At 71.5% G+C, this 43,977-nt stretch carries 35 protein-coding genes (1 of these 35 cut by a window edge); 16 read left to right on the top strand and 19 right to left on the bottom strand.

Going from position 1 to position 43,977, the window contains the following annotated elements:
* The 4 genes from ACX9I7_RS21245 to ACX9I7_RS21230 all read right to left on the bottom strand — a co-directional run.
* Positions 1-301 (bottom strand): 2-oxoglutarate dehydrogenase E1 subunit family protein (locus tag ACX9I7_RS21245; RefSeq protein ID WP_459388193.1); only part of this gene is annotated, 301 nt, incomplete at its 3' end.
* 242 nt (positions 302-543) lie between these two features.
* Entirely contained in the window at positions 544-1,644 is a 1,101-nt protein-coding gene (locus tag ACX9I7_RS21240; protein WP_189451446.1) for a sensor histidine kinase, read from the bottom strand.
* Between the two features lie 49 nt (positions 1,645-1,693).
* Positions 1,694-2,431 (bottom strand): response regulator transcription factor, encoded by a 738-nt coding sequence (locus ACX9I7_RS21235; protein WP_126916018.1) that lies wholly within the window; start codon positions 2,429-2,431, stop codon positions 1,694-1,696.
* Positions 2,432-2,521: 90 nt separating this feature from the next.
* On the bottom strand, positions 2,522-3,202 hold the full coding sequence (locus ACX9I7_RS21230) for a spermidine synthase family protein (RefSeq protein ID WP_358626983.1): 681 nt from the start codon (positions 3,200-3,202) through the stop codon (positions 2,522-2,524).
* Between the two features lie 175 nt (positions 3,203-3,377).
* Between ACX9I7_RS21230 and ACX9I7_RS21225 the strand changes: the two genes are divergently transcribed.
* Together ACX9I7_RS21225 and lon are read left to right on the top strand one after the other, a co-directional pair.
* Positions 3,378-4,196, top strand: a complete 819-nt coding sequence (locus ACX9I7_RS21225; RefSeq protein ID WP_358626985.1) for a rhomboid-like protein — start codon at positions 3,378-3,380, stop codon at positions 4,194-4,196.
* 169 nt (positions 4,197-4,365) lie between these two features.
* On the top strand, positions 4,366-6,774 hold the full coding sequence (gene lon, locus ACX9I7_RS21220; RefSeq protein ID WP_459388192.1) for an endopeptidase La: 2,409 nt from the start codon (positions 4,366-4,368) through the stop codon (positions 6,772-6,774).
* 46 nt (positions 6,775-6,820) lie between these two features.
* On the opposite strand, the gene ACX9I7_RS21215 is transcribed toward lon, so the two are convergent.
* Entirely contained in the window at positions 6,821-7,249 is a 429-nt protein-coding gene (locus ACX9I7_RS21215; protein WP_459388191.1) for a MarR family winged helix-turn-helix transcriptional regulator, read from the bottom strand.
* Between the two features lie 79 nt (positions 7,250-7,328).
* On the opposite strand from ACX9I7_RS21215, the gene ACX9I7_RS21210 reads away from it, so the two are divergent.
* On the top strand, positions 7,329-8,231 hold the full coding sequence (locus ACX9I7_RS21210; RefSeq protein ID WP_459388190.1) for an MBL fold metallo-hydrolase: 903 nt from the start codon (positions 7,329-7,331) through the stop codon (positions 8,229-8,231).
* Between the two features lie 66 nt (positions 8,232-8,297).
* On the opposite strand, the gene ACX9I7_RS21205 is transcribed toward ACX9I7_RS21210, so the two are convergent.
* From ACX9I7_RS21205 to ACX9I7_RS21190, 4 genes are all read right to left on the bottom strand, one after another.
* The gene (locus ACX9I7_RS21205; RefSeq protein WP_459388189.1) at positions 8,298-8,558 is read right to left on the bottom strand and encodes a DUF6255 family natural product biosynthesis protein; all 261 of its coding nucleotides are present in this window, start codon (positions 8,556-8,558) and stop codon (positions 8,298-8,300) included.
* The gene (locus tag ACX9I7_RS21200) at positions 8,555-8,881 is read right to left on the bottom strand and encodes a hypothetical protein (protein ID WP_459388188.1); all 327 of its coding nucleotides are present in this window, start codon (positions 8,879-8,881) and stop codon (positions 8,555-8,557) included. The genes ACX9I7_RS21205 and ACX9I7_RS21200 overlap by 4 nt, the downstream gene beginning before the upstream one ends.
* 128 nt (positions 8,882-9,009) lie before the next feature.
* Positions 9,010-10,245, bottom strand: a complete 1,236-nt coding sequence (locus ACX9I7_RS21195) for a helix-turn-helix domain-containing protein (protein ID WP_459388187.1) — start codon at positions 10,243-10,245, stop codon at positions 9,010-9,012.
* A 69-nt stretch (positions 10,246-10,314) separates the two neighbouring features.
* A complete protein-coding gene (locus ACX9I7_RS21190; RefSeq protein WP_387566284.1) occupies positions 10,315-10,908 on the bottom strand; it encodes a GNAT family N-acetyltransferase in 594 nt (197 codons plus the stop codon).
* A 227-nt stretch (positions 10,909-11,135) separates the two neighbouring features.
* Between ACX9I7_RS21190 and ACX9I7_RS21185 the strand changes: the two genes are divergently transcribed.
* On the top strand, positions 11,136-13,955 hold the full coding sequence (locus ACX9I7_RS21185) for a M4 family metallopeptidase (protein ID WP_459388186.1): 2,820 nt from the start codon (positions 11,136-11,138) through the stop codon (positions 13,953-13,955).
* A gap of 158 nt (positions 13,956-14,113) precedes the next feature.
* Here ACX9I7_RS21185 and ACX9I7_RS21180 read toward each other — a convergent pair whose 3' ends face one another.
* Positions 14,114-14,995 carry a lysozyme gene (locus tag ACX9I7_RS21180; RefSeq protein ID WP_459388185.1) on the bottom strand — a complete coding sequence of 294 codons (882 nt, stop codon included), beginning with the start codon at positions 14,993-14,995 and terminating at the stop codon, positions 14,114-14,116.
* A 223-nt stretch (positions 14,996-15,218) separates the two neighbouring features.
* Between ACX9I7_RS21180 and ACX9I7_RS21175 the strand changes: the two genes are divergently transcribed.
* Positions 15,219-15,743 carry a MarR family winged helix-turn-helix transcriptional regulator gene (locus ACX9I7_RS21175; protein ID WP_189451438.1) on the top strand — a complete coding sequence of 175 codons (525 nt, stop codon included), beginning with the start codon at positions 15,219-15,221 and terminating at the stop codon, positions 15,741-15,743.
* A 220-nt stretch (positions 15,744-15,963) separates the two neighbouring features.
* On the opposite strand, the gene ACX9I7_RS21170 is transcribed toward ACX9I7_RS21175, so the two are convergent.
* The gene (locus ACX9I7_RS21170) at positions 15,964-16,737 is read right to left on the bottom strand and encodes a protein phosphatase 2C domain-containing protein (protein WP_459388184.1); all 774 of its coding nucleotides are present in this window, start codon (positions 16,735-16,737) and stop codon (positions 15,964-15,966) included.
* Between the two features lie 155 nt (positions 16,738-16,892).
* Between ACX9I7_RS21170 and ACX9I7_RS21165 the strand changes: the two genes are divergently transcribed.
* From ACX9I7_RS21165 to ACX9I7_RS21145, 5 genes are all read left to right on the top strand, one after another.
* Positions 16,893-19,700, top strand: a complete 2,808-nt coding sequence (locus ACX9I7_RS21165) for a sensor histidine kinase (RefSeq protein WP_459388183.1) — start codon at positions 16,893-16,895, stop codon at positions 19,698-19,700.
* A gap of 86 nt (positions 19,701-19,786) precedes the next feature.
* A complete protein-coding gene (locus tag ACX9I7_RS21160) occupies positions 19,787-20,224 on the top strand; it encodes a roadblock/LC7 domain-containing protein (RefSeq protein WP_386728594.1) in 438 nt (145 codons plus the stop codon).
* Positions 20,221-20,661, top strand: coding sequence for a DUF742 domain-containing protein (locus ACX9I7_RS21155; protein WP_387566269.1), 441 nt, complete (start codon positions 20,221-20,223; stop codon positions 20,659-20,661). Before ACX9I7_RS21160 ends, ACX9I7_RS21155 begins: the two co-directional genes overlap by 4 nt.
* The gene (locus ACX9I7_RS21150; RefSeq protein WP_387566266.1) at positions 20,642-21,346 is read left to right on the top strand and encodes a GTP-binding protein; all 705 of its coding nucleotides are present in this window, start codon (positions 20,642-20,644) and stop codon (positions 21,344-21,346) included. Before ACX9I7_RS21155 ends, ACX9I7_RS21150 begins: the two co-directional genes overlap by 20 nt.
* Positions 21,328-22,593: a styrene monooxygenase/indole monooxygenase family protein gene (locus ACX9I7_RS21145; RefSeq protein WP_387566263.1), complete on the top strand. Its 1,266-nt coding sequence runs from the start codon at positions 21,328-21,330 to the stop codon at positions 22,591-22,593. The genes ACX9I7_RS21150 and ACX9I7_RS21145 overlap by 19 nt, the downstream gene beginning before the upstream one ends.
* On the opposite strand, the gene ACX9I7_RS21140 is transcribed toward ACX9I7_RS21145, so the two are convergent.
* The 5 genes from ACX9I7_RS21140 to ACX9I7_RS21120 all read right to left on the bottom strand — a co-directional run bounded on the left by ACX9I7_RS21140 (position 22,551) and on the right by ACX9I7_RS21120 (position 26,683).
* A complete protein-coding gene (locus ACX9I7_RS21140) occupies positions 22,551-23,672 on the bottom strand; it encodes a C40 family peptidase (RefSeq protein WP_459388182.1) in 1,122 nt (373 codons plus the stop codon). The genes ACX9I7_RS21145 and ACX9I7_RS21140 overlap by 43 nt on opposite strands.
* A gap of 154 nt (positions 23,673-23,826) precedes the next feature.
* Positions 23,827-24,096, bottom strand: coding sequence for a hypothetical protein (locus ACX9I7_RS21135; protein WP_189451430.1), 270 nt, complete (start codon positions 24,094-24,096; stop codon positions 23,827-23,829).
* Between the two features lie 60 nt (positions 24,097-24,156).
* Entirely contained in the window at positions 24,157-24,912 is a 756-nt protein-coding gene (locus ACX9I7_RS21130; protein ID WP_387566254.1) for an AAA family ATPase, read from the bottom strand.
* A 58-nt stretch (positions 24,913-24,970) separates the two neighbouring features.
* Positions 24,971-25,693, bottom strand: a complete 723-nt coding sequence (locus ACX9I7_RS21125) for a TetR/AcrR family transcriptional regulator (protein WP_189451428.1) — start codon at positions 25,691-25,693, stop codon at positions 24,971-24,973.
* Positions 25,694-25,744: 51 nt separating this feature from the next.
* Entirely contained in the window at positions 25,745-26,683 is a 939-nt protein-coding gene (locus ACX9I7_RS21120) for an AurF N-oxygenase family protein (RefSeq protein WP_459388181.1), read from the bottom strand.
* Positions 26,684-26,917: 234 nt separating this feature from the next.
* Here ACX9I7_RS21120 and ACX9I7_RS21115 point away from each other — a divergent pair, with 234 nt between their 5' ends.
* The 3 genes from ACX9I7_RS21115 to ACX9I7_RS21105 all read left to right on the top strand — a co-directional run bounded on the left by ACX9I7_RS21115 (position 26,918) and on the right by ACX9I7_RS21105 (position 29,831).
* On the top strand, positions 26,918-28,039 hold the full coding sequence (locus tag ACX9I7_RS21115) for a ferritin-like domain-containing protein (protein WP_459388180.1): 1,122 nt from the start codon (positions 26,918-26,920) through the stop codon (positions 28,037-28,039).
* A gap of 201 nt (positions 28,040-28,240) precedes the next feature.
* Positions 28,241-29,047 (top strand): polysaccharide deacetylase family protein, encoded by an 807-nt coding sequence (locus ACX9I7_RS21110; RefSeq protein WP_459388179.1) that lies wholly within the window; start codon positions 28,241-28,243, stop codon positions 29,045-29,047.
* Between the two features lie 187 nt (positions 29,048-29,234).
* Positions 29,235-29,831: a hypothetical protein gene (locus tag ACX9I7_RS21105; RefSeq protein ID WP_459388178.1), complete on the top strand. Its 597-nt coding sequence runs from the start codon at positions 29,235-29,237 to the stop codon at positions 29,829-29,831.
* 12 nt (positions 29,832-29,843) lie between these two features.
* Here the strand turns inward: ACX9I7_RS21105 and ACX9I7_RS21100 are convergent, their stop codons facing one another.
* Both ACX9I7_RS21100 and ACX9I7_RS21095 read right to left on the bottom strand, forming a co-directional pair.
* Positions 29,844-32,243, bottom strand: a complete 2,400-nt coding sequence (locus ACX9I7_RS21100) for a UvrD-helicase domain-containing protein (protein ID WP_459388177.1) — start codon at positions 32,241-32,243, stop codon at positions 29,844-29,846.
* 29 nt (positions 32,244-32,272) lie between these two features.
* Positions 32,273-39,319, bottom strand: coding sequence for a DEAD/DEAH box helicase (locus tag ACX9I7_RS21095; RefSeq protein WP_459388176.1), 7,047 nt, complete (start codon positions 39,317-39,319; stop codon positions 32,273-32,275).
* Between the two features lie 460 nt (positions 39,320-39,779).
* Here ACX9I7_RS21095 and ACX9I7_RS21090 point away from each other — a divergent pair, with 460 nt between their 5' ends.
* The 3 genes from ACX9I7_RS21090 (at position 39,780) to ACX9I7_RS21080 (ending at position 40,785) form a co-directional block, all read left to right on the top strand.
* Positions 39,780-39,920 carry a hypothetical protein gene (locus ACX9I7_RS21090; protein ID WP_459388175.1) on the top strand — a complete coding sequence of 47 codons (141 nt, stop codon included), beginning with the start codon at positions 39,780-39,782 and terminating at the stop codon, positions 39,918-39,920.
* A 368-nt stretch (positions 39,921-40,288) separates the two neighbouring features.
* Positions 40,289-40,636, top strand: coding sequence for a hypothetical protein (locus ACX9I7_RS21085; protein ID WP_459388174.1), 348 nt, complete (start codon positions 40,289-40,291; stop codon positions 40,634-40,636).
* Positions 40,633-40,785, top strand: a complete 153-nt coding sequence (locus ACX9I7_RS21080; RefSeq protein WP_459388173.1) for a hypothetical protein — start codon at positions 40,633-40,635, stop codon at positions 40,783-40,785. The genes ACX9I7_RS21085 and ACX9I7_RS21080 overlap by 4 nt, the downstream gene beginning before the upstream one ends.
* Positions 40,786-41,088: 303 nt before the next feature.
* On the opposite strand, the gene ACX9I7_RS21075 is transcribed toward ACX9I7_RS21080, so the two are convergent.
* Positions 41,089-43,977, bottom strand: partial view of an Eco57I restriction-modification methylase domain-containing protein gene (locus tag ACX9I7_RS21075; protein ID WP_459388172.1) — the 3' portion only. Its footprint extends 2,652 nt past the window's final position; only the last 2,889 of its 5,541 coding nucleotides appear in the window; its start codon lies beyond the right edge, outside the window; its stop codon occupies positions 41,089-41,091.

Genomic DNA, 43,977 nt, shown 5'->3' with positions numbered 1-43,977 from the left:
ACGCCCACGAATGCTCCGGAGCGGCCGGCGCCTGCGGCGCGGCGGCCGGGGCCTGGGCGGCGGCCGGTGCGGCCGAAGCGCCCCCGGTCACAGCCTGCCCCGGCGGAGCCGGGGCAGTGCCCGGCTTGTAGTCGGCGAAGAAGTCCCACCAGGCTCGGTCGACCGAGTTCGGGTCCTGGAGGTACTGCTGGTAGATCTCGTCGACGAGCCACTCATTGGGACCGAACACGTCGGCAGGGCTCTTGCCCTGCCCCGCTTGGTCGGTCGAGACGCTCGAGGTGTTGGGGGACTGTGGCGACACGGCGGCAACCGCCCTCTTCCGCTTCCTAAGGTGGTGGACAGCGGGAATAAAGGCTACGCCTGTCGGGACCCCTAATGCAGGCCACCCGGGCCAGATCGTCGCCTAAGTCACACTCGACCTCTGGTTTCAGGGCACGAAGAGCTGGGAAAACCCGAAGGTTCCGCTTGACCCCGGGCTCTCCTGGGTTCGCCGAATCCTGCCCCACACCGGGTCGGATGTGTGCTCCCACCACCGACCCTACGTCAACTCGGCTCACGAGGACCTCCCGGAAGCGTGACCTTGATGCGGCACCCACGCGGGGACTCGGCCACCCCGATGCTCCCGCCGTGGAGGTCCACCGCCCAGCGGGCGATGGCCAGGCCCAGCCCCGTCCCGCCGTCCGCGCCCGGGCCCTGCGAGGCGCCGGAGCCCCGGTTGAAGCGCTCGAAGACGCGGTGCCGCTCGGCCTCGGGGATGCCCGGCCCCTCGTCCACCACCTCCAGGGCCAGCGACTGGGCCCCCTCGCCCCGGCGGGCCCGCACGGTGACACGGCCGTGCGGGGGAGAGTGCTTGACGGCGTTGTCCACCAGATTGGCGACCACCTGGTGCAGCCGTTCGGCGTCCGCGTGCGCCGTGAGCTCCGGGGGCGAGACGTCCAGGTGCAGATGGACGTCCTTGCGGGCGCGCGGCGAGGAGCCGCTGCCGCAGGCCATGCTCGCCTCCTTGAGCACTCCCGCCAGATACGGCCAGACCTCGAAGCGCCGGGCGTGCAGCGGCACCACCCCGTTGTCCAGCCGGGACAGGTCCAGCAACTGCTCCACCAGCCGGCCCAGCCGCTCGGTCTGCCGCAGCGCGGTGCGCATCGTCTCCGGGTCGGGGGCCGAGACCCCGTCCACCACGTTCTCCAGCACGGCCCGCAGCCCCGCGATGGGGGTGCGCAGCTCGTGCGAGACGTTGGCGACCAGCTCCTTGCGGTGGGTGTCCACCGCCTCCAGATCGGCCGCCATCCGGTTGAAGGCCTCGGCCAGGTCCCCGAACTCGTCCCGCCGCCCGGCCCGCACCCGACGGGTGTAGTCACCCCGTGCCATCGACCGGGTGACCGCGGTCATCTCGTCCAGCGGCGCGGTCAGGCCGTGTGCCACGAACTGGGTGATCAGCAGGGAGGCGATGATCGAGAAGACGGTGATCACCCGGAGCTCGGTCGCCGAGTGGATGGCGACGAACACCAGGAACGTCGTGATCACCACCGAGCCGATCACCAGCGCGCCCAGCGCCGCCTTCACCGACCGATAGGGGTCCAGGGGCCGCAGCGCCTCCCAGAGCCTGCTCCACAGCCCCTGCGGCGGCCGGCCGTCACCGGGCACCGGGATCACCGTAACGAGTCATGCCGCCCGCCCCGCCCCACAGGTGCCGTCATGCCGCCGGGGTCTCCAGCGCGTAGCCCACCCCGTGGACCGTACGGATCCGCTCCGCCCCGATCTTGCGGCGCAGCGCCTTGATGTGGCTGTCCACCGTCCGGGTGCCGGAGGCGTCCGCCCAGTCCCACACCTCGGCGAGCAGCTGCTCGCGGGAGAGGACCGCGCGCGGGGTGTTGGCCAGGCAGACGAGCAGGTCGAACTCGGTCGGCGTCAGATGGACGTCCCCGCCGCGCACCCGCACCCGGCGCTGCGCGTGGTCGATCTCCAGCTCGCCGAGGCGCAGGATGCCGCTGCGCGGGGTGTGCGCGGCCAGCGTGGCCCGCTCCACCCGGCGCAGCAGGACGTGCACCCGGGCGGCGAGCTCGCGCATCGAGAACGGCTTGGTCATGTAGTCGTCCGCCCCGACGCCGAGCCCGACCAGCATGTCGGTCTCGTCGTCGCGCGCGGTCAGCATGAGGACGGGAACCGGCCGCTGCGCCTGCACCCGGCGGCAGACCTCGAGGCCGTCGAAACCGGGCAGCATCACGTCCAGGACCAACAGGTCCGGCTGCCATGCCTCGGCGGTGTCGACGGCGGCGGGCCCGTCGCCCGCGGTGCGTACCTGAAATCCCTCGGCCCGCAAACGGGCCGCGATGGCATCGGTGATCGTCCGGTCGTCCTCGACGATCAGTACCCGACGCTGTGCCCCGGTGGAGGCCACGACGCCGCTCGGGCCGATGTGTGTGTGCTCCATGCGCCCCGCCCCTAAGCGTGTTCCCGTAGCGATGTGACTACGGGTCCTGCACCTGTGGAAGGCAGGGTACGGGCACCCGGAGGGACTCGGCTACGCGGCGCGGATGCCGAGGTGAACGACGTCCGGGACGCCTCGGGCAACGGTGATCTCTTCCGTCGTTACCCCGGCGAACCCGGCATTACGGAGGGCCTGTTCGAACGCCGCCGAGGGCTGCGCGGACCACACCGCGAGCACCCCGCCGGGCGTCAGCCGGTCCCGGCACGCGGCGAGTCCGGTGGGGGAGTAGAGGCTGCCGTTGTCCTCCGTGACGGTCCAGTCGGGGCCGTTGTCGATGTCCAGGCAGAGCGCGTCGAAACCGGGGCCCGGCGCCCGGAGGTACGCCACGAGGTCGGCGTGGACGATCTCGGTGCGGGGGTCGGCGAGCGCCGCCGCCGAGTACGCGCCCAGCGGCCCCTCGCGGTGCCAGTCCACGACGGCCGCCTCCCGTTCGACGACGGCGATCCGCCCCCAGCGCGGCTCCTCCGCCGCCCGGGCGAGCGAGAAGCCCACACCGAGGCCACCGATCAGGACGGCCGGTTCCTTTCGCTCCGCGGGGAGGGCGGCCAGGGCCGCGTCGACGAGCAGCCGCTCGGAGCGCCCGTCCGAGGTGTCCATCAGGAAACAACCGTTGGCGATGATCTCGAAGTGCTCGCTCCGCCGTCTGAGCACGACCTCTCCATAGGGGCCCTCGCGGCGGTCGATGACGGTGGCGGGCGAGTCGTAGCGGCGCATTGCTTACTGCCTCCTGTTGACCGTTCGGTGACTGTCGACGAATCGGCCGACGCCAGTAAGCGTCAAGAGGTTGACAAAGGTGATGGGAGTCACGACCAGAGGTTGATCCGGCGCCCGACCGTGGACCTTAATGTTCAAGCAAGCCCGGAGGAACGCGCGGAAAGGGGCCGACCGAGTGACAGCGGTTGACGCCGATCGGAACGCCCACGCGACGGCCGCCGCCCCCGGCCGCCTGCGCACCGCGCTCCGCCGCCTCGGCCGGCTGCTGCCCACCCCCACCGGCACGCCCTTCACCTTCTGCTACGGCCTGATCCTGCTGGGCACGGCCGTCTACGCCGACTTCGGCGATCAGGCCACCGTCGACCAGCTGCTCCGCGACTCCAGCACGGACGCCGCCCACCTGACCGACCAGCCGTTGGTCGTCCTGGTCGCCAGCGCCCTGTGGGTGGCCGGCGGGCTCTACTCGGCCTACGGCGTGGCCTTCGCGCTCGTCCTCACCGCGCTGGAACGGCGCGTGGGCGGCGCCCGGACGGCCGGGGTCTTCCTCGTCGGCCACGTCCTGGCCACCCTCGCCACGGAGCTCCCGGTGGCCGGCGCCGTCGCGGCCGGGCAGCTGCCCGAATCCTCGCTGCACCGGCTCGACTACGGCATCAGCTTCGGCCTCATGGCCTGCATCGGCGCGCTCTCCGGGCTGGTGTCGCGCCCGGCGCGCTGGGCCATGCTGGGCGTGGCGGGCGCGATGTGCGCCCAGGACCTGATCGAGCTCATCGATCCGCTGGCCAGCGCGGGGCACCCCATCGCGCTGCTCACGGGCATCGCCTGCCGGTCGCTGATCCGCGACGGGCTGCCGGGGCCGGCCCGGGCGCGCGAGCGGGCGGAGGCGGCGGCGGACGTCGTGCCGCCCGCGCGGGCGGCGGTCCCCGCGCCCCCGCGCCGGCGCGTGGAGGGCGACGAGCCCCGCGCCGCGGCGGACACCGCCCTTCGCGGCCGCTGAGCGGCCGGACCGGAATTCACCCCGACGGGCTACCCCGCACCACCCCCCTGGCGATCGCTCACAGTGGTCGCTCAGGTGATCGCTCACAGCGAACAAACCCCTGGGAACAATCACCCCTGTCCCGGGCATTGAGTCGGCATAGCTCAACTTGCCTGCCGAAGGGGAGATCATGGCTTCGATGTCCGCACCGCTCACCCTGCCCGTGCTGCCGCTCGACGACGAGGTCGTGCTGCCCGGCATGGTGGTCCCGCTCGACCTGTCGGACACGGAGGTCCGGGCCGCCGTCGAGGCCGCCCAGGCCGCGGCGAAGGGCTCCGGCGGCAAGCCGCGCGTCCTGCTCGTCCCACGCGTGGACGGCACGTACGCGGGCGTCGGCACGCTGGGCACGGTCGAGCAGGTGGGCCGGCTGTCGGACGGCGACCCCGGCGCGCTCATCCGCGGCGACCGCCGCGTGCGCATCGGCGCGGGCACGACCGGCCCCGGCGCCGCCCTGTGGGTCGAGGGCACCTCGATGGAGGAGCTCACCCCCGACCCACTGCCCGGCGCGGTGGCGGAGTTGATCAAGGAGTACAAGGCCCTCGCCACCAGCTGGCTGCGCAAGCGCGGGGCCTGGCAGGTCGTGGACCGCGTCCAGCAGATCGAGGACCCCGGCCTGCTCGCCGACAACTCCGGCTACTCGCCCTTCCTCACCGTCGCCCAGCGCGTCGAGCTGCTGGAGACCAACGACCCGGTGGCCCGCCTGAAGCTCGCCGTGAAGTGGCTCGGCGACCACCTCGCCGAGCAGGACGTGGCCGAGTCCATCGCCAAGGACGTCCAGGAAGGCGTCGACAAGCAGCAGCGCGAATTCCTCCTCCGCCGCCAGCTGGAGGCCGTCCGCAAGGAGCTCGCCGAGCTCAACGGCGACCCGGAGAACGAGTCCGAGGACTACCGCGCCCGCGTCGAGGCCGCCGACCTGCCCGGACACGTCCGCGAAGCGGCCCTCAAGGAGGTCGGCAAGCTGGAGCGCGCCTCCGACCAGAGCCCCGAGGGCGGCTGGATCCGCACCTGGCTCGACACGGTCCTGGAGCTGCCGTGGAACGAGCGCACCGAGGACGCCTACGACATCCCCGGCGCGAAGGCCGTGCTCGACGCGGACCACGCGGGCCTGGAGGACGTCAAGGAACGGATCACCGAGTACCTGGCGGTGCGCAAGCGGCGCGCCGACCGGGGGCTGGGCGTGGTCGGCGGGCGGCGCGGGGGCGCGGTGCTCGCGCTCGTCGGCCCGCCCGGCGTGGGCAAGACCTCGCTGGGCGAGTCCGTCGCCCGCGCCATGGGCCGGAAGTTCGTCCGCGTCGCCCTCGGCGGCGTCCGCGACGAGGCCGAGATCCGCGGCCACCGGCGGACGTACGTGGGCGCGTTGCCCGGCCGGATCGTCCGGGCCGTCAAGGAGGCCGGTTCGATGAACCCGGTCGTCCTCCTCGACGAGATCGACAAGGTCGGCTCCGACTTCCGCGGCGACCCGGCCGCGGCCCTCCTGGAGGTCCTCGACCCCGCCCAGAACCACACCTTCCGCGACCACTACCTGGAGGTCGAACTCGACCTCTCCGACGTCGTCTTCCTGGCCACCGCCAACGTGCTGGAAGCCATCCCCGAGGCCCTCCTCGACCGTATGGAGCTCGTCCGCCTCGACGGCTACACCGAGGACGAGAAGGTCGTCATCGCCCGCGACCACCTGCTCCGCCGCCAGCTGGAGCGCGCCGGCCTGGAGGCCGACGAGGTCGTGCTGGAGGACGACGCCTTGCGCAAGCTCGCCGGCGAGTACACCCGCGAAGCGGGTGTACGGAACCTGGAGCGCGCCATCGCCCGGCTGCTCCGCAAGGTCGCGGCCGAGCACGAACTGGGCGAGCGGGAGCTGCCCTTCACCATCGGCACGGAGGAACTGCGCCCGCTGATTGGACGCCCGCACCACACGCCCGAGTCCGCCCAGGACCCGGCCGAGCGGCGAACGGCCGTCCCGGGTGTGGCCACGGGCCTCGCGGTCACCGGCGCGGGCGGCGACGTGTTGTTCGTCGAGGCGTCCTTGGCCGACCCGGAGACCGGCGGCGCGGGCCTGACGCTCACCGGCCAGCTCGGCGACGTCATGAAGGAGTCGGCCCAGATCGCCCTGTCCTTCCTCCGCTCCCACGGCGCCGAGCTGGAGCTCCCGGTCGGCGACTTCAAGGAACGCGGCGTCCACCTCCACGTCCCGGCGGGCGCGGTCCCGAAGGACGGCCCGAGCGCGGGCGTCACGATGACGACGGCCCTGGCCTCGCTCCTCTCCGGCCGCCAGGTCCGCCCGGAGGTGGCGATGACGGGCGAGGTGTCGCTGACCGGGCGGGTGCTGCCCATCGGCGGGGTGAAGCAGAAGCTGCTCGCCGCGCACCGGGCGGGCATCACCACGGTGATCATCCCCAAGCGGAACGAGCCGGATCTGGACGATGTGCCGGCCGAGGTGCTGGAGAAGCTGGAGGTCCACCCGGTGTCGGACGTCCGGAGGGTGCTGGAGCTGGCGCTGACGCCGGCGACGGTCCCGGGTGAGCAGGTGCCGCTGGCGGCGTGAGCGGTGACGAATGACAAAGGCCCCCACCCGGGGGCCTTTTGTCGTATCAGGGGTGGTGGCTGACGGCTCGGTCGAGGAGGGCGTGGAGGGTGGCCTTCTCGTCGTGGGTGAGGGCGCTCAAGGGGGAGTCCTCGGAGAGGGCGGCGATGAGGCGCTCACGCAGCGCCGTGCCCTCGGCCGTCAGGATCAGCTGCTTGGCGCGGCGGTCCGTGGGGTGGGGGTGGCGCTCCAGGAGCCCCAGGCACTCCAGCTTGTCGATGACGAACGTCGCGTTGGACGGCTCGCAGCTCATGCGGTCGGCGAGCTCCCGCATCGTCATCGGGCCGCTGAGCTCGCGGAGGGCCGTGGCCTGCGGCGCGGTGAGGCCGAGGCCGGTCGCGGCCACGCGGACGTGGTCGGAGATCTGGCGGGCGAGGCCGTTCACCAGTCCGCAGAGCTGTCGCTCGGCGAGGGTCTGCGGTTCTGGGCTGCTCATGGAGCCATCTTAAGCCAACTGCATCAAGCGAACATCTTTACAGCTTGAATCATTCAAGCTGGAAGCTTATTGTGGAGGCATGACGACCAACTCCCAGCACAGCCAGGGCGATCGCCTTCGTCGCCCGTCGGGGATCCGGAGCCTCCAGCTCGGCGACACCAAGGTCACGTACGTTCCGGACGGCGTGGCCCAGCTCTCGTCGCGCGGCTGGCTGCCGACCAGTACGGAGGAGGAGTGGGCCGCCCACTCCGCGTATCTGGACGACTCCGGTTATCTCGTGGCGAGCCTGGGCGGTCTCCTGGTGGAGCACGGCGACCGTGCCCTGCTGATCGACGCGGGCTTCGGCCCCCAGTCCTTCCCGGCCGGGGAGGACGGCCCCATCGGAGCGATCTCCGGCGGCACCCTGCTCGACAGCCTCGCCCGCATCGGCCGGTCCCCGGCCGACATAGAGGCCGTGGCCGTCACCCACATGCACGTCGACCACATCGGCTGGCTCTGGCAGCCGGCCCCGGGCACCGATCGGCTCCCGTTCGCCCACGCCGACCACCTCGTGAGCGAGGAGGAGTGGAAGCACCGCCACCTCCTGGAGGGACACGGCATCTCCCAGGAGATGACCGCGATCCTGGAGCCCCGGATCCGTACCGTCACCGACGGCGAGGAGATCTTCCCGGGCGTCCGCGTCGCCCTCTCGCAGGGCCACACGGCGGGCCACGCCTCGTACGTCGTCTCCGGCGGCGACGGCCGCCGTCTGATCGCCTTCGGCGACGCCATGCACACGCCGGTCCAGGTCGCCCACCCGGAATGGTCCGCCGCCGTCGACCACGACGCCGAGCGGTCGGCGGCCTACCGCCGCCACCTGGTCGAGGAACTGTCCGCACCCGACACGATCGGCTTCGGCATCCACTTCGCGGACGTCCCCTTCGGGCGCGCCCGCCGGGACGGTGCCGGTGGCCCGGCGACGTGGGAGCCGGTCGACGCGTAGGACGCAAGACCCGCCGCCGGTGGTCCCCCGACGGGGGTGGGGGACCACGCGGGCGGCGCGCGGCTCTCAGGCGGCAGCGCGCAGCCCCCATCCCCAGAACCGTCGGCGCGCCCGGAAGCGGTTCGCGATCGCCGTCGCCGCTGACCGGTCCGCGCCGGGCCGGCGCTTCCCGGACGGCGTCACCGCCTCCGGAAGACCCGGGGGCCGCACGCCCCCGTAGTCCGTGAAACGCCGCACCCCACAGGCCGTACAACGCTGCTCCCCGTTGTCGGAAACCCAGCATCCGTCGTGCGGGCAGTGGTTCACGAGCCGCCCGACCGCCCTCATCGACGCCCCTCCGTCACCACGCCGTGCGTCACGATCCAGTGCGTCCGTGCCGTCGCCGCCGCGCGGGCACGGTCCTCGCCGACCGCCCTCAGCCGGGCGTCCTCCAGTTCGACGCACTCGGCGCAGCCCCTCAGATAAGGCCGCAGCCCCGCCGCGTTCCGGTCCTCGCGCGTCGCGAGCCGCAACGCCGAGGGCGGCACCTCCCAGACCGCCCCACCGCCCGGCTGCCGGACCGCCACGAGGGTCTCGCCCTCGCCGACCACCTGGGCGATCCTGTCGTCGCGGGTATCCACGACATAGGCACCGATCCTGTACGTCACCATTCCGGCCTTTCGCTCGCTCTGCCCTCGGCTCGCAAGGAACGTATGGCCGTCGTTTACCGCGAACCAGATTCGGAACGTGGTAGTTCGCCGGGGCGCGGCTCAGGAACTGCCACGCTCCGTGGTAGTTCCTAACTCACGCCCAGGTGATTCGCCATCTCACGCATATCGGCGGTCAAGGTGCGCTTCCGTGTGGCGAGCAGGTCGCTCATGACGTACCGGGCCATGGGCTGGTGCTTCATCCATGTGCCGGACGAGTGCCGCAGTTGCTTCAGTTCGCTCATGGCGTCCTGATGGGAGCCGAGGGCGACGTGCGCCTTGGCCACGTCGAGTCGGTGCCGACCCCAGTTCGGCGGACTGGGCTTTCCGTAGTGATTGACGGCCTTCTGGCTCAGCAGCCCGTCGTCGGAATGGCGGAGAACGGCCTGGGCGTCGCCCATGAGCGACAGATCTTCCACGACCTTCAGTTCCGCCGTCACCGGGCCGAACTGTCCCCAGTTCTCCCCGAAGGCCATGTATTCCTTGTCCAGCGCGATGGCAGCCGTGCCGGCCATCCTCCGGGCCTCGCGGGTGACATCCGGCCGGTTGTTGCGGATGCTCGCCGATGCGACGCGGAGCCAGATTTCGCCCCAAACGGACAGGTGTCCGGAGCTTGCGTCCGACATTCGGGGTTCCATTTCGGTGGCTGTGACGAGGGCGAGTTGCTCGCACTCGTCGAACCGGTCCTGCCGCAGCAGCAGCCAGCACATGCCGACGATGCCGGTCGCGGCCATGAGCCTTTCGCCGTTCTCGCGGGCGAGCCGGATGCCCTCGGCGAGTGCGTAGTAGGCCATGTCGTACTGGCGGACCTGGGTGAGGTACTTGCCTGCCAGCAGCAGCGCGTGCGCCCGAACGGTTGCCGCCTGGCGTCGTTCCTCGCCTTCCAGAACGGAAGCCGTCGCCTCAGCCGAATGGAGGAGCCCCGGCAGTCTCCGGGCCACCGAGCCATACCTGTCCGCGTGGAAGAGCGTGTGGGTATCGGCGATGTCCCTTCGGAGCACGGACAGCTCGTTGGCCTCGCCCGGTTCGGCCAGGGGAGAGGGCCCGAGTCCGATTGGCGGCATCAGCGCCTTCCGTAGTTCCAGCAGGTATCGCCGGTTTGCCTCGTCCCCCACGATGGGTTTCGCTGCCTCAGTGGCGAAGAGGGCGGAGGTTGTCACGCCCAGACCCCGGGCCAGCGCGTGCAGCGTCTCGACGCGCGCGTCGCCGCCCTGCTCCACCTTGCGTACGACGCCGACGGAAAGACCGGACCCGAGAGCCAGGCCCTCCTGGCTCAGGCCGGCCGCGCGGCGGTACTTCCTGACATTGTCTGCCAACCCTGACGACATCGGGCTCACCATCCCCTCACCAAGAGGCTATGCCCGCCGGAGACTTGACGTACCGATCCGCCGTTCGAGTCACCCGTTCGAAGACAGGTGAGGGAGGGCGTGGGCGCGCCGTCGCTCCCACTCCTCACGAGTGAGCGCGTACTCGACCTCCCCGTGCTCGGAGCCCTCGATCGGCTCCGGCCAGTCCTCGGTGAAGTTCCGTACGAAGGACAGGCCCGCCTTTTCCATCACGCGCCGGGAGCGGGCGTTCACGGCCATGGTGTTCGCGGTCACCCGCTCCACCCCCAGTTCCGTGAAGCCCTTGTGGATGAGGGCCTTCGAGCCCTCCGTCGCGTAGCCCCTGCCCCACGCCGCCCGGCCCAGCCGGTAGCCGAGTTCGACCACCGTCGGGTCGTGGTCGTCCAGGGGGCGGAACTCGAACCAGCCCAGGAACGCCCCGGCGGCCTTCGACTCCGCCGCCCAGAAGCCCCTCGTCCCGGAGCAGGGATGGTCGTGGAGCAGACGCGGCAAGGTGCGCGTCCGGATGGCCTCGCGGGCCGTGGGGCGACCGCCGTTGAGGAAACGCATGACCTCCGCGTCGTTGTCCAGCGCGAGCAGGTGGTCGGTGTCGGCCTCGGTGAACGGGCGCAGGGCGAGGCGGTCGGTCGCCAGGAAGGGGCGCATGGCGCGATCCTCACCTGCGACCGGCCGAGTCACCACTCTTTTTGAGGCGGTCGGCCTTGGCGCGGAGGTAAGGGGGACCCCGTCGGTTCCCTCGCCGCCCCACCCAACCCACCTAGGCCGAAAGTAACCCCCCTCAACGCGCGAACCATTGATCAGCCCCCTCCCCGCCTGTTGCATATGCCCCGACCACAGATGTTCCGGCGTTCCGTACGTACGGAGGGGGAACCTTGCGTAAGTCCAGAGCACGTTCAGGAAGACAGGTCGCGAAGAGCGGCATAGCAGGGGCGGCGGCGCTGGTGGGCGCTGCCGCCCTTGTCGTGTCCGCCCTGCCCGCGCAGGCGTTCGCCGCGCAGGCCGGCGGCGATCCGGCGGATGTCATTCCGGGGAAGGGGACCTCCACCCCTTCCCTGGTCGACGGCATCCGTGAGGGTGTGAAGGCGAGCGGGAGCGCGGCCGACGCGGCCCGTGGGCACCTCGCCGACAAGAAGAGCCGCTACCGCATCGCCGACCCGGTCCGGGATCTGAAGCCCGTCCAGGCCGTCACGAACGGCGCCGCCGAGACCGTACGGCTTCAGCAGAAGCACCACGGCATCGACGTCCTCGGCGGCCAGTACGTCGTTCGGATGGAGAAGAAGGACGGCAAGCGCGTCGTCACCGGTACCTCCGGCAAGTACTTCACAGCGCTCACCACCGGCACCACGCCCTCGGTGAGTGAGGAACTCGCTGTCCAGCGCGCGGTCGGCGCCACGCTCGCGCAGGTCGGTGGCAAGCGGCTCGGCACGAAGGCGAAGCCGTCGCTCAAGGGCACCGCGCGCGGCCTCGTCGTCCTGCCCAAGGGCGCCGGCGTGCTGACCCACCACGTCACCGTCCGGGGCACCGACCCCGCCACCGGGCAGCCCGTGCTGCACGAGGTGTACGTCGACGCCAAGTCCGGCTACCCGGTCCTGCAGTACAGCGGGATCAAGACCTTCGGGGCGCCGAAAGCCGCAACCGCAACCGCAGGGGAAGCGAAGGCGGACGGCGGCGAGGCCAAAGCCCCCGGCGGGCCGGCCAAGCACCCCGGCGTCGCCGGTTCCGGCGTGAAGTACGACGGCACCACCGTCGAGCTCGGCCTGTTCTTCGACACGGCCCGCGGCGAGTACGTCATGAACGACCACTCCCGCATGTGGGACACCAGCAAGAACGTGATCTCCACCTGGGACGCGCGCGGCAAGGACGTCTCGGAGGTGGGCGGCGGCCGCTGGCCCGAGGGGATCAAGGAGTTCGGCTCGAAGGGCCCGCAGTTCGGCAAGGACGCCACCGACGCGGGCGCGGTCGACGCCCACTGGGCCGCGGGCAAGGTCTACGACTACTACAAGAAGGTCCACGGCCGGGACAGCCTCGACGGCCGGGGCATGGCGATCAACTCCCTCGTCGGCGTGACGAACTTCGGGATGCCGTACGTCAACGCCTTCTGGGACGGCTCCAAGATGGTGTACGGCGGGGGCGACGAGGAGTTCAAGACGCTCTCCGCCGACCTCGACGTCGTCGGCCACGAGATGACGCACGGCGTCGTCGAGAACAGCGCCAACCTCGTCTACGCGGGCCAGTCCGGCGCCCTGAACGAGGCGATCGCCGACTACTTCGGCAACGCCATCGCCGTCGACGCGGCCGGCATGGCCATGGACGACCCGGACGCGGGCCTGATGGGCGGCAACCTCTGCCGGACCAAAACCCCGCGCCAGTGCGCCTTCCGCGACCTCAACGACGGGGCGACGACGTCCAAGAACTTTCTGGGCGTCTCCTTCGCCACCGACAACGGCGGCGTGCACCTCAACTCCACCATCTTCTCGGGCGCCCTCTGGGACATCCGCGAGGACCTGGGCCGCACCCTCGCCGACAAGATCGCCTACAAGGCGCTCACCGAGTACATGACCCCGCTCGACGGGTTCACCGAGGGCCGCGACGCGGTGATCGCCGCCGCGAAGGCGCTCAAGGTCTCCGACAAGGACCTGGGCGTCGTCAAGCGCTCCTTCAACGCCCACGGCATCGTCCCGAACTGGGAGGAGGCCATGGGCGTCGACTCCGACCAGCTGCTGGGCAGGCTCAACGTCTACAGCACCAAGGTCGGCGCGGGCGGCGGCTGGTGGGCCACGTCCAAGTCGAACGACGACGGCACCGAGGCCTTCTCGGTGTGGGCCGGCCGCACGGACGGCTCGGGCGCGGCCAAGCTGATCAGCCCCAATGACGGGCGTTTCCACGTCAACCCGGCGACCGACGGCAAGACCGTGGCGTGGGCGGCGTACGGCCCGGCAGGGGTGGACGTGCTGGCGCGGCCGCTCGCGGGCGGGCCGACGAAGAAGCTGTACAGCACCTCCGACAACGTCCAGGACGTCCGGGTCGAGGGCGGGGTCGTGGCCTTCGAGAAGATGGACGCCTTCGGCGCCCGGCACGTGGGCTTCCTCCGTACGGGTGACAAGGAGCCGACCTGGGCCGACGGCGGCAAGGCCGACACCGGCTCGGCGTCCCCCTCGCTCTCCGGCGGCCGGCTCGCCTACGCCAAGGCGTACGCCGACGGCGACGACTACCGCATGGGCGTCGAGGTGCTGGACCTCAAGAGCGGCGAGCGGAAGCTGATGAACCAGCTCGGCCGGCCCGAGAGCGTCGGCGAGACCGCGATCAACGGCAAGTACGTCTTCTGGCTGGCGGACGAGGTCGTCGACGACGGCCAGGTGGCCGTGCGCCGGTCGAACCTCGACGGCACCGGGACCGTGGACCTCAGCAAGGAGAAGGGTGAGGGCGCCCTCTTCGCGTCCGCTCTCACCGCCTCCGAGGACGCGCTGACCGTGACCGCGTCGCTGCCCGACCCCAAGTACCACAACGAGACGATGTCGAAGCTGTGGCAGTTCGGCGGGGCGAACGGCACCGACCGCGCCCGCGTCTCCTGCAACCGCGGTGAGCAGCTCTCCGCGGCGGCGGCCGGCGGCAAGCAGGTGGTGTGGATCGACGGCACCACCGGCTACACCGACCTGGTCACCCGCACCCGCCCGGCGGGCAACTGCGGCTAGCGCCGCCGTGCGCCCGTAGGCACCGATACGCCTGTAAGCACCGATACGACCGGGCCCCCGGCGCCGACACGCCGGGGGCCCGGTCCCTGTGCTTTTCGGGGCACACGCGCGGAGCACACGCGTGGGGCACACGCGCGGGACGCACACGCGCAGGCGCGTCAGCCGTAGGCCAGCGCCTTGAGCCTGCTGTACGAGCCGTTGAAGAGGTTGTGGTCGCCGACGGTCGAGCCGGTCTCTGTGTACTGCCAGAAGGTGTGGAAGTCCCAGCCGTTCGGGAGCTCCCCGGTCGAGGAGCCGTAGCGCGGCACCCACAGCGGGTGGTCCGAGCCGAAGCGGCCGTAGTTGCCGGTGCACTTCTTCCACCAGGCGGTGGTGGTGTAGATGACCGCGTCGCGCCCGGTGCGGTGGCGGTAGACGGCGAGGAAGTCGCCGATCCAGTCGAGCAGCGCGTCGGCGCTCATGCCGTAGCAGGTGCTGCCGTAGGGGTTGTACTCCATGTCGAGCACGCCCGGCAGCGTCCTGCCGTCGTCCGACCAGCCGCCGCCGTGGTCGACGAAGTAGTCGGCCTGGTCGGCGCCGCCGGAGTTGGACGGCAGGGCGAAGTGGTACCCGCCGCGGATCATGCCGACGTCGTAGGCGCCGTTGTACTGCTGGGAGAAGGAGGGATTGCGGTAGCTGGTGCCTTCGGTGGCCTTGACGTAGGCGAAGCGCGCGCCCTTGTTCCAGAGCGTCGACCAGGGAACGTTGCCGTTGTGGCTGCTGACGTCCACGCCCTCGACCGAGGCGAGCGCCTCGCGGCCGCCGGCCGGGGGTCTGCCCTCCTCGTGGGCGGGGACGGTCGAGCCCATCCAGTCGCGCTCGGGATGGAAGGGGCGCTGCCGGGAGCCGCCCGTGGCCGCGGCGGCGGTACCGGGCAGGGCGAGGAGAGTGAGGAGCAGGGAGAGGAGTGAGATGAGGGGGACGAGGGGGGCCAAGGGGGCTGGGCGGGCCGCGGGTCTGTGGGCGACCGGGCGGCCCGGCCCTGAGTGATGTGCGGGCATGTGGTGCCTCCGAAAGCCAGGGTGGCGGGAGAGTGGGGGAGAGTTCAACGGCTATCAAATTGGTATGACCATGTCATTAATGGGGCGAGAGGCGGTGTCGCACACCGTGATGGGGACCCGGGGTGCTGCCCTTGGACTAATCCTGCGAAATACTGACGGAGCTGCGGCGACACGACGCGGCCGAAATGAATTCTCAGCGGCTGAAAGCAGGAAAGGGCCTCACGTGCAGGAGACCCCCGAGACCAGTGCCCCGCTCCCGGAGGAGGCGGTCCCCGGCCGGGGCGCCGACGCCGGCGCGGACCCGTGCGGTCCCGCCGTCGACCCCGCCTTCCTCGCCCTGGAGCGTGAGCTCGCGGTCTTCCTGCGGCGCGCCCGCGCGTCGTCCGGCGAGATGGCCCGCGAGGTCCACCCCGACCTGGAGCCCGCCGCGTACGGGCTGCTCGTGCGGCTGGAGGAGGGCGGCCCGCAGCGCGCCACGGAGCTCGCCGCGTACTTCGGCGTCGGCAAGGCCACCATGAGCCGTCAGCTGCGCGCCCTCGGCGACCTCGGCCTCATCGCCCGCGACCCGGACCCCGCCGACGGCCGTGCCGCGCTGATCCGCATCACGGGGGAGGGGCGGGAACGATTCACCCGTGTGCGGGACGCCCGTCGTGCGCAGTACATCCGCAAGTTCGCGGACTGGAACCGCCTGGAGGTCGCCGAGCTGGCCCGCCTGCTCCACCAGCTGAACGAGCGCGCGGAGGCGTAGCGCCTGTGGGGGCACCTCCCAGCGGTAGCTGGGGGATGGTCGGGCGGGGGCGTGCTCGCTCCCCACTGGGCGCCGGGTCATCGCTCCGCCGGGAGCGCGGTCCGGTCGCCGCGGGCCGGTGGGGGCTGGTCGCGCCCACGCGGCGGTAGCCGCATGTCGACACAGACCCGCGCCCCTTACGGGCCGCGCGCCCCGGCTCCCCGTCGGCGCGCGGCACGCGTCACAGCTCCGCGTAGAGCGCCGCCGCGTCGTCGTGGGGCTTGCCGCGGCGGAACGCGTGGCCGTGCGGGTCGGCCAGCTCCGCCTCCCGGACGCGGTCGATCAGCGCCTGCGGGCCCTCCTTCGCCAGGAGCGCGAAACAGTCCGCCCAGCGCCCCTGCCGGAAGACCTCCACCCAGCGCGCCGCGCCGTCCGTGAGCGCCGCCAGCGCGCGGACGTCCCCACGCGCCGTCGCGCCCGTGACCGCGCGGGCGCTCACCGCCGGATCGGCGGCGGCCGTGAAGAAACCGCCCTCGGCGTTGCGCTGCGCGTCCGTCACCCGCCCGGCGGCGGCCAGCCGGGCGATGCGGTCGTCCAGGACGGCCGACACCGTGCCGTCCACGCCCTCGATCAGCAGCGCCGAATCGGACAGCACCAGGTGCTCCACCACCTCCGCGTCCCAGCGCGCCACCACCACCGTCGCCTGCGGAGTCAGCCGGTGCGTCAGGTCGCAGTCGTCCCGATGGGCCTCGGCCGTACGGGAGATGGCGGCCGACAGGCAATCCGCGAGCGTCATCTCACGCCGTGACGAAGCCAGTTCCAGCAGCGCCCCGCCCAGCCGCGCCGTGAACCACGGGACCCCGTGCGCGCACCCCGACTCCCCGGCCGGCGGCGGCGTCACCCCGTCCAGCAGCACCAGGGCCCCGCCCCGCCCGCCGGCGGGCAGCGCGACGGACACGAAATCCTCGTTCGGGCGGCCCGGATCCCCCGGCCGGGTGGAGAGTTCGATGCGCATGCGACCAGTGTGCCGGATGCCCGAATTTCCTTGCCCGTTGACGCGCATCCTTCCGGCGTGCTCGGCGGTTGATGTGGTGGGGCACTTGCCGGGGGGAAGCGGTGGGTGACACCCGGCAGGGGCCACCAGCGGGTGGAGCGGAAGACCAGAACAGAATGCGAGCACCGGTGCGCAAGAAGCGGCTTCGCGGCGGCACGCGCGAACAGCAGACCCCAGGAGTGCCGGAGCGCACCGCCCGCGTACGCAACAGGCTCGTCGCCTCCGTCGCCGTCGTCTCGCTCGGCGCCCTCGGCGCGGGCGCCTTCGGCATCGCCGACGCCATACGCGACCTCACCGACTCCCGCCGTCTGGCCGGGCAGGCCACCACCGCGAGCGGCGCCGTCGCCCTCGCCCACGCCCTCGCCGACGAGCGCGACGCCATGACCGAGTACGTGGCCGGGGGCCGCGCCGACTCGGGCGGGGCGGGCGCGGCGTCCGAGGAGCAACGGGCCGGGGTGGACCGGCAGATCGAGGAGTTCCGCGCGAGCGCGCCCGACTCCCTGCGGCACCGCCTCGCCGGCCTGCCCGAGTTGCGCCGCCACGCCCTGGCCGGGCCCGACGACGCCCTCGCCGTCTTCACCGCGTACACGGCCACCGTCCAGGCCCTCCACGCCGTGGAGACCGGGCTCGTCCAGCGGCTCCCCGCCCGGGCCCAGCCCGGCGAGGCCGTCGCGCTGCCCGCGCTCGGCCGGGCCGTCCAGGAGGCATCCGCCACCCGCGGCCTGTTCCTCGCCGCCCTGGCGGCGCGCGGCGGCGGTCAGGCGCCGCTCCTGGCCGCCGCCCAGCAGCGGCGTCTGCGCGAGGAGGCCGCCCTCGCCGACTTCCACCAGCTGGCCCCCGCCTCGCTGCGCGCCGAGTACGCCCGTACCGTCAGCGGCCCCCAGACCGCCGCCGCCGAGGCCCGGCTGGGCCGGCTGGCCGCCCGGCCCCAGGCCGTCGCCGCCGAGCCCGAGCGGCCCGGCACGGTACGGGGACAGCTGACCGCCCGCGTCGACCAGATGCGGGATCTGGAATCCGGCCTCGGCACCGAGGAGATGGCCCGCCTCGCCGGACTGCGGGAGCACGACACCACCGCGCTGGAGGTGCGCGCCGCGCTCGCCGCGCTGGGCTTCCTGCTGATCCTCGGCACCGGCACGCAGTCCGCCCGCTCGGTGACCCGCCCGCTCGCCGCGCTCCGCCTCGGGGCGCGCCGCGTCTGCGCGGACCCGGTGGACCGGCAGCCGGTCGCCTTCCAAGGTCGCGACGACGAGTTCGCCGAGGTCGCCCGCTCCGTCAACGTCCTGCACGGCACGATCGTCCGGCTGCGCGAGCGCGTCGCCCTGCTGGAGGGCGAGCGCAACCGCCTCGACGTGGCCCGCCAGGACCTCGCCGACGAGCGCGACGCGCTGCGCGCCCGCTGCCAGGAGATCGACGACCGGATGAGCGGGCTCTCCGGCCGGGTCCACGCCACCTTCGTCAGCCTCTCCCGCCGCACCCTCGGCCTGGTCGAGCGGCAGCTGACCGTCATCGAGTCCATGGAGGCCCACGAGGCCGACCCGGACCGGCTGGAGGTGCTCTTCAAGCTCGACCACCTCGCCACCCGGATGCGCCGCCACAACGAGAACCTCCTGACCCTCGCCGGCGCCGACCACCACAGCACCCACTCCGGCCCCGTGCCCCTGCTGGACATCCTGCGGGCGGCCGTCAGCGAGATCGAGCGGTACGAGCGCGTCCGGATCCACTCCCTGCCCGCCCGCGCCCAGCTCGCCGGGTTCGCCGCCGACGACGTCAGCCACCTCGTCGCCGAACTGCTGGAGAACGCCACGACGTTCTCGCCCCCGGACGTCCAGGTCCAGGTCTCCGGCTGGCTGCTGGAGAACGGCGAGGTCATGCTCTCCATCCAGGACGAGGGCATCGGCATGCCCCCCGAGCGGCTCGACGAGCTCAACTCCCTCCTCGCCGAAGCCGATCCGGACCCGCGCGGCACCGGATTCGGGGAGCGCGGCGACCCCGTCATGGGCCTCGGCCTGTACGTCGTCGCCCGGCTCGCCGCCCGGCACGGCGTCCGCGTCAAGCTGCGCGAACAGCGGCCCGGCGGCATCACCGCCGTCGTCGTCCTGCCCGGCCATCTGCTGCCCACCGAGCCCCCGGCCGCGACCGACCCCGCCGGGAACCGGCTCCCGGGCGCCGTACGGACGATGCCCCACACCGACCTGCCCGGCGTGGTCGCCGAGGTCAACTCCCATACGCTGCACGGCCGGTCCCACCCCCAGGGGCCGTCGCCCGCGGTGCCCGGGCCCCGGCGCTCGGGCCCCTGGGCCCAGCAGGACGAGCACACCATCCAGCTCACCACCGTGCGCAGGCCCGCGCCCCCACCGGACGAACCGCGCCCGGCCGCGCCGTATCCGGCCGCGTCCCATGCGGCGCCGCCGCACTCGGCCGCCCCGCACGCGGACGTCCCGCATCCGACGGCTCCGCACTCGGCCGGACGGCACTCCCGGAGCGCCACGCCCCCGCCGCCGGCCCCGGCCCCCGCGCCGATTCCGGAGCCCCGGTGGCAGCAGCCCGCCCATGGGTCCGCGGGGCCCTCGACGGCGGCCGGCGCCGCACCGGCCGGCCCGGCGATGGCACCGCCCCCGGCGGGCTACGGCGCCACGGACGTACCCGGCATGACCGGCAACGGCCTGCCCAAGCGCACCCCCCGGGTCGTCGCCCGCAAGCCCGTACCCCTCAGCGTCCGCCACGGCGTCGACGCGGAGGCGCTGCGCCGCAAGCTCGCGGGCTTCCAGCAGGGCGCGCGCGACGGACGGCGGGACGTGGAGGCGGAGTTGACGCACATGACGGGGTTGACGGGTGGTGATCACGGCGCGCGTGATCGTGGTACTGATCGGAACCGAGCGGGGGCGCCGGACGAGGGCGGCACTGTCGAGGAGGCACGCGGTTGACTGCATTTTCCCAGGGGGCGACGCCCGTAACCCCCACCCGCACCACGGGCGTCACCGCCTACGGACTCAGCGAGGAGGCCCGGAGCCTGCACTGGCTGCTCACCGATCTGGTGGAGGAGGTACCGGGCGTGCGCTCCGTCGCGGTCGTCTCCTCCGACGGACTGCTGCTGCTCTCCTCCGCCCCCGACCACCCGGGCGCGCGCGGCGCGGGCGGGGCGGCTGAGGGGCCGCGCGGCTCCACCGCCGACCTCGCCACCATCGTCGCCGGGCTCGGCAGCCTGACCTCGGGCGCGGCGGCGCTGATGGACGGCGGGCCCGTCAAACAGACGATGGTCGCGATGGCCGGGGGCGGGTTGTTCGTCATGACCATCAGCGACGGCTCGCTGCTGGGCGTCCACACCGCGCCCGACTGCGACATGGGCGTGGTCGCCTACCACATGGCCCTCTTCGTGGGCCGGGCCGGACACGTCCTGACCCCCGAACTCCGCAGGGAGCTGCGGCAGTCGGTGGAGGCCGCCGGATGAGCACCGCCGCCCCCGCGCTGCGCGCCCCCGCCGGGCCCGTACCGGAGCGGCCCACCGCGCGCGTACGCCCGTACTCGCTCACCGGCGGGCGCGGCCGCTGCGGCCATGTGCTGCTCATGGAGACCTTCGTCGCCGCCCTGGCCGACGCCGACGAGGGCCGGGGCGACCCCTGCGGCCCCGGCGCCCCGGCCGGCCCCGGTGGAGCGCTCGCCTCCTGGCTGCTGCCGGAAGTGCGCGCCGTCCTGGGACTGTGCCGGCGGCTGCGCTCGGTCGCCGAGGTCTCCGCGCTGCTGAGGATGCCGCTGGGCGTGGTCCGCGTCCTCCTCGGCGACCTGGCCGACCAGGGAAGGATCCGCGTCTACGGCACCGGCCACCTCACCGGACGACCCGACCGCGCGCTGCTCGAAAGGGTGCTGAGTGGACTACGCAGACTCTGACGCGACGGCCCCCCGCGACCCGGGACCGGGCCCCGGCTGGCAGACCGACCTGTCCCGCGCCCCCGCCGCCACGAAGATCGTGATCGCGGGGGGCTTCGGGGTCGGGAAGACCACCTTCGTCGGCTCCGTCTCCGAGATCACCCCGCTGCGCACGGAGGCGGTCATGACGACCGCCGGGGAGGACGTGGACGACCACACCGCCGTCCCCGCCAAGGCGACGACCACCGTCGCCATGGACTTCGGCCGCATCACCCTCGACACGGACCTCGTGCTGTACCTGTTCGGCACCCCCGGCCAGCAGCGCTTCTGGTTCATGTGGGACGACGTGGTGCGCGGCGCCATCGGCGCGGTCGTGCTCGTCGACACCCGGCGGCTGGCCGACTGCTTCCCGGCGCTCGACTACTTCGAGAGCTGCCGGCTGCCCTACGTCGTCGCCGTCAACCACTTCGAGGGCACCGCGCGCCACTCGCCCGAGGCGGTGCGCGAGGCCCTGTCCCTGGAGCCGGACGTCCCCGTGATCACCATGGACGCCCGGCACCGGATCAGCGTCGTGGAGACGCTGCTGACCCTGGTGGGCCGGGCCCTGGAGACCACCCCGGGAGCCGTCTCCCGGGCCGTTCACCGTGCCGCGCCGAGCGCCGCACCCGAGCCGAGCCGAGGCGGGCGTTGCGACGGATCCTCATAGTCGGAGCCGGCCAGTCCGGGCTCCAGCTGGCCCTGGGACTGCAGGCCAAGGGGTACGACGTGACCGTCATGTCGAACCGCACACCGGACGAGATCCGCTCCGGCCGGGTCATGTCCACCCAGATGATGTTCCGCACGGCGCTGCGCTACGAGCGCGAGCTGGGCCTGAACTTCTGGGAGGGGCTGGCCCCGCGCGCCCTGGGCCTGGGCTTCTCGGTCGCCGGGACGGTCCCCGGCGTGCCCGGCGTCCAGCGGCCCGTCGACTGGATCGGCCGGCTGGACGGCTACGCGCAGTCCGTCGACCAGCGGGTGAAGATGGCCGGCTGGCTGGACGCCTTCGCCGAGCGCGGCGGCCGGCTCGTCTTCCACGCCGCGGCCGTCTCCGACCTGGACTTTCTCGCTCCCCGGCACGATCTGGTGCTGGTCGCGGCGGGCAAGGGGGAGCTGGTCTCGCTCTTCCGCCGCGACCCGGCGCGTTCCCCGTACACCACGCCGCAGCGCGCTCTCGCGCTCTCCTACGTCCACGGCCTGGGTCCGCGCGCCGAGCACCCGGAGTACGACGCGGCGCGCTGCACGATCGTCCCCGGCGTCGGCGAGCTGTGGGTCATCCCCACGCTCACCACCTCCGGCCGGGCCGACATCCTCTTCTGGGAGGGCCTGCCGGGCGGGCCCGTCGACGTCTTCCAGGACGTCGAGGGCCCGGGCGAGCACTTGACGCGGACGCTGGAGCTGCTGGAGTGGTTCGTGCCCTGGGAGTACGGGCGGGCCACCGCCGTGGAGCTGACCGACCCGGGCGCCACGCTGGCCGGGCGGTACGTGCCGGCCGTCCGCGACCCGGTCGGCCGGCTGCCGTCCGGCGGGCTGGTGCTGGGCGTCGGCGACGCGGTCGTCGTCAACGACCCGCTCACCGTGCAGGGCGCCAACTCGGCCGCGAAGTGCGCCGCCTCGTACCTCGCCTCGATCGTGGAGCGCGGTGACGAACCGTTCGACGCGGAGTGGATGCGGACGGCCTTCGAGCGGTACTGGGCCTCGGCACGGCACGTCACCCGCTGGACCAACACCATGCTCGGCCCGCGCTCCCCGCACATCCGCGCCCTGATCGACGCGGCGGCGGGGATCCAGCCGGTCGCCGACCGCATCGCCAACGGCTTCGACGACCCCTCGGACTTCGACGACTACTTCTACGACGCGGCCTCGGCCGGCACCTATATGTCGGAGGCGAAGGTGCCGGCGGCGGGCGGGACGTAGTCCGCCACGGACGGTTCGCCGGCGTCCGGGCGCACGGCCCCCAGCAGCGGGTTCGCGGCGATGGGGGAGATCTTGACGACGTCCCCGGGACGCGGGGCCTGGACGACCTGGCCGTGGCCGACGTAGAGGGCGACGTGGGTGGCGCCCTCGAAGTAGAGGACGAGGTCGCCGGGGCGCAGCTCGTTCAGCGGCACCTTGGGCAGCGTCTTCCACTGCTCCTGGCTGGTGCGCGGGATGACGTCCCCGGCGTGGGCCCACGCCTGGGAGGTGAGCCCGGAGCAGTCGAAGGCGTCCGGGCCCTCCGCGCCCCACACATAGGGCTTGCCGACCTGCTGGAAGGCGTAGTCGAGGGCCTTGACGCCCTCCTCGGACGGCGCGTGGGCGCCGCCGAGGGAGCCGTCGAGCACCCCGGAGGCGAGCAGTCTGCGCTGGGCGTCGCCGACGCCGTCGGCCTCCGCCCGGCGGAGCGCGGCCAGCTGCTCGCCGTCGAGCGAGGCGAGCAGCCGCTCGACCTCGCCGAGCCGCTCCTGGACCGCGTCGCGCTGCCGCTTCCGCTCGGCGGCCAGGGTCAGCTGCTTGTTGAGCGCCTCGCGGGCCTCGCGGGCGAGGGTGGCGGCGCGCCGCTCGCCGTCCGTGAGCCGTTCCACGGCATTGGCCCGGTGGTCGGCGGCGCGCCTGATCTCGTGGCCGCGGTCCATGGCCTGCCGGGGGCTGTCGCTGAGCAGGAACTGCACATAGGGGGAGAGGCCCCGGCTGCCCCGGTACTGCTCGCGGGCGATGCGGCCCGCCTCGGCACGGCCGGCGGTGAGCGCGACCCGGGCGTCGGCGAGTGCCTCGTTGAGCCGGTCCGTCCGCGCGCGCTGCTTCTTCAGCTTGTCGTCGGTGGCGTCGTAGGCCTCCGTGGCCTCCTCGGCCTGCCGGTAGAGCGCCCGGAGCCGGGTGAGCAGGGCGCTGACCGGCTGTCCGGGCGGTTCGGCGGGGGCCGCGACCGCGATCGGCGCGGGGGCGGCGGTGACGGCGAGCACGGTGCTCACGGCCAGCGCCGACGCGCGGACGACACGGACGAACCGTCCTGACACAGGCTCACCTCCGGGACGGGCGTGTCCGGGGACGGGTGTGATCACGCCCGGAAGCGATCCTGCCACGCACGGTATGACTAGTAGGAAAGACGTGGACGAAACCCCCCAATGGGCGTCATCGGGGTCACCCGTACGTTGACGTGGAGCGCTTGGATCAGCCCGTCCGGGACCAGGGCCACTTCAGCTCCGTGCCCGGCTTCCCCTCCGGGTCGTGGACGTACTTCCAGCCCTTGGGCAGCCCGAGGCGCCGCGTCACGGCCGCCGGCTCCCGCCGGTAGACGTACACGGTGGGGGCCGCGCCGGGCTCCTCGGCCGGGACCGGCACCTCGTACTTCTTGGGCGGCAGCCCGTTCAGTCCGAGCAGGACGTCCAGCACACGGCCGTCCAGCGGCCCGCCCTCGAAGGGCGTCTTCTCGCTTCTCACGCCCCCAGTCTCCGTCAGCCCCCGTCAGCCGCGCTCGGCGGCCGTGGTCAGCCGTGCTCGTCAGCCGCGCTCCTCGGCCGGTATGAGGTGCCGCAGATAGGCCTCCGGGTCGCTCAGATAGCGCCCCCAGTGGTCGACCAGCAGCAGATCCCGCCACTCCACGGGCTGGATGCCGTGCTCGCCCACCTCCAGGATCCGGGCGCCGGGGGTCGAGGCCAGGATCGGCGAGTGGGTGGCGCAGACCACCTGGGCGCCCGACCGCCCCAGCCGGTGCATCAGGGAGACCAGCCGCAGACAGGACGCGAAGGACAGCGCGGCCTCCGGCTCGTCCATCACATACAGGCCCGGCTGCCGGAACATCGCCTCGAAGACCGCGAGGAAACCCTCGCCGTGGCTCATCTCGGAGGTGTTCTCCTCCCAGTAGCCGGGCAGCCCCCACACGGTCTCCATCAGGCCGAAGGCCGTCTCGGCCCGGAGGAAGTACCCCTTCTTCCGTGTACGCGGGCCGCTCATCATGCGGGCGCCGCGCGAGGTGAGGTCCAGGCGGACGCGCTCGCCGAGGACCGTCTTCGGGCGGTCGTTGCCGTACTTCCGCCCGGCCCGGCCGCCGCGCGCGTCCAGCCCGAAGCCCTCGGCTATCGCCTCGACGACCGTCGACTTCCCGGAGCCGTTCTCCCCGACGAGGAAGGTGACGGGCGCGTCGAAGACGATCCCGTCGGCCAGCAGCTCCTTCACACAGGGCACCGACCAGGGCCAGCCGTCCGCCTCGTCGTCACCGACGAGCTCGGGCGGTACGTAAGCGCGGTTCACGAGCATGCGTACGAGCGTAGGGGCGGGGTCTGACAACGGCCCGGTTTCCGGTCGTCGGCGCTGGTCAGAGCAGGTGGCCCGCGTCCTCCAGCAGGGGGAGCACCCGGCGGGCGAGGTCGCCCACCGGCCCGTCGGCCGGCTCCCGGGCCAGCGCCGCGCGGGCCACCGCGGCGACCTGGGGGTCGCCCGCGCCCGTCGTCAGGAGCAGGGCCACGAAGTGGTCGACCAGCCAGTCGCGCAGCTCGCCCAGCGGGGGCTGCTTCCCCTCGTCCAGCCAGATCAGCGAGGCGGCCTCCACGGCCGTGATCCACGTCCGCACCATGGTGCGCAGCCGCACCCCCGGCTCGGCCACGGACAGGTGCTTGAGGATCTGCGCGACGGCGGCCCGGCGCACCTCGTCCACGATGGCGCCCGTCCGCGAGGTCTCCGCGACGCTGCCGCCCTGGAGCAGGGCGGCGAAGCCCGCGTCGTGCTCGTCGACGAAGGCGAGGTAGCGGTCGAGGACCGCGGCGAGCCGGCCCGTGAGCGGGCCGGTCTCGGGCTCGGCGAAGCACACTTCGAGCTCGTCCGCCGCGCTGCGCAGGGCCGCCTCGTACAACTGCTGCTTGCCGCCGGGGAAGTAGCGGTAGACCAGCGGGCGGGAGACCTTGGCGGCGGCCGCGACGTCGTCCAGCGAGACGTCCTCGGGCACGCGGTGGGCGAACAGGCGGAGCGCGGTGGCGATCAGCTGGGCTCGGCGCTCGGCGACGCCGAGCCTGCGGTAGGAGGTGGTTCCGCTGCCGGTCATGGATCGCAGCGTAACGGTCCGGACCCGGGGCGGGCCGGTGACGAGGACCGCTCAGGCCAGCAACCCGGAGCTGCGCCACAACCGCCGTCCCGCGCCGCGCAGCAGACCGATCTCGTCCAGGAAGTCCGTGAGACGCCCGGCTCCGGCCCGCATCACCTCGCGGCGGTGGCCGCTGGCGCGGACCTGGGCGACGGCTTCGCGGCGGTCCAGCCCCACGTTCGTGTACACCTGCGGGTTGATGAACGCGGCCGTGAAGACGCGGGCCGCCTCGCCCGTGCTCACCCGCGTCAGCTCCGCCTCCCAGCGCGGGCAGGTGGCCATCTGCCGCCGCAGTTCCTCCCGCGCGTAGCGGACGTGGCGCGCCTCCTCCACGACGTGGATGCGGGTGACGCCGCGGACGAGCGTCTGGACGCGCTCGTCGGGGAAGGTCAGCCGCTGCATGTGGTCGAGGATCTCCTCGCCCAGCAGGGTGCAGGCGAAGGAGCCCGGCGTGGTGGAGACGGTCTTCAGGATCCGGGCGAGGTTGTGGTGGCGGCGGGCGACGGGGTAGGTCGGGGCGCCGACCTTGTCGATCATCCGGGCGAACATTCTCGAGTGCCGGCACTCGTCGGCGATCTCGGTCAGCGCGTAGTTGACGTGGGAGCTGGTCACGGGCTTGTCGTAGATGTGCCGGACCAGCAGCTGCATCAGGATGATCTCGAACCAGATGCCGAGGGAGGCGAGCGACGCTATCTCGTGCCGGGAGAGGTCCATCCGCTGCTCCTCCGGCATCCGCCGCCACAGCGGCGTGCCGTAGAGGGAGACCAGCTCCGGCGGGCAGTACCACTTGCCGGGCTCCAGGGGCGCGGCCCAGTCGAGATGGGTGTCGGGGTCGAAGGAGTGCCGGGCGGAGGACTCGAGCAGCCGCTGGGCGACCCGCTCACGGTCCTTGAGCGGGCCGAGCGCGTCGCGGGCGCCGGGGACACCACTGGTATCGGGGACGGTCGCCATGACGGAAGCCACCTCGGGTCTCTGAGTCTTCGGACTGTCGGACTACCGGCGGTACGCCCTTATGAGACTACTTGTCAGCAAGCCCGTCAAGGGTTCGTTCCCGCCGCCCCTCGAACGGCTCATTGACCCGGCGGTGGCCCCGTGTGAGCCTGCAGAAGAGCCAGCCGTCACAGTCATATGAACAGCCATGTGAACGGCCGTGCGAACAGTCATGTGACCTGCCCGAGAGTGCTGATGAGCGAGGGACAGGAGGCGTCCACGATGACGCGCGACCTCTACCGCCACGACCCCGGCCCGCCCGTCTGGGAGGTCCCCGCGACCGGGGCGGCACGCTTCAGCTGGGATTACGACGAGGGCCGCGAACGGCTCCTGGCCCTCTACCAGAAGGGCAAGGACAAGCAGTGGGACGGCGCCAAGCGCGTCGACTGGGACCTGGAGGTCGACCCCTACGACCCGCTCGGCGTGCCCGACGAGAACCTCGTCGTCTTCGGCACGCCCTACTGGGACAAGATGAGCGAGCACAACAGGCGTGATCTGCGCCGCCATTACGCCTCCTGGAACTTCAGCCAGTTCCTCCACGGCGAACAGGGGGCGCTGGTGTGCGCGACCCGCATCGTGGAGGCCGTCCCCGACCTGGACGCGAAGTTCTACGCCGCCACCCAGGCGATGGACGAGGCCCGGCACGTGGAGGTCTACAGCCGGTTCCTCCACGAGAAGATCGGCATGGTCTATCCGGTCAACCCCAGCCTCCGCTCACTGCTGGAGGACACCCTGCGGGACTCCCGCTGGGACATGCCCTCGCTCGGGATGCAGGTCCTGATCGAGGGGCTCGCCCTTGCGGCCTTCGGATTGCTGCGCGATTCGACCGAGAAACCACTGCCGAAACAGATCCTCGCCTACGTCATGCAGGACGAGGCCCGGCATGTGGCCTTCGGTCGCATGGCGTTGCGCGAGTACTACAAACAGCTTTCCGACGCCGAATTGCGGGACCGCGAGGAATTCGTCATCGAGGGCTGCTACCTGATGCGCGACCGGCTGCGCGGCGAGGAGGTCCTCGCGGACTTCGGCGTACCCGCGGGAGACGCGGCGGAGCTGAGCGAGCGCTCCGAATTCCTCCAGATCTTTCGGAAGTTGCTCTTCAGCCGCATTGTGCCGTGTGTGAAGGACATCGGTCTGTGGGGCGAGAGGCTCCAGCGCGCCTATGCCGACATGGGAGTGTTCGAGATGGGTGACGCCAGCCTCGATCAACTCATGGCCCAGGACGAGGAGATCGCCGAACAACTCGACGCCCACCGCTTCGCGGCGGAGGAGGCGGCCCGTACGGAGGAGGTCTCCCGGACGATCGCGGAAGCGTAACAGTAGTGGGGCAACTGGGAACTTTACAGAGGAGACGTGGCTGTCCTGTCTGAATTCTGTGAGCGATGCCGTGTCGCGGAACGCTTTGCGGTACATCGCCGTCCTACGCGGGCAGGACATTGGTCAGTGCGCGAGGGGGTGGGGGAAGTCATGACGCGATTGACGGCCCATAGGCGGCATTTGGTGATCGCGGCGGGAGGGATGATCGCCATCGCGGGGGTGATATCGGGCACCGTGGCCGTGGCCACCGAGGGTTCGGGAAACCCCCGGGGTGAGGAAACGATCGCCCAGGGCCCGACACCGGCCCCGGACGGCAAGGGCGGCACCCCGTCCCCGCCGACTCCCAACGCGCCGGGCGCACCCGGCACACCCGCCTCCGCCGCCCCGGCCGGCCCGGTCTCCCCGGAGATCGTCCACGAGACGGAGACCGGCGGAAAGGTCGTGGCCCTCACCATCGACGACGGCCCCGACCCCAGGTGGACCCCGAAGGTCCTGGAACTGCTGAAGAAGTCCGGCATCAAGGCCACCTTCTGCATGATCGGCCCCCAGGCCAAGGCCCGCCCGGACCTCGTCAAACAGGTCGTCGCCGAAGGCCACCGCCTCTGCGACCACTCCGTCGACCACAACACCGCCATGGACAAGCGCTCGGAGGACTACCAGAAGCAGCAGATCCTCGACGCCAAGAAGATGATCGAGGAAGCGGCCGGCGGCGGCTCTGCCGGAACGATCCGCTACTACCGCGCCCCCGGCGGGGCCTTCACCCCCTACAGCCGCCACCTGGCCGCCGACAACGGCATGCGCCCCCTCGGCTGGGACGTCGACACCCGGGACTGGCAACGCCCGGGCGTCGACCGCATCATGGAAAACATCAAACGCGAACTCCCCAACGGCCCCATCATCCTCTTCCACGACGGCGGCGGAGACCGCACCCAGAGCGTCGAGGCCCTGGCCCGCTGCATCGACTGGCTGAAGGACGAGGGCTACGGATTCGGGTTCCCGAAGGTGTGACCACGGGCGTGCCGCATGACAGGAGTGGTGGCCTCCGGCGTGACCGGGGGCAACCACTCACCGCACCACCGCGACGCGTGCCCCGGCTCCGCCACGACGCTCCCTTGCTTCGCCCCCGCACATGAACCACGGTGTGGTTCGGATGCTGCTCGGCGCTTCGGCGCCACCAGGGGAGGGGCGGTACGGCATGGGCTCGACCAGCCAGTGGGCGCGGGAGACCTTCGGCGACCTGGCCGACGACTTGACGGACATCATCCCGGACAGCTTGCTCCGGGCCCATGACAGGGCCCGGAACGGCCACGAGGGCGTCCACACCCAGACGTTGGAGGCGTACGGCCACGGCTTGTACGCCGTGCAGTACGAGGAACTCGCCGTCGGCCTGGAGGCGCTCGGGGAGCCCGTGCGCCTCCAGGGGCGCACGATAATGATCGTCCGCGGGCATGTGATCTACCCGTTCCGCTATGCGAAGAAGGACGTCCCCGTCACGACCGCCCGGTTACGGCGGGCCACGGGCCTCCGCGCCGACCTCATCCGGCGCCACGGCCCGGAACCGATGCAGCAGACGCTGGACCTGGGCATCGAGGAGCTCGAGGAGTCCGAGGTCCACGCGGACTTGGAGCTCATACCCCGGGATTTCGGTCTCGTACTCGTCGCCTACGCCTGCTCCATGGAGCAAGGAGTCATGCGTATCGAGTGGGGATCGGCGGAGCTCCGTCGAGAAGACCGCTACCTGATCTGGCACCACCACGAGGCCCTGCCCACAGGCCCCCGTTGGCCCTCGTAGGAGGCCTAGATATCACGCGGCGTTCGAACCCGACGGAGGACCGTCACCCGTGAGCAGTGATGTCGCACGGCCGGCGTCGCGGTCGGCATGCTGGGGCAGATAACGACTCGCCCTGCCGTGCCACGTCACGACCAATTCGTCCCGTGCCCGGGTAGCCGCGACGAAGAGCAGGGAACGGGCCCGCTGCTCCTCCTGGCGATATCGGTCGGGACTGCTCAGCCGGAAGGCATCGATGCGCTGATGCGGCACCAAGCCCTCACTGACACCTGCCAGGAACACCCGTTGGAACTCCAGCCCCTTGAATCGGTGCATGGTGCCGATGCGTACGGTGTCGGTGTCGCGCGGCCCCTCCCGGCCGATCTCGCTCGCGGGGATCAGGAACGGCTTGCATGCCAGCGTGTAAGCGAGTTGTGTGACGGCGGCCTTGTCCGGAACGCTGACGGCCATGGCCGTGTATGGAGTGCCGTAGCGCTCATGGCGCTCCTTGAGCAGAGTGGCGATGGCCCGCATCTCGGTCTCCCAGTCGGGAGCACGCCAGTACTGAGGCGCCAGCCCGGTCAGGACGGAGCGGTAGCCGTCCAACGTGTCGGGCCGGTCGTCGAGATCGTCGAAGCTCACGCCCCGCACCAGCCCCTGGGCACTGCCCAAGATCTCTCGTGTCGTGCGGTAATTCAGTGTCAGTCGACGGGAAGCCCGTCCGGGAGTACTGATGCCGAGCCTGCCGAGAACCACCTGGTGCGAGTAGATGCGCTGATGGGCGTCGCCTACCAGGAAGATGTCGTTCGGCCCGGGCGCCACCATCGCGCGCAGCATCCGCCAGTGCGAGGCCGACAGGTCCTGAGCCTCGTCCACCACGATGTGCTGGTACCGGGGCTTGAGCCACATGCCGCTACCGGCCTCACGATGGATGAGGTCCAGGCCTCCGTGCTCCTCCTTGTAGCGCGCCTGCTCGGCGGCCTTGGCCATGCGGCGCCGCTCGATCCGTGCGGCCTCGTCGGCGATCAGCGCATACGTAGTGCGCCGGGGCGGACCATCCAGGAGAGCGCGGTACGTCTCCACCAGCTCCCACACACGGTTCCGGTCAGCCCGTTGCAGCACACCCCGAGCTCGTCGTTCGGCACGGAGGTACATGCGGGCGGTGCCGCAGCCCTGCGCGAGGATGACGTGTTTGAACTCCGAGTCGAGGAAGTCGGCGTCATAGTCGAATACGCCGGCCTCGGCGCACGCCCTGTGCCAGAGCGCCATGGCTTCCTCGTCACCCATGGGCGTACCGAGAACGGAGCCCGGATGCTGCTCGACTACTTCCCGGGCCAGCTGGTCCACGGACTTGACGTCGACCCGGCGCACGAGTGCGTCACCGCCGAGCCGGTACATGCGCTCCTTCAGGTCGACGGCGAGGTTGGTGTTGTATGTGGTCAGCAGTACGGGCCGGGTCTGCCCTGGCGGCAGCTGGGCGACGAGGTGCCGGACCCGATGGAGGGCCACGACGGTCTTGCCGGTGCCCGGTCCGCCGGTGACCTTTGCCGACCCCTTGAACGAAGTGGTGGCGAGTCTGTGCTGCTCGGGGTGGAGGAAGAGCCGCCAGGCGTCGAAACTGTCCCCGAGCGCGTCCAGGACAGCCGAGTCCTCCGTGCTGACCTGGGAGACGGGCCGTCGCGCCGCCCGGGCCCAGTCCTGCGGATCGACTTCCTCCTCGGCTCGCCACTGGTCGGTGATGAAGCTGCGGACCTTGCCTGGATCCATGCCGTCTTGCAGTGCCAGCAACACCTCCCGGGTGAGCCCGGGAAGGTTGTGACCGAGTACGGCCTCCAGCTGGCGGCTGTCGGTGATTCGCCGCAGGGCGGGCAACAGGGAGGCGATCACACCGAGCCCGACGAGCTCCTCGTCCCCGTAACAGGCGAAGAGAGGTACCGGCAGGACGGCCGGAGCCGTCGCGGAGGCGGCGGCTTCCGCGCCCGTCGCGGAACCGGCAGCCTCGGCTGCCGGAGCCGCCTCCGGTGCGGTGCCCGGTTCCGGACCGGGCACCGGGCGCGTCGGCATCGCCACTACATTGGCGCTGACCTCACTCTGGTCGACGAGCTCAACACCGCCCGAGACCGCATTGATCTCCACGGTCAGCCGGGCGAGTTCGTCGCGCGCCGTCGCTCCGACCCGGACGGCCAGCAGGCTGAAGCGGTTCTCCTCGGTCTCCAGCAGCAGCCCCATGCGGCTGCTGTCGAGCGCGGCGAGGAACAGGCGTCCGTTTCCACCCGCCTCACGCAAGAAGGTCAGCCGCAGCGCACGGTTGGACCGGTCGGCCCGCAGCCGACGGACGAAGTCACCCACCGCGTTCTTCGTGGCCGCGTCGAGGCGCCGGATGTCCTCGTTGGCCTGCGGTGTGACGGCGACCTGTGTCCTGACCCCATTGCTCATCGCCGGTCCCCTCCCTCTCTGAATGCGCTCTACTGCCGGTCGTCGAGCAGGGCGGCGAGCTCCGCCTCGTCCCAACTGCCCGGGGCCCGGACCTGCCACCCCGCCGCCACGCACTCCGCCATGTAGGCGTCGTCGGCCGCGTCCTCGTCCAGGACCACCGCGATTCTGCGGTCCGGCCAGGCCAGTTCGAGCGGCCGGGAGACGCCAGTGGCATCCCAGCCCGCCTCGGCGGCCTGCACGTCCCCGCGCTCCGCGAGGGCCCTGGCGAGAGCCTCGATCGCCGGGTCACCCACGTACGACAGCTCGCGCAGGACGAGTTCCCAGGCGGCGCGTTCCAGCGTGGTAGGAGCCGTGGCGGTCCTGACGGCTTCGGGCACGGGACGCGGAGTCGCCTCGGCAGCGGCCTCCGGCACCGATGCCCGGTCTGCCTGCTCCGGTTCTGGCACCACGAGCCCCGTGCCCGGGAGCTCTTCGCGCAGGGCCGTCAGCAGCCCGTCCGCCCGTACGGCCGTGGCCGCCAGCAGTCCCGCGTCGAAGGAGTCCAGCTCGCTGCGGGCGAGTTGGAGACCGTCGGCCCGACCCGTCCCGGTCGGGTCCAGGAACTGGAGTACGTTCCCCCAACACAACCATGCCTTCCAGCGCCGCCGGTGCGCGGCACTGTCACCGGCGACGGCCTCGGAACGGTCGTCGAGCACGGCCAGTGCGCTCATCCCCGGCGGTTTCATCCGGGAGTCGCCGATCAAAGCCAGAGGTAGACCGGAGGCGTCGCGCACGGGATAGAGCCTCAGACCCTGACCGCTGACCGGGGGTCGGGCATCATCCCGCAGCGTCGCCTCGATCCACGGCACGGCGGACTCGGGAGAGGCGTCGACGACCTCCTCCCGCTTCGCCAGGGGGAGCAGACCCCCGACACAGAGCCGGGCCATCGCGTGCCAGCGTCGGAGATCCGGGTCTGCGAGGAAGGCGAGCAGGGCGGGGATGGCACCGGCGAACAGCCGGTCGATCTCGGCCGGGTCCTGCCGCTGCTGTGCCCAGCGTGCCCGGGCTCGACCGCCCGGCGTGGCGTCGCCTTCGACGGCATACGGTGGCCACGCGGCCTGCGCCGAAGGCCCGGCGAGGGCGGGAATGAGCGCCTGCACGGCATCGTCCCCGTCCGCCGCCGCACCCCGCCCCGCCCGGGCCCGCAGCTCCTTCTCCCAGGCCATGACATCGTCCCAGGTGATCTGCCAGACCAGCGTGCCGTCAGCACGCAGCCGGGCCCGCTTGGCGGCGTCACCCGCGATCCGGTTGGTTGCCGCGGACGCGTGCCAACGGTAGCCGTCCAGGTAGATGGCCACCGGCATGGGCGGCGCACCGTCCGAGGTGGTCTCACCCGCGACGGGACGCAGCAGCAGATCCGGCACGGTGCCCTGCGCGTACAGCGGCTTCTGTGCCACCGACTCCCAGCGGATCGGCGAGCCATCCCGGCGGCGCAGCGTGAACCGCTTGCCCTGGCGGCCGGTCGGGGTCTCCTCATGCTCCACGTCGGCCCGGTTGGCGGGATCGGCGAGCCAGCGGTCGAGGCAGTCGATGAAGCGTCGCTCCAGGTCGCTCTGCGCCTGCTGGGCGAACCGTCTCCGGTCCTCTTCCTCGGCCTCCGCGCGGCCCGCCCGGCCCTTGCGGACGGGCTTGACGGCCCAGCGGCTGCGGCCGTCCTCGCCGAGCACGTCGTCGAGCATCCACAAGGCCTCGCGGCGGTCGAGGAGCCCGTACTCGCGCTCCGGCGCGTACCCCAGCAGGCACAGGTGGCACGCGCGGCGAGATCCGTCCTGGCACGGGCAATCGCGCAGATACTCCTGGGCGGCCGCCAGCACCGCCCGGAACTCCTCTCCCACACCCTCGACGAGCCGCTGGAGATATCCCGTGCCGCCGGGCAGCGAGTCGTAGAGCACCAAATAGTTGCGGGTCAGCCCGCTCTCGCGGTCCGGCTCCGTGCTCGGGGTGGACCGGATGTGCGCCGGATCACCGCCGTAGCGCAGCGCGAGCCCGAGGTGAAGGGCGGCGGAGAACGAGGCCAGCCGTTCCGGCACGTGCAGGGTCGCGGCGGGCAGCAGGATGCGCAGCGCCTCCGTGCGGTGCTCGGTGGCCGTGATCACCCGTTGGTCCTGGACCTGGACGGACCGGCCGCGGCGTCGCGTGGGACACCAGGGCCGGTGGTGGGCCAGCTCCGGGCGCCCGGCGAGGGATTCGGACAGCTCCTCCTGTACGGGGGCGTGTCCGGGCTCGCGGTCGGTAGCGCCGCCGCATTGCGGGCAGAGCACGAAGGGCGTGATGGTGACCTCGGTGCCGGCGAAATACGTGTCCGGGCGGCGGCTCAGCCTGACGGGCCCGAGGTTGAACCTCCGGATGACCGCCTCGCGCACGTGGTCGACGCCGAAGGTGGCTCCGGAGTGCCGCCAGCTCTCCTTGATCGCGGCCGGGTCGATGTCCACCGCCGTAGCCGTCGCGTAGTGGCGCCGGTTGCGTGAGTCGTGGTCGTCGATGATCCGGGCGTCGTCCCGCTTGTCCCGGGAGGTGACCTTGTGGGGAACGATCACATGGTGCAACGCGGCGCGGCCGCCGATGCCGGGTCCGGCACAGCGAGGGCAGGGCGAGGTGTCGGTCTCGGCGTTCCGCGTACGGACGTGTCCGCACTCCCGGCAGACGCGCCAGGCGACCACCGCTGAACGCGGGTCCTTCTCGTCCTCCTTGGGGCGCGGCCCGAGATCAAAACCGTCGATCGTGTGGCGGTAGCCGAGGACGTAGTACGAGTTCCCCGGGGCCAGCTCGGTGAGCGCCGACTCGGACGGCCGCTTGTATGTCCGGGGCTCGGTGCGCCACTGCGACGCGGGTACCTCGTCCGCGCCGGAACCGGCGGCGCTTCGGGCGCGCCGGGCGGGCTCCTTGCGGGTCAGCGCGGCCTCCAGCCGTACGCCGTCCTCCACCAGGCTGTAGTTCGGCAGCAGACCCCATTCGACCAGGAATGCCTGCGCCCCCGTTTGTGCGAACTCCTGCAGCTGCTTGGCGACGGCCGCCGCCTCACGGGCCAGGTTTCTCTTCTCCCGGGCCTCGTCCTCCACGTTCTCGTGAAGCGCCTCCGCTGCCTCGTTGATCAGGGCGCGCCGGTCCACGAGCTCGGCCCGTTCCGCCTCCCACGCCTCCTCGGCGTCCCGCAGGACCTCGGCCAGCTTCCCCGCCGCATAGCGGTGCAGCGCGGAACGGGCGTCCCGGGAGACACCTGAGTCCGGCACCCCGTCGATCTCGGGGAACAGTTTCAGGAACTCCTCGACCAGGTCCCTGCGCCCCGTCACGGCCTGCGCGAACCGCCGCAGCCAGCCGACCCGCCCGAACAGGGCTGTCACCCGGTCGGGCAGCGGGCTCACGCCCTCCAGTCGGCCGCGCGCAGCCAGGTCGATGAGATGGGCGACGTACTGGCGGCGCAGCAGCTCTCCCGCCGACAGGAAGCACCCGGGCGGCAGGATCCGCCCCGCGATCAGCTGCCGCGGCTCCGACAGGTGGTAGAGGGCGCGCGGGCTGGTGTCGGCCAGTGACACCATCAGCGCGTTACCCGTCGACCGGCCGGCCCGGCCGACCCGCTGGACGTATCCGGCGGTGCTCGGCGGCAGCGAGGCCAGGACAACCGCCTCCAACTGGCCGATGTCAATGCCGAGTTCCAGAGTGGGCGTGCAGGAGAGCACATTGGGGTCGGTGTGCCGGGCACCCTGCCGGAAGCCCTTCTCGACCTCCTCGCGCTCCTTGCGGCTGAGCACCCCGGTGTGCTCAGCGGCGACCACGCTGTAAGGCCCTGCCTCCCGGTACAGCCGCCGGTAATAGTCCAACCGGTAGTCCCGCCCGGCCCGGCCGGGAGCCTGCCTGAAGGGCACCGCCAGCTTTCCCGCGCACCCCTTGAGCGGGCAGGCCAGGCCCTGCCACACTCCCACCCGCTCCGGAGGCACGGTCTGTGTCCAGCCGCACTCCGGACAGGCCAGCGCCGCGTGCGTCGTCTGCTCGTCGGTCAGCGGCCGCACCCGGATGTGTCCGGGAGTGAGCCCGTAGGCCCCGTGCCCCTTGCCGTTGCCACCCGCGTTGCCCTCCCCGGTACGCCGGTGGGCCAAGGCGCCGATCTCGGCGTCCGCGAGCCGTGGCAGCAGCTCGGCCAGGTAGCCGGCGGCGAGGGCACGGTCCATGCCCAGGCAGCGTTCGGCGAAGTCGGTGTACCAGCTCTCCCTGGTGTCGACCCGCTCGAAGTCCGTCCTGCCCGAGCGCGAGCCGACCAGGACGAAGGCTGGCGCGTCCGAGTTACGGCCGAAGGCCTGCATGCCCTCGGGCCGCCCGCCCCAGATCGTGTACCGGTTGCGCCCCTCGGCGTCGATGAACCCGTCCAGCCAGGTGTGCCGGATGCCGCCACTGATCCGTACGTGTTCCAGGAGCCCGCGCACGAACCCCTCGAAGCGACGCAGCCGTTCCGGACCGGACGCGGGCAGCCGTGCGGCCTCCCCGGCGGCTTCCTCGCCCTCCCCTGCCTCCTCGGGGTCCACGGGCAGCTGCCGCCGCAGGTGTTCCTCGTACAGTCCTTCGGCGAGCCGCGCCGCGCGCTCCGGGTCCGGAAGGTACACCTCGGCCGCCACCGTGCGGGTGAGCTCCAGGGTCCGGCCCAGCCTCGAGTTCAGCCCGAACTCCAGCAAGGTGTTGAACGCCAGCCGCTCACCGACGAGGTCCCACGTGCCCTTGGGCAGCCGCTTCTTGCCGGTCAGGAGCCGCTTCACACGGTCCACGTCGTGCAGGTCGGGCGGCACGACCGAGGCCAGTAGTTTCTCCTTGTCCACGGAGGCACGCTTCACCAGCGAGGCGATCAGCTCGTTGAGCGGTACGCCGTTCTCGGCGAAGCGCGGTTCCTCCGCCGTGCGCTCCGCCAACTGCTCCTGGACGAGCGCCCGCAGTGAGAACTTCCAGGCCCGCGACGCCACGAAGCCGGCCCGGTGGGCCGCGTCCTGCACGGAGTCGTTGAAGATCAGCGTCTTGCGACGGTCGTTGCCCTCGGCGTCCTCCTTCGGCAACTCCCCGCCGGTGAACAGTTGCGTGACGGCCACCGAGGCGAGTGGGGCCACACCGGCACCGAGGAAGCGGATGCCCTGCGCCTGCCCGCACGCCGGGCACCGGTCCTGCTTCGCGTACTCGTCCCGGTCGGGGTTGTCGAACCACGTCTTGACGAACACCCCGTTTTCCGGCGCCTCGGCGATCGAGCCGTCGCTACGGAGCACCTCGTCGGGGTCGATCCGGCGCAACGCCTCCCCGCTGTCCTCGAGGACGAGGACGGTCGCCTCACGGGTCGCCGCCCGCCGTCCACGCCGCATGCTCCGGGCGAGGGCCTGCCGGGCCTGCTCGGCCGCCTCGGTGGGAGTCGCCGCGATGAGCGCTCGCACACGGGCTTTGCCGGTGCCGCCGCCCGCGCTGAGCCGGTAGATGTCGTCGGGCGCGGTGACCAGGGATGTCGGGTTCCGCTCGGGGCTGACGGCGCTCCAGCCGGATCGCCCGCAGTGCCGGCAGTAGGCCGACGGCAGCCGCCCGGCCCGCGCCACGGCTCGGCGCCGCTCCTCCTGCGCAGCGGAGACGATGGCGGCGGTGGCGGCCTGGTCGCTGTCCGTCCAGGAGAACACGGGCTTCGGCGAGACGAACCGCAGGACGCGGGAGAGCGAGCGCACCCACAGGTGGGTCTCGACGAGCAGCAGGGGCCGCTCCCGATCGGCGGGCGCGCCCGGGTCGCGGGCCACCGAGATCAGCGCGATGAACCGGGCGAGCGCCTCGGCGGAGGTCTTCGGATCCTGGGCGGCCGTCACACGCCACGTCGAGCTGGTGGGGAAGGCGGCCAGGATCTCCTCGGCCGTGAGCGGCTGGTCCACGTCGGCAGTGAGCAGATCGTGGATGAGTGGGTGAGCGAGGAGACGTCGCCCCATTTCGCGGGCGTCGGAGGTGTCGCAGCCGAGCACAGCGCGGGAGACGGCGTCGAGCCCGTCGCCGGAGGCGGCCGGATCGGGCAGGGCCACGAGGTCGGCAGGGGAGGGCAGCGGCAGAGTCAGGTCGACGGGGGAGAGGAACGAGTTCAGGTCCCGCCGGTCCTCACCGACCACCGCGTCATCCGGGAACCGCACGCCGAAGACCTGCGAGGCCACGTCGAGCATGGCGCGGGGACCGCCTGCGCCGCCTTGGTCCTGCCGGTCCCGAATGGGCGACTCGCCGAGGGTCGCCGAGGTGGCCACCGGGCAGATCGAGCCGAGCGGACGGCCTTCCTCGGCGGCCCCGACGACCACGCCGAGGCGCCGCAGCAGCATGGCGACATCGGTGCCCTGGGCGCCGTCGTAGGTGTGAAACTCGTCGATCACGATGTACGCGAGGTCGGCGTCGGCCCATAGCGGTGCGTCCTGCTGCCGCTGGAGCAGCAGGTCGAGCATCTTGTAGTTCGTGATCAGGATGTCCGGCGGGTTCCGCCGGATCTCGGCCCGGTCCACCGCCACCCGCCCGTACGGGGAGCCGTTCTTGGCGGAGCTCGCCTCACCGATGTAGAGCCCGGCGGTCACGTCCTGCAGGCGCTCGTCGCGCAGCAGCTGGCCGATCCGGTCGGCCTGGTCGCCGGCGAGGGCGTTCATCGGGTAGAGCAGGACGGCCTTGATCCCGTGCTTGCCGGCCGCTTTGGCGCGACGGCAGTGGTCGATGACCGGGACGAGGAAGGACTCGGTCTTGCCGGAGCCGGTACCGGTGGTGACGAGCGTGGGCTGAGGGACGTGCCCGCCCTTGGTGGTCAAGCGGGCGAAGGTCTCGGCCTGGTGCGCGTACGGCCAGAAATCGCCCTTCCACCAGTCGAGGTGCTGCTGCCAGCCGTCTTCCGCGGCCCGGAACGGCCGCCGGATCCGGTGGTACGGCCCGCGGAACAGCCCGTCGGCCGGGTCGGTGAGGAAGTCGGTGAGCCCGTCCTGGGTGGCGGGCTCGGCCAGCGCGAAAGTGGTGGTCAGATACTCGACCGTGGTGTCGCGCAGTGCCTGCGCGGCGAGTGTGGGTCTCATGGCGCCCGCTGGCCCTCCCCGTACGTCCTGCTCCGGTCCTGCCCCGGACTCGTGTCACCGATCGTGGGTGATCGCATCGCCCCCCGATCCCGACCACTTTACGTGGGGGGTCCGACGACGGGGCCGGATTTGGCCGGAAGGAGCTGGTGAGAGGGGGGGCGGCGCCCCGGCGGGGCCGTCTGTCCTGGAACGCGGGGGGGTCAGCCAGTGGCTTCGTCGCCCTTGGGCTCGATGGCGGACGGCAGAGGATCGAGGATGCACGAACCCTGCCCGTGTGGCTGCTGGGCGTGTTCGTGTCCGGTTCCGGCGGCACCGAGCGGGTACCCGCCCCGGTCGCCCCTGGGTCCGCCAAGCACAGCAAAGCGCCCTGCCAAGCCGGCGCGCCATCCCCGCAGCGGCTGGGTGAACGGTGCGGCCCGGCCCGGGGACGTGGAATCGCTCGACGGGGAGGACGCGGCCCTTGCCCGGGCCTACCTGGTCGAACACGAGCGGCGGGAGGGGCAGCGCCTGCCAGCGGCGGCGCCTCATCCTGGTGATGGCGGAGGACTTTGACATCGACCTGGACACCCGTGACGTGCACGCGACAGGACTGGCCTGGTGAGCGAGCCGACCCCTGGCGCGTCGGCACGAAGCCTGTCCGTGCCGGATGTGCTCGACCTCCTCCGGGGCGGCTGGCATCGGCACCGGGACGGCGTCGGGTCACGGCGCGGGTTCGCGCGCCCCTGAGCTCAGAGAAGAGCTGAAGCGCCCATGCCCCGCCGGATACGCTGGCGGGGCCACCCTGGAGAACACCGTGAGCACTCAGCCGATTCACTCCGACTCCGACCCGCAGCCGATCCCGCGCACACAGAACGCCGTCGCCGCTGCTCTGCCCCCCGCGCAGCATCACCATCGCATCGTGCCGAGAAGTGCGCGCCTCGTGCGCTGTGAGCGCGATACCGTGAATCCGATATCACTGAGGAGGGCCCGATGACGACCTCGCCCATCAGCGACGCCGCGTTGCCGATGCCGCCTCTGATCGAGGCCGCGCTTCGGGTGGCCGTGAACCGTATCGACCTCGCCGCTGCTGTCGAGTTCGAGCAGGAGTTCCGGCAGGCTTGGCAGGAAGCCATTCAGACGGATAGCACGACGCCCATGCATCTCTTCATCCGCCGGTGGGGGATCTGGGTGGCGCTGCGCCGAACCCCGGAGAGAGCAGCCCGGCTGCATGAGCTGGAGACCGTTTCCGGGAGCGCGGAAGACAGGGCCGTGCGGCGGGCCGCGTCGGCGGAGATCGGTCGGATGATCGTTGAGGCGGAGCGTGAGGTCGCGGCTTGAGCGAGTGGACGTGGGAGTACGACCCGGACGCCGATCATGTCGCAGGTGACAAGAGCTGTGCGCGCGGACTCCTGATCGTCTGGTACCTGGAAGACCGGCGCGACGACGTCATCGTGGTCGTCCGGGTGACAGCCCCCTGGGCCAAGTGATCTGGCAGGAGCAGCGCTGCGGCCCCGCATCCCGTCCGGTGCGGGGCTGTGCCTGTTTCCTGGGGGTCAGCTTCGCGGCAAGGTGGTCAGGCCTTATACCGCGCGGAGGCTCCGGCGCCTGAGCGGGGTGTTACTCAAACTGCATCTCTTGACAGTTGCCCTCCGGAATGTGGCCACTGAGGGGTGTCGGCCAGGAGGCTCTGTCGAGTCAGGCCGATTCCGGTTCGAGCCCGGCCGTCCGCCCCACCCCTCTGACGGGAGCGGGCGGACGGCCCCGCAACTGCGTGGATTTCGGCGCCCGGCCTATTGCTGGGCGGCTCCCGGCGGCTCAGTGTCCCCAGGCTCCCAGCCGGCGGCCCGCATCCGCCGCGTGAACTCCGCGTGCGCGGCCCGCATCTCCTTCACCCGGTCTGCGCGGTAGAGCGGACCCTCGTACCCGTCGGGCACGTTGGCCTCGAGCGGAAAGTTCTCATGCGAGCTGAGCTGCTTCCAGGCGTCCTTGGGCTGCCCGTACCCGTGCTGCTGATGCGCCTTGGCGATGCGTCGCCCGGTCGCGTCGAACCACATGTTTTCCTCGTACTGCTGAAGCACGGGGAAGCGAGCCCGATACATGGCGACGAGCTCGTCCGCGCTGATGCCGAGCCAGACGGCTACGAGGGCGTCTATCTCGACGAGCGCGGCGCGTCGTGAGGCCTCACTGCGGAGAGGCGTGCTCCGACGCCATGTGGACTTGATGTCGTCGGACAAGGAAGGGAATTCCGCAGGCCATGCAGTTCGTGCGGCCCAGATGTCCTCTCGCCATTCGGGGGTGTGCAGCTCTGCCCACAGCTCGCCATAGGCGTCGGTTTGGCAGTTAAGTCGAAGAATCCGCAGGACCAACGCCGGAGCGAGGGGGTGCCCTGCAGTTGGGGCTGGCAGTGTCTTGGCCTCGCCGATGCGCAGATCTCCTCGACCGGTAACCCGCATGTAGTAGTCCACGGGGAGGGCCGACATGAATCCTGCCGCGAGCGTCGTTTCCAGGTTGCTGGCGAGCGCCATTGAGTTGACGAGGTCAATGTGAGTCGGCCCGGCCGGGACGAGCGCTGCGAAGAGGCTTCGTTCGGTGTTCGAGGGGATCTGGCGCCGCCAGACGACGCGGGTGAACTCGGAGCAGGGGCGTGTGCTTGCCGCTTCCAGCAGCGCTTCCACGGCTTGCTTCCGATCAGCCTCGCTCAGATTGGGTTTTGCGCCCTTGATGTCGGCTTCGGCAGCATGAACAGCTGCCGGACAGCCGCGTAGCTGCGCGAGACGCTCGTGGTCCACCCAGCGATCCTGGGCTGCAACAAAACGTGTACGCGACCCTGCCGGGCTGTAGTTGCTTCGGGGAACCTCATTATCTGCGAGGTTCGTTGTGGCCCAAGGCTCGACTTGAAGTGACGTACGGGCTCCCGCAATGGGCCGCTTGGCGAAAGGTGTGGCGATGCCGAAGAACGGCCCCTGAAGGATAACGTCGTTCCAAGTCCGTGCAGGTCCGGAGTCCCAGGTGAAATAGCCAGCCGTCCGGTCGTTCTTCTCGTGGAAGCCAGCGCTGATGCGCGGGTTCAGCGCAGCAAGCCGGTGTGACCATCGGGCGAGGGCTGAGATGGCCGACTTCTCGGATTCGGTGACGGGGAACAGCAGCTTGGCCTCGTCGACGGGCGGCGGGTTTTCCTCCCCCGACAACTTCTGCCACTCGGCCAGCGTGGCCTGATCCACAGTGATTACGCGCTTCGCGTGCGGTCGTTTGTCCCAGGTGTTGTCGAACTTGATTCCAGGCGCCTCTCCGTTGCCGTTGTGCCGCAGAGACTCAGAGAGCACCAGCGGGTGAACCAGCCAGCTGAGGTGATGGAACCGCACTTGCTGTGCCCGCCCGTAGATGTTCACACTGAAGTGCGTGCTGTGATCCACTGGCCTCGCAAACAGATAGAGCTCGTTCACGAAGTCGGCGTGCAAGCGGAGGTGCCGATATGCGGCCTTCCGAAGAGGGCCTTCCTTGGCCCCGGTCAAATGAGTTGAAGGGTGAATGAGTCCTACCGAGCCGCGCTCTCCCGTCGCGCGCCACGCCAGCAACATGAACCCGCGATACACGTCCGGCTGTGTACCTACCAGTTCTGGGTAGTTGTCCACCGACGCCAAGTACCCAGACACCGCCGCAGAGTCCGCCAGCTCCCCCATGAACACCGACCGAGCCGCCGCCTTGTCCAGCACCGCCTCCTTGCGCTCCGCCCAGGCCTCATTACTCGGCTTCTCTGCCAGTTCGAACCACGGCTCGAACTCTGCGAGAACGCCACTCTCCTTCCACTCCTGCTTGACCCACGGCGGATTTCCCACCATCAGATCGAACCCGCCCCCCGCAAACACATGCGCGAAGTCCAGTTCCCAGTGGAAGAAGCCCCGATCCTTCGCGATCCGCACAGCCGTCCCGTGCCACGGGAAGACGTGCCCCAGGTTCAAGGGGTCCACCCAGCCCGAGATCTCGCGCATCTTCTCGTCGAGGGTCCGCTCGAACTCATCCAGACCCTTAAGCCCTTCGACCGTCGGGATCTCGAACAGCGAGCCGGTGGCCTTCCCCGGCTCCACATCCACCCGCCCGACGACCGACTCTGCGAACTCGATCCACTCGTCGAGGTTCCGCAGCGCCACCTTCCGGTCATGGCTGCCTTTGCTGAGCTTCTTCAGGTCCTGCGCCCCGTCGAAGTAGTCGGGCGCCGTACCATCGAGAAGCGAAACCTCCTCCAGCGGCCAGAACCACAGCGCGCACCACGCGTCCATGACCTGCTTGAGCCGCCAGTACGGGCTTCCTTCCACCTGGAGGGCCTGACGGACGGCCTCCCGGTCCATCACCGGGGCCGACTGCTCCCCACGGCTCTCCGCACCCCACACCGGGATGGCCCGGGAGATCTCCTGCTCCGACAGTTCAAGCCGCAGCTTGACCAAGCCCCACAGGTACTCCACCCGCTCGGCGAGGGCCCGCAGGCGCCCAGCCTGCCCGTAGGTGCCGTCATCCATGCCCGTGCTCGCACCGCGCCGCGGCTGCGCCGTTCGCTTCGCGGGAGTGGGCGCCGGGGCTTCGTCCGCTGCCGCCGCCGAGAAATCGAACCCCGACTGCTCCCAGATCTCCAGGCCCAGATCGAACGCGCCCTGCCCGCTCCGCGCCTCCCTCTTCAGGACGTC

The sequence above is a fragment of the Streptomyces sp. L500 genome (assembly GCF_054551825.1).
The sequence above is the reverse complement of the archived record's forward strand: the minus strand, read 5'-3'. Positions and strand labels throughout refer to the sequence as shown.

What these genes read in the sequence shown, in the direction of transcription:
- ACX9I7_RS21235 (WP_126916018.1), bottom strand. Translation starts at nt 2,431, where the DNA reads ATGGAGCACACACACATCGGCCCGAGCGGCGTCGTGGCCTCCACCGGG.
- ACX9I7_RS21230 (WP_358626983.1), bottom strand. Translation starts at nt 3,202, where the DNA reads ATGCGCCGCTACGACTCGCCCGCCACCGTCATCGACCGCCGCGAGGGC.
- lon (WP_459388192.1), top strand. Translation starts at nt 4,366, where the DNA reads ATGGCTTCGATGTCCGCACCGCTCACCCTGCCCGTGCTGCCGCTCGAC.
- ACX9I7_RS21215 (WP_459388191.1), bottom strand. Translation starts at nt 7,249, where the DNA reads ATGAGCAGCCCAGAACCGCAGACCCTCGCCGAGCGACAGCTCTGCGGA.
- ACX9I7_RS21210 (WP_459388190.1), top strand. Translation starts at nt 7,329, where the DNA reads ATGACGACCAACTCCCAGCACAGCCAGGGCGATCGCCTTCGTCGCCCG.
- ACX9I7_RS21205 (WP_459388189.1), bottom strand. Translation starts at nt 8,558, where the DNA reads ATGAGGGCGGTCGGGCGGCTCGTGAACCACTGCCCGCACGACGGATGC.
- ACX9I7_RS21200 (WP_459388188.1), bottom strand. Translation starts at nt 8,881, where the DNA reads ATGGTGACGTACAGGATCGGTGCCTATGTCGTGGATACCCGCGACGAC.
- ACX9I7_RS21195 (WP_459388187.1), bottom strand. Translation starts at nt 10,245, where the DNA reads ATGTCGTCAGGGTTGGCAGACAATGTCAGGAAGTACCGCCGCGCGGCC.
- ACX9I7_RS21190 (WP_387566284.1), bottom strand. Translation starts at nt 10,908, where the DNA reads ATGCGCCCCTTCCTGGCGACCGACCGCCTCGCCCTGCGCCCGTTCACC.
- ACX9I7_RS21180 (WP_459388185.1), bottom strand. Translation starts at nt 14,995, where the DNA reads ATGCCCGCACATCACTCAGGGCCGGGCCGCCCGGTCGCCCACAGACCC.
- ACX9I7_RS21170 (WP_459388184.1), bottom strand. Translation starts at nt 16,737, where the DNA reads ATGCGCATCGAACTCTCCACCCGGCCGGGGGATCCGGGCCGCCCGAAC.
- ACX9I7_RS21165 (WP_459388183.1), top strand. Translation starts at nt 16,893, where the DNA reads ATGCGAGCACCGGTGCGCAAGAAGCGGCTTCGCGGCGGCACGCGCGAA.
- ACX9I7_RS21155 (WP_387566269.1), top strand. Translation starts at nt 20,221, where the DNA reads ATGAGCACCGCCGCCCCCGCGCTGCGCGCCCCCGCCGGGCCCGTACCG.
- ACX9I7_RS21130 (WP_387566254.1), bottom strand. Translation starts at nt 24,912, where the DNA reads ATGCTCGTGAACCGCGCTTACGTACCGCCCGAGCTCGTCGGTGACGAC.
- ACX9I7_RS21125 (WP_189451428.1), bottom strand. Translation starts at nt 25,693, where the DNA reads ATGACCGGCAGCGGAACCACCTCCTACCGCAGGCTCGGCGTCGCCGAG.
- ACX9I7_RS21120 (WP_459388181.1), bottom strand. Translation starts at nt 26,683, where the DNA reads ATGGCGACCGTCCCCGATACCAGTGGTGTCCCCGGCGCCCGCGACGCG.
- ACX9I7_RS21115 (WP_459388180.1), top strand. Translation starts at nt 26,918, where the DNA reads ATGAGCGAGGGACAGGAGGCGTCCACGATGACGCGCGACCTCTACCGC.
- ACX9I7_RS21110 (WP_459388179.1), top strand. Translation starts at nt 28,241, where the DNA reads ATGATCGCCATCGCGGGGGTGATATCGGGCACCGTGGCCGTGGCCACC.
- ACX9I7_RS21105 (WP_459388178.1), top strand. Translation starts at nt 29,235, where the DNA reads ATGGGCTCGACCAGCCAGTGGGCGCGGGAGACCTTCGGCGACCTGGCC.
- ACX9I7_RS21100 (WP_459388177.1), bottom strand. Translation starts at nt 32,243, where the DNA reads ATGAGCAATGGGGTCAGGACACAGGTCGCCGTCACACCGCAGGCCAAC.
- ACX9I7_RS21095 (WP_459388176.1), bottom strand. Translation starts at nt 39,319, where the DNA reads ATGAGACCCACACTCGCCGCGCAGGCACTGCGCGACACCACGGTCGAG.
- ACX9I7_RS21085 (WP_459388174.1), top strand. Translation starts at nt 40,289, where the DNA reads ATGACGACCTCGCCCATCAGCGACGCCGCGTTGCCGATGCCGCCTCTG.